Source organism: [Clostridium] citroniae WAL-17108 (genome assembly GCF_000233455.1).
In the GTDB taxonomy this organism is placed as follows: domain Bacteria; phylum Bacillota; class Clostridia; order Lachnospirales; family Lachnospiraceae; genus Enterocloster; species Enterocloster citroniae.
The window spans coordinates 347,047-404,717 of record NZ_JH376422.1; the positions used below are offsets into that span (position 1 = coordinate 347,047).

Here is a 57,671-nt window from a genome sequence, read left to right on the forward strand (position 1 = left end):
TGTCAACGGATGGACGGAGAGGAAAAGAGGACGATTCACTTCTCCTCCAGATCAGGAATTGGTGAAAACAGGGATGGATGGAATGTTTTCAGAAATGCTTCCTGACCGCCAAACCGGTCTAACAGCGCCCTCTGGGCAATCCGTGCATCCTCTTCCGCCTTTTCAGGGTCCACCAGGGTGCGAAGTTCCTTCTCCATTCTTCTTATCACTTCACAATACTCCGGGTCCCCGGCCAGATCCCTGCATTCCTCCGGGTCCTCCTTCAGGTCAAAGAGCTGGGGCCGTTCCCCCACATAGTGGATATATTTAAAGCGTCCCCTGCGCAGCATAAACTCCCCGGTATAGATGCCAAAGCCCAGATATTCGGAATACACCGCCCGCTCCGGCTCCTCCTTTCCCCCTGCAAACGCAAGAAGGGAACGGCCGGGCAGTCTCCTGTCCTCCTCACACATCACACCTCCCAGACACTCAATGGCAGTGGGGTAAATATCCACCAGGGATACCCCTGTGGCGTTCCGCTTCCCTTTCCGGATGCCGGGCCCGCTAAAGATCATGGGAATGGAAACGCTTCCCTCGTACATGGTGGACTTAAAGAACAGCCCATGCTCCCCCATGGTATCGCCATGGTCCGTGCAGTACAGGACGCGGGTGTTTTTATCCAGCCCCGTTTCCTTCAGTGCCTTAAGGACCACGCCCACCTGGGCATCCAGGAACGAACAAAGCCCATAATAGATGCGGATGGCATTGCGTTTCACGGAATCAGGAAGATCCTCCTGGCAGCAGTAACGGCGGTAATCATCCACCACCGGATGATGGGGCCATTCTTCCCGGTCAAACTGCACGGGAAGCGGAAGGGCCTCGGGGTCAGGGTAAAGATCCACATATTCCTGCGGCACGACCAGCGGAAAATGGGGAGCCACAAAACCGGCCATCAGCGCAAAGGGGCTTTGGGAGACACTGCCCTCTGTTCTTAAAAATTCAGCCGCCCGCCTGGCCACCTCCCTGTCATACCTGGTGTAATCAGATTCCCCGGCCCTGGCCTCCTCCAGGGCTTTGCAAAACTGGGGCCTGGTGATCTGTCTGTCACGGATTTCCCCGTACACATCCCCAATCCCGTCCTTAATATGAAGAGGAATGCGCTGGTCCGGGAAACCGGTCTCCGGCATGTCCCCCTTAAAATGCAGCTTTCCAATGGTGGTCACTGAAAATCCCTGTTCTGTCAGACGGCTGCCCCAGCTTTTGACCTTTCCGTCATAAGCATAGGCATTGTCCCAGTAGCCGTGGCGGGACCCGTAATCCCCAATGGCCATGGATGCCCGGGAGGGCACGCATACGGGACAGTTTGCATACGCGGCGTCAAAGCAGACCCCATCGGCCGCCAGCGCATCCAGACAGGGGGTTTTGACTGCCGGATTGCCATAGCAGCCCAGCATATGTTTGCTGTGCTGGTCGCTGAATAAAATTAAAAGATTGGTTGCTTCAGTCATTGTTCCACTACTCCATTCATGAATTTATTTTCGTCTTCTGCCGGGTGCGGATCGTGCGCACGATCTGAATGATGAGCAGTAAAATAGTGAGCACAAGTACTGTTCCGGAGATCGGACGGGTAAAAAAGTTAAAAAATGTTCCATAGCTGGACATCATGCCCCTGCGGAAATTAAGTTCAATAATGGGGCCCAGTACAAATCCCAGCACAATGGGTGCAGGAGGGAACTCAAACCAGCTCAGCCCATATCCCACAATGGCAAAAAACAGAATGGACCATACGTCAAAGATGCGGTTGTTCATGGCAAATGCCCCAATGCTGGCCAGGACCATCACAACTGGAAGCAATATGTTCTTTGGAATGGAAAGCAGTTTCAGGAATACAGGCAGGCCGTAGATCTGGATCAGGAGCATCATGATGTTTGCCACGATCAGGATCGCAAACATTGCATAGATCACATCGGAATACGTGTCAAAAAGCAGCGGACCCGGCGTGATGCCCTTGAGCATAAAGGCGGCCAGCAGCATGGTGGTGCCTGCGTCCCCGGGGATTCCCATGGTCAGAAGGGGGATCAGCGCTCCTCCGGACACCGCGTTGTTGGCAGTCTCCGATGCGATCAGACCGTCAATACAGCCCGTCCCATAGCGCTCCGGATGCTTGGACATTTTCTTGGATACGGAATAAGCGATCAGGTTGGAAATGGCTGCCCCCAGACCTGGAAGGATCCCGATCCCCACCCCCAGCAGGGAGGACACGGTAAAATTCTTAAACTGTTCCCTAAACTCCTTCCATGTGACTCCCAGCCCCTTTGACTTATAATTCAGGGGCTTCATGTCTCCCTGGTCGGAGGCTGCAGCCACCTTCAGCACTTCGGCCACTGCATAGATGCCGATCATCAGGGGAAGCAGCTTCAGGCCGCCGTCCAGGCTGGTCAGCCCAAAGGTGTATCGCCGCACCGTGTCCACGGGAGCCATTCCTATGGTGGTGAACATGACTCCGATAAGTGCGCTGACCAATCCCTTTACAATGGATTTGCCTGAAAGGCTGGAGATCAAAAGCAGGGACAAAACCGCAATGGAGAAATATTCCTCATAACTGAATTTAAGCGCCCACTTGGCCAGTATGGGAGAGATCAAAAACAGCGCCGCCAGGCTGACCATGCCTCCAAGGAACGAATACAGGGTGCCCACGCGGATAGCCCGGCCTCCCTCTCCCCGAAGTGCCATGGGATGACCGTCAAAGGTGGTGGCCACAGAGGCCGGCGTACCAGGTATATTAATGAGGATGGCCGTGATCAGGCCCCCGGAAATGCTGCCTATGTAAATCCCCAAAAGCAGGGACATGCCATTGACGATCCCCATGCTATAGGTAAGGGGCAGTGCCAGGGCAATTCCCATGGAGGATGTCATACCCGGGCTGGCTCCGAAAAAGATGCCCAGAAATGTGCCCAAAAGTCCAAGGAGCAGGCACAGCGGATTCATAATCTGCGAAAAACCTATGATATAATTTGCCATAATCTCCTCCCTCTCAGAACCAGCTTGCCTTGGGCAGCATCAGTGAAAATCCTTTGTAAAACAGATAGTAAATCCCTGCTGAGAGCACAGCGGACAGGACCAGATAAAATACAATATCCTTTGCCTTCAGCTTTCGTCCGGCGATCAGCAGCATCTGGCTGAACAGATAAAGAAAGGCCGCAAATGCAAAACCAATCTTATCCAGCAGCCAGCAGAACACGGCAAAGCTGACCAGGACCAGAAGCGTTTTTACAGCCGGTGCAAGCACATGCTTTTCGCGGTCCCGCCCCATCACCCGGTCAGCCATTTCCTCCGCATCCACACTGTCTGTTTCCGGCCGCGGCTGCCGAAGATGCATCACGGCTGATACCGCCAGGGACATTGACAGTCCCATGAGGACGACACCGCAGATCTGAGGAAACATCCGCGAACCCACGATCTGGTCAATATAGGTAAGCTTGATGGAAAACGACATTAAAAAATAAATCAGCCCCACCGCAAACAGCACGGCTCCCATGATAATATCTTTGTATTTCTTCATTTTTCCCTCCCAGTGAGACTCCAAAGGACCGCAAAAACGCCCAGGCGCGCTCAAAAGCGATCCCCCCGTCTTCTGTGATACGATGTCAATACTGTTATTTGCTGTAGTGTTCCTCCAGAAGGTCCTGATATTCCACCAGGCGGGTTTTACAATTTTCAAAGTAGGCAGGCATATCGGCAGGAGCAATATAATCCACTCCATACATCACGTCCGCGGCTTCCTTTTGGAAATCAGGATCCTGGCAGATCTGCTCCAGTGCGGAGGAGAACTTTTCAATAATGGCCGGATCCGTATCCTTTGGAAAGAAACAGCCGAAAAACTTGTCAACCACAAAATCCACCCCTTCTTCCTTCATGGTGGGCACGTCCGGATAATCGGGATTATGTTCCTGGTTAAAAAAGGCCAGAATGTGGAAATCCCCGGAAGCCACATAATCCTTTGCAAGCCCCACGGGCGCTTTCATAAAATCAATGTGGTCCCCCATCATGGATGCGATCTGGTCCGATACCGCTCCCGCGTCCACCAGCTGGAAGGAAACGCCGAAATTATCTTCCATCATGGCAATAATGGCAGTGTCATTGGTGGCAAGCTCTGTTCCGAACTTGATGGTGCCCGGGCTGGCCTTTGCAGCATCCGCCAGTTCCGGGACTGAGGCATACTTTTTGCTCAGCAGACAGGTGGTATAGACCTGGAAGGGAATACCCGCACACGCAAAAGCATCGTAATCAAAGTCCGTTGTTCCTGCGATCTTATTGGTGAGGATGGCTTCGTGGGCTACCAGGAATGTGTAGCCGTCCGCCTTTGCATTCTTTACGTCATTGGCCGCTATGCTCCCTGCACCTCCTGTTGTGTTTGTCACAACAAAGGACTGCCCCATATACTTTTCCATATACTTTCCGATCAGGCGGGCCGCCGTGTCAATGCCTCCTCCGGCATTGGCTCCCACAATGATCTGGACCGGTCCCTCAGGCCAGGCAATGTCCTGGGAATCAGCCTCCTTGGCTGCAGAAACCGTGGATGATGCAGGAGCGGCAGAAGCCCCTGTTGTGCCGGAATCAGCAGAGCCGCATGCGGTGAGGCCTCCAATCATCATGCTGAGTGCAAGTGTAAGACATACCATACGTTTTTTCATCGATTATTCTTCCTCCTTTTTCTCTTGGTGGTAAAAAGTAATGTGCGAATTTTCCTATTTTTTAAAATCAGGTCATACGCCCATCCACATAATTGAGATGTTTTTATTATAGCAAGCAGAACTTTTTGTGTAAATAGTATAAAGTATACAAATTTAATCCATATTTTATGGCATAATGTCGGATCTGGCAGGGGGATTTTTAGCTTCTTATTGCCACAAAGGCAATAAGTTTCATTTTTTTGTTATTCCCAACAGTTCCCCTAATCTTTTTTCTGTGGTAAAAACGCAGTAAAATACCCTGGCGGAACTCCCACTCTGCCAGGGTACGCTGTCATATCCTATTCTTTCCCTCTCTTTTGAGCCTCCATCCATCCTCAGACCGGTACACTCCTATTGTCTGGTGCTGAAATCCCGGCAGATGTATGGGATCACATCGCCGGATCGTAGGCAAAAAAGGGAACCCCCATAGGAGTTCCCTTTTTCTTATATCATTACCCTTCTATCATTTTCTCCTCAGTGCCGCCCTGTAGGTCTCCCCCATCGTGCTGCCGGAATATGCCGCATACATCTGTGTGGTGGTGGAATCAGAATGGCCCAGCATTGCCTGTACCGCGTGGATATCCGCTCCCCCGCGGATCAGATGGGCCGCAAAGGAATGGCGCAATGTGTGGGGGGTGATGTCTGCCTCTATTCCGGCCTTCTCCCCATAGTACTTGATGATCTTCCAAAAGCCCTGCCTGCTCATGGCCTTTCCGCTGCAGTTGGTAAAGAGCCACTCGGATTCATTTCCCTTTAAAAGTTCCTTCCTTCCCCGCTCCAGATACACTGCCATGGCCTGCTTGGCATTCTTTCCAAAGGGCACCATGCGCTCCTTCTGCCCGTCCCGGCAGGTGATATAGCCCACCTGCATGTTCAGGTCCTTAAGCCCCAGTCCGATGAGTTCAGATACCCTGATCCCGGTGGCGTACAACAGCTCCAGCATGGCCTTATCACGTATCTCCTTGGCCGATGCGGTCCCCGGCTGTTCCAGTAATGCATTGACCTCGTTGACACTCAGGATCACCGGCGTCTTTTTCTCAATCTTAGGAGCCTTTAAAAGTTCTGCCGGGTCCCGGCGGATCATACCTTCCCTGAACAGATAACTGAAAAAAGCCTTGATAGAGGCCAGTTCCCTTGATATAGTCGTGGTGGCCTTGCCCTCTTTTTCCAAAAAAAGGATATAAGAATTCAGGCTGGTCCTGGTCACCTTGGCAACCTCTGTTATCCCCTTATCCTCCAAGTACGCGGCCAGCTGCATCAGGTCCCGCTGATAGGATATTTCTGTATTCCTGGAAGTTTTCCTCACATCCCGAAGGTAGTTCACAAAACTCTTTATCTCAGATGTCATCTCTTTTTATTACCCCTGCCCATTTCTCACAAAAATCTCTTAAAAACCGTTTGCTGACTATCATTATAGCCACATTTTCCTATAAAATCAAACACATTTTTCCCACTTAAGCCCTCATTTTACGTTACTTAACATAAAACATACTACATGTTGGAAGGGGGCATTTTGGCGTGACAACATGTTGTAAAATCCCCAAAAAACTTTTTTCCTCAACAAGTGGTCCAGGGGCCTAAAATCCCCTGTTTTTCAGCTCTTCCACCAATTTCACATAGAACTCCACCACATCAAATCCCCTGTAATCCTCACGCTTCAGATCAATCATATCGCCATGGGAAATGCCCCTGTGCTTTTGGTTGGTGACAATCCCCCTGAAATCCCCCCACATGGCCGACTCCGGGGTCACCAGGCCGTCATTGGCCCCGTCCACTGCCTGGATGAGCAGATAGGGGAACCACAAAAGCGGGTCGCTGAGGAAATCCTTCATCAGCGAAGTATAGCTCTGATAATAGATACCGGGCATATCCGGTACATCCTCATTAAACACACGGCTGGACTCCGTGCTAAACTGGTGGGTAGCCGTGTAGAAATCGGGATGGGAGTCCCCGAACCGGCCGAACCAGTAATCAAAACCCCTGGCTATGGTCCTGTACAGGCCCTCCGGAAGCCTGCATGCATAATCCACAAAGCGGCATCCCCTGTGAGGCGTATTGATGGTGGTCAGGGACGCCACCATAGGCGCTGCCCCCAGCTTTGAGATGGCGAACCGGGAATCCAGCCCGCCCTTTGAATGAGCAATGATATTGACCTTGCCGCAGCCTGTCTCCTCCACGATCTGCTCTATCTTTTTTCGGATATCCCCTGCATTCCAGGCCACTGTGGCAAACGCCTCCTGGTTGCCGTAGTACACCGATGCCCCATACCTTGCAAGTTCCCTTGGGATCCTTCCCCAGTAATTGAAATACCTGAGATCCCTGAATCCAACTCCATGGACCAGAAGAAGGGGGTATTTTGTGCTGCACAGATCCGATTCCGCCCTCACCCGGCGGACCGACTCCTTATAGCACTCAAAATCATATTCCTCATGAACCAGCCTCATGGCGTGGAGCAGCACCAGCAGGTTTACCGCCGGTATCCACATGGCCAGCAGCATAAGGATTCTGGTCCTGAGCCTCAGGCGTTTGGAGGTGAGGAACATGCGCAGTATACCGTTCCAGAGAAGGATAAATAGCATCACGGCCGCGTAAATGCCGTTAATCCACAGGACCCGGCTGTCCCCCAGTCTGTCCATAAGCCCAGGGTACAATTTTAAAAAGATCACAGACTGGGCGCAGAAACCGTAGAGAGCAGCATAGCACAGGCTTCTGCCCCCCTCCATGACCGTAATGCGCCAGGATGCAAAGACGTCCTTTTTCCTGGGCAGTATCTGATAGGCCATCCAGATCACCCAGGAAATTCCCAGGATAACGATCAGCGCCGCGTTTCTGGGCAGGCCGCCCATTTCCTCTGTGCCCGGCCACACTCCCTTATACCATGCATAGGCAGACAGGGGAATATTCACGGCAAAGGGAATATAAAACGCAAGAAACAGACGTTTCAGATATGCATGTCCAAATTTTCCACCCTTCATATGTATTTCCTCTCAGTTCCTCCTTTAAACCAGTAAAAGCAAGGTCCCCGCAATCATCAGCGCCAGGCCTGCAGCGGACTTCACAGTCAGCTTTTCTCCCAGGAACAGCCGCTGGATCCCGATTTTTCCTAATATAGCTGTCAGGCTTGCAAATACAGCTGACATGAGGGCTGCCGCCATCCAGCCCTTTCCTCCCCGTCCCTCAGTAACCCCGGGAGTCCGCCGGATCATAAGCATGGTTCCCGTACCCATTAACACCATGCAGAAAAGCTTCATGGCCCCCAGTCCCTCACCTAAGATCACAGCTGCCAGGATCATGGTGATGATGGTACTGGACTTATCAATGGGTGCCACCTTATTCACATCCCCCAGGTACAGGGCCTGAAAATAGAGCAGCCAGGACGCCCCTGTGGCAAGGCCGGAAAGCACCAGGAACAAACATGTCCTGGCACTGATCAAACCTATGGTTTCAATGGATCCTGTAAGAAACACCATGATCCATGAAAATAATAATACAACCCCGGTCCGGATCGCCGTAGCCACATCCGAATCCGTGTCCCTGACCCCGATTTTTGATAAAACCGCCGTAAGGCCGGCAAATAAAGTTGATCCAAAAGCAAATAAAAGCATTTTATAATAGTCCTGTCAGTAAAGGCGATATGTACACTTCCAGAAATGCCCCCGCACCGGCCATGGCGACCAAAAGCATTCCAGGCAGGATATGCAGTTTTTTCTGAAACTGTCCGGACCATCCGGAAAGCACATACCAGATCATAAGGTAGACCAGTCCATGGGGAAGCACGGCAAAAAGGAAGGCTGCAATTCCCAAAATTCCCTTTTGCATGGTGAGCACGGACATCACAACGGCCAGGGACATGCCCGCGTAAAAGGTGAGAAAGCCAAACAGCATCTGGCTGCACACCGTAAGCCCTGCCAGCCACCCTGCCCCTGTCTCAAAGGCCCTCTGCTTCCACACTCCCAGAAACTCCTTTAAGCCGTATTCTCCCCCTATACCAGCCGCTCCGGCCGCCCCAAGGATGCTTCCCTGAACCACCGGCCCGCCAAATGCCAGAGCTGCCGCCGTCCCGCCAAAAATCCCCAGGACAAAGCAGAACAGAAGCCAGTCCTGGTATGTAAGTGTTGCAAGACTCAGTCTCAACCGTCTCATCCCCACAGCATACATCCTCCCTTCCGGAGTGTGTTTTCTTTCATGTTCAAATTAATGTATGCGGGTAAATGGGACAATATGCCATGTCCTCTTACACCATGTCGTCCTTCTTATCCACGGAGCGGTACTTTCTGGCATAGGCCATGACAGCGGCTATGGTTTTCCCGTCCGTAATCTTTCCTGTATAGATCATTTCCTCCAGCTCCGCCAGTTCACAGGGAACCACATTGATCACCTCATCCTCGTCCAGGTGCTGATGGGATGGGATCAGGTTGTGGGCCACAAAAATATCAATGGCCTCATCGCAGAATGCCACCGTGGTGGTAAGGCTCATAAGATACTCCAGCTTTTCTTTGGACTCCACCCTAAATCCTGTCTCCTCCTCCAGCTCCCTGAAGGCGCACTCCACCTTTGGCTCATCCGGGGCATCCAGCTTTCCCGCTGGTATCTCCAGGGTAAAGCGGTTCAGCGCATTCCTGTACTGGCGCACCATCAGTATCTTTCCGTCATCTGCAACAGGCAGCACTGCGGCAGCGCCGTCATGGTGGATGAAATCCCACTTTGCCTCATGGCCATTGGCAAGGACCGTATCCTCATACATTTTCAGGATATTGCCCTCATATTTCAGTTCCCTGCCCAGGCGCACCACCGGCATTCCCTCATTTTCAACTTTGCGTTCCATCTTTCTTAACCCTTTCCTGATTCTTATTTGTCCATACTGTTTTAAATCCTATTTCATCCTCTGGGTCTTGTCATAGCAGGCATCCGCCGCCTTGATCACAGAACTTCTGAACCCATGTTCCTCCAGGGCGGAAACCCCAGCAATGGTGGTGCCTCCCGGTGAACACACCTCATCCTTTAACTGGCCTGGATGCTTTCCTGTTTCCAGCACCATCTTTGCGCTTCCCATCACGGTCTGTGCAGCCATGGCATAGGCGGTCTTTCTGGGAAGCCCGTACTTTACTCCGCTGTCGGCCAGGGCTTCGATAAACATATACACAAACGCAGGGGAACTTCCGCTGACACAGCCCACCGCGTCCATCAGCCGTTCCTCCACCAGCTCCATGCGGCCGCAGGAAGAAAAGATAAGCCCGATCTCCCGCTTCTCCTCCTCATCATAGGCGGCTGCCTCATATGCCACCCCTGTCATCCCCTCGCCCAGCATGGCGGGAGTGTTGGGCATGGCCCGGACCACCCTCACGCCGCCTCCCAGCCTGGTCCTGATATTTTCTATGGAAATCCCGGGAGCCAGAGAAATGATCACCTGCTCCGGTCCCACCACATCCCTGATCTCCTCAAATACAATGTCAAAATACTGGGGTTTCACGGCCAGGATCAGGTATTTTACCTGCCCGGCACACTCCCGGTTGGATGAGGCATGCTTTACCTTTGTCTCAGCCGTAACCTTCTCCATCTTTTCCCTGTGTGCGGCTGTAAAAATCATATCCCCGGGCTGATATACCTTGAGAAGCCCGTTTAAAACGGCGCTTCCCATATTTCCCATTCCAATAAAGCCGATCTTAGCCATAATCCTTTTCTCCTTTTCCTTATTGTGTACTCTAGGAGACTCCGAGAGTACACTATTTTTCCCGTACCAGCACCCTCTGATGCCGATTAACGAAAAATGATAGATACCTGTACGAAACTGCCAAAAAGCCCCGGCAGGCCGCATGTTTGCGGCCCGCCAGGGACATTAAGTATTTATCCGTCAATCAACACATTTCAGTATATCACAAAAATCAAAGGTAGCAAAGTAATCTTCGGGAGTTTCCGCACGGCGGATCATTTCCACGGAACCGTCCTCTTTTAGCAGCAGCTCGGCCGACTTTAATTTGCCGTTGTAATTATACCCCATGGCAAATCCATGGGCGCCCGCGTCATGGATAAACAGCAGGTCGCCCTTCTCAATCTCCGGAAGGCTGCGGTCAATGGCAAACTTGTCATTGTTCTCACACAGGGATCCCACCACATCATACACGTGGTCACAGGGAGCTTCCTCTTTGCCCATGACCGTAATATGGTGATATGCACCATACATGGCAGGCCGCATAAGATTGACCGCGCAGGCGTCCACGCCCACGTACTCCTTGTGGGTATGCTTTTCGTGTATGGCCTTGGTGACCAGAGCACCGTACGGACCCATCATAAAGCGTCCCAGTTCCGTGCACACTGCCACATCATCCATGCCTGCCTGTACCAGCACCTCCTCATAGACCTTCCTCACCCCGTCACCAATGGCCAGGATGTCGTTGGGCTCCTGGTCCGGACGGTAAGGAATGCCGATGCCTCCGGAAAGGTTTATAAATGATACATGCGCCCCTGTCTCCTCTTTCAGATCCACTGCCAGTTCAAAGAGGATCTTTGCCAGCATGGGGTAATACTCATTGGTCACCGTATTGCTGGCCAAAAAGGCATGGATGCCGAAATGCTTTGCCCCCTTTGCCTTAAGGGTCTTAAATGCCTGGAACATCTGATCCCTGGTCATTCCGTACTTGGAATCCCCGGGATTGTCCATAATGTCATTGCTTACCTTAAAGACCCCGCCCGGATTGTAGCGGCAGCTGATGGTTTCCGGTATATATCCCAAGGTCTGCTCCAGGCATTCAATATGGGTGATATCGTCCAGGTTTATGATGGCTCCCATCTTCTGAGCATAGGCAAACTCCTCAGGAGGCGTATCATTGGATGAAAACATGATATCATGGCCTGTAAACCCGCAGGCCTTTGACATCATAAGTTCGGTCATGGACGAGCAGTCCGTGCCGCATCCCATGTCCTTTAAAATATTCAGTAAAAATGGATTGGGGGTTGCCTTTACGGCAAAGTACTCCTTATATCCCTTGTTCCATGAAAATGCCTGTTTTAATTTAGCCGCGTTCTCCCTGATTCCCTTTTCATCATAAAGATAGAAGGGGGTTGGGTATGTTTTTTCAATCTCTCTCAGCTGTTCAAGTGTTGCAAATGGTCTCTTATCCACTACTCTAACTCCTTTCTCATAAAGAACAGTAAAACGCAAAAAGTCTGTCAGGAAGCACAATAATCCTTGCGCATTATTGTACCCCCAGTCAGACTCCTTTGTCCAGTATTATTTGATTACTCGATATTAATAACTCTCATGATATTGGTCTGTGTGGCTGCCTCATGCCTTCTTGCGTATGTCACCACACCTGCGGTGATGACCGCCAGTTCCCCAACCGTCACAAAACCTCTGTTTTTAAGCTCTTCCACGGAGCTCTCGATCAGTTCGTCCGTTGACTCCGCCCGGCGTGACCATACCGGGACAACGCCCCACTGCAGCTGCATCTGGCGCACGGTTGCCATGCTTGGAGACATGCCGATGATCCTTGCCCCGGGTCTCCATTTGGAAAGCATCTGAGTGGTAAATCCTGTAATGCTGGGAGCAATGATCACATCCGCTTCCAGGTCATGGGCAGTAGACACAGAGGCAAAGCACACGGCATTGGAAACATTCTTCATGTTCTGCTCTGTGACCTTTCTCTGGCGGTATCCCGCATAGTCCAGATGGGACTCTGTCTCCTGGGTGATGGAAACCATCATCTTCAGCGCCTCGATGGGATACCTGCCCATGGCTGTCTCTCCGGAGAGCATTACCGCATCGGTGCCGTCATATACCGCATTGGCCACATCCGTCACCTCAGCCCTGGTAGGCCTTGGATTGCGGATCATGGAATCCAGCATCTGGGTGGCGGTGATAACGATCTTACATGCCTCATTGCACTTGCGGATGATCTTCTTCTGGATATGGGGTACCTTCTCAGCCGGGATCTCCACGCCCATATCGCCTCGGGCCACCATGATACCGTCAGCCGCCTCAATAATGGCGTCCAGGTTCTCGATCCCCTCCGCGTTCTCAATCTTCGCAATGACCTTCATGCTGGAACCCTGTTCCTCCAGCATTTCCTTAATCTCCCGGATACAATCCGCGGTACGGACAAAGGAAGCCGCAATAAAGTCAAAGCCATGCTTGATCCCAAAGCGGATATCCTCCTTATCCTTGTCTGTCAGGGCCGGAAGCTTGATCTTTACATTGGGCACATTCACGCCCTTCTTCTCTCCCAGCTCTCCGCCATTGACAACCGTACAGATGATGTCGGTGTCCTTAACCTCCACCACGTCCATCTCGATCAGGCCATCGTCAATCAGGATCTTGTTGCCGGGAGCCACATCGGAATTAAGCCCGCTGTAATTGATGTAACCGATGGTATCATCTCCCGTCACTTCACGGGTGGTCAGGGTATAGGTCTGGCCCTCCTTCAGCGTTACCTTTTTTCCGTCCTTCAGCTGGCCGGTGCGGATCTCCGGTCCTTTTGTATCCAAAAGCGCTGCAACCGGAATATCCAGCTCCTTGCGCACATCCTTTAACAGCTCCAGGCGTCCCTGATGCTCCTCATAATCCCCGTGGGAAAAGTTAAAACGCGCCACATCCATGCCGTTTTTTGCAAGTTCCATCATTATGTTCTTGTCGCTGGTATTGGGGCCCATGGTACAGATAATCTTGGTTTTCTTCATTGTCAGTCCTCCATAAACTTCGTACAGTGTGATATTTGGTTCGTGATACCTTGTTCGTGATATTTGGTTCGTGATATTTAATGCATCCTATTTGAAAGATGGTGAAAATACCGGAATAGATAGTGGGGTATAACGGAGGTCCACAGTGGGTGCCTGTGGTCCGTTAGCTGGGGGGATCCGATTTTTTCACGTGCTGATGTGTATATAAATGATCCATGCAGTACTCATAGCTGCCTTCACATTTTGAACAATAGCGGAACTCCATGCCCGGGCTGTCCTTGTCCGTGCGTCCGCATACCGCGCACTTATGACCTGTCTTGGCAGCTGTCATGGGCTTGATCTTTTTCTGGAACTCTTTCTGGCGTTTCTTCTGCTTATAGCTTGTTTCACCTGCCACCACCATCCATCCAAAGAAGATGAACATGTGCAGGATACATACAAAGATCTCCACCTTTGTGAAAATGCCGCCCTTGTAAAAATCGTACACATAGATCACGGCCTCTGCCACGGCGATCCATTTGGCCTTCAGGGGCAGGACCATCATCAGAAGGATCTGGGACTCCGGGAACATAAGGGCAAACACAAAGAAGAAGGAGTATACCAGGTGGATGGGTGTGAGCATCAGCGGGAAACCAGAAAGCAGGTACACCACCAGGGAGGCGATCACGTTCAGCAGCACGCCCAGTATGATATAGCAGTTAAAACGGAACTTTCCCCACACCTGCTCTACGATCATGCCGAAGGTACGGATACAGTAAAGGGCCAGGGCATTAAACAGGATAAATCCCATGGTACTGCCCCCGGTAAATGCAGGTGGGAACACAAGAAATGTAAAAATTCTCCATATTTGTCCCTGCATAATGGCCGCAGGGTTCAGCGTCAGGTAATTAAACAGAAACTGCGGTGCAATCAGGTACAGCACAATACCCAGCGCCTGGAGCGCGCACACATAGTTGATGATGCCTCCAATGGCATACCTGCTTAATTTCTGTTCAAGCTTCTTTAGAAATTTCATTAACGACTCCTTCTTTATGATATCAGAACAAATCCTTCTTATTAAAAATATAAGCTACCAGCAGTGACAGAGCCAGGGCAAATCCCAGGACAATGACGAATCCGTATGGATGGGTCGCAAAGGGCATGCCTCTGGAATTGACATTCATACCGTAGAAGCTGGCCACCATGGTGGGGATGGACATGACAATGGTCACGGTTGCCAGAAACTTCATCACAATATTCAGGTTGTTGGAAATAACAGAGGCAAACGCATCCATGGTTCCGCTGAGGATACCGCTATAGATATTGGCCATCTCAATGGCCTGTTTGTTTTCCACGATAACGTCTTCCAGCAGATCCGTGTCCTCAGGATACTTCTTGATCTTCTCAGTTCTGAGAAGTTTTTCCAGCACCACCTCATTGGAACGCAGGGAGGTGGTAAAATATACCAGGGACTTCTCCAGCTCCAAAAGCTCGATCAGCTCCTCGTTCTTCTGGGACTGGTGGAGCTTGCGCTCTATGACCTCACTCTTTTTGTCTATGATCCGGAGGTACTGCAGGTATTGGGTAGCGTTTTTATAAAGGATCTGCAGGATAAACCTGGTCTTCATAAAGGTGTGGAAATCCCTCACCCTTCCGTCCATAAATGACGTGAGCACCGGTGTCTCCTCCAGGCAGACAGTAATCAGCACCTCGTTGGTGGTAATAATAGCCAAAGGAATGGTCACAAACCAGTCCTTGCCGCTGCGCTCCTCAATGGACGGGATATCCACCAGAACCAGGGTGTAATCATCCTCCACCTCAATACGCGAGCGTTCCTCCTCATCCAGAGGCGCCTTTAAGTGGTCCGGGTCAATCTGATATGCATCCGCAATGTCAATGATCTCAGAGGCTGTAGGGTTTGTTAACGCAATCCAGCAGCCAGGCTGCATCTCTTCTTTTTCGTGCATAGCACCGTCTTCGGTCTTAAAAATCCGTATCATGCGAACTCTCCCCCATTTTGAAATTATACGTTCTCATTATAGTGACTGCCCCGCGGTTTGTCAAATAAAATAGCCTGCCATTTTTTATAAACAAAATAATTTTACTAGAATCATGCACAATTTTTGCCATTTCTTCACGATTTTTTAACGCCTGTCCCCAATTGTATTCCTTCCTAATTTATGCTAAACTCTATGGTGAGTATTCGCAGCCTCGTCTGCGGATTGTTGCATAAATCACAGTTTTTTCCATAAAACTGTAATATGATGAACGCAAAACAACTTCACGGTCCTCTGGGCTGTAAGTCACAAAGGAGGTTAGGGTAAAACCCCACGTATATGAGCTTACATACAACTACCCTTACACTTGGAATCGACATTGGTTCCACAACCGTTAAAATAGCATTACTGAATCAGAACTACCATATAGTATTCTCCGATTATGAGCGCCATTATGCCAATATACAGGAAACTCTGGCAGAACTTCTGAAAAAAGCATGCAGGGTAACCGGCCCCACGGACGTTGTCCCCGTCATTACCGGCTCCGGCGGCCTTACGCTGTCATCCCATCTGGATGTTCCCTTTGTCCAGGAAGTGGTGGCTGTGGCCTCCGCCCTTCAGGACTACGCGCCTCACACGGACGTAGCCATTGAGCTTGGCGGGGAAGATGCAAAAATTATATATTTTACCAATGGGATCGACCAGCGGATGAACGGAATCTGTGCAGGAGGCACCGGTTCTTTTATTGACCAGATGGCATCCCTGCTCCAGACAGACGCCGCGGGCCTGGATCAATACGCCAAGCACTACAAGGCCATCTATCCAATTGCGGCCCGGTGCGGCGTATTTGCCAAATCCGATATACAGCCCCTGATCAATGAGGGGGCCACCAGGGAGGACCTGGCGGCTTCCATTTTCCAGGCAGTGGTAAACCAGACCATCAGCGGTCTGGCCTGCGGCAAACCCATCAGGGGGAACGTAGCCTTTTTAGGAGGCCCTCTCCACTTCCTTCCCCAGCTGAGGGAAAGTTTTATCCGCACCCTGCGCCTGACCCCGGAGCAGATCATCGCACCGGACCACTCCCATCTGTTTGCGGCAGTGGGAGCTGCCATGAACCCCCAGGAAGATCAGGTCCCTGTGGCCCTTGATACCATCATCCAACGCCTGTCCTCAGGCATCCAGATGGATATTGAGGTAAAGCGCATGGAGCCCCTGTTTAAGGATCAGGCCGACTATGAAGAATTCTCCGGCCGCCATGCCTGCAACCATGTAAAGTCCGGCGACCTGGCATCCTATGAAGGGAACTGTTATCTGGGCATTGACGCAGGCTCCACCACCACCAAGGTGGCTGTGGTGGCCGAGGACGGAACCCTTTTGTACCGTTTCTACGATAATAATAACGGAAGCCCCCTGGCAACCGCGATCCACGCCCTGAGCGAGATACGTGGCCTGCTCCCTGATACGGCCCATATTGCCTACTCCTGCTCCACAGGATATGGGGAGGCCCTGTTAAAGGCAGCCCTGATGCTGGATGAGGGGGAGGTGGAGACCATCTCCCACTACTATGCCGCCGCGTTCTTTGAGCCGGATGTGGACTGTATCCTGGATATCGGCGGTCAGGACATGAAGTGTATCAAGATTAAGGACGGCACAGTGGACAGTGTACAGCTGAACGAGGCGTGCTCCTCCGGCTGCGGCTCCTTTATTGAGACCTTTGCAAAGAGCCTGAACTACAGTGTGGAGGATTTTGCAAAGGAAGCCTTGTTTGCAAAGAACCCCACGGACCTGGGCACGCGCTGCACCGTGTTCATGAACTCCAACGTAAAACAGGCCCAGAAGGAAGGGGCCACGGTGGCGGATATCTCCGCCGGCCTGGCTTACTCCGTTATCAAGAACGCCCTGTTTAAGGTTATAAAGATCACCAATGCCTCTGACCTGGGAAACCATGTGGTGGTCCAGGGCGGCACCTTTTATAATGACGCGGTGCTCAGAAGCTTTGAGAAAATATCCGGGTGTGAGGCGGTCCGCCCTGACATTGCGGGCATAATGGGCGCATTCGGCGCTGCCCTGATCGCAAAGGAGCGCTTCCACATGAACGGTGAGGAAGCCACTTCCATGCTCCCTCTGGATAAGATCATTTCCCTGAAATATACCACCTCCATGACCAGGTGCAAGGGCTGCAACAACCATTGTGTACTGACCATTAACCAGTTTGGCAGCGGCCGCCGTTTCATTTCCGGGAACCGGTGTGAACGCGGGCTGGGGCTTGAGAAGGCCAAAAAAGAGATTCCCAATCTCTTCGATTATAAATACCACCGCATGTTTGATTACGATCCCCTGCCCTTAGACCAGGCGGACCGCGGCACGGTGGGGATCCCGCGTGTCCTCAACATGTATGAGAATTTCCCCTTCTGGGCCGTATTTTTCCAGAAGCTGCGCTACCATGTGGTGCTTTCCCCCCAGTCCACCAGACAGCTCTATGAGCTGGGGATTGAATCCATTCCCAGCGAGTCCGAGTGTTATCCCGCCAAGCTGGTGCACGGCCACATATCCTGGCTGATCAAACAGGGGATCAAGTTTATATTTTATCCATGCATTCCATATGAGCGCAATGAAAGCCCGGATGCAGGCAACCACTACAACTGCCCCATGGTCACCTCCTATGCTGAGAATATCAAAAACAATGTGGAGGCACTGGAGGAGGAGCATGTTTCCTTTGTCAATCCCTTTATGGCATTTACCAATGAGCAGGTGCTCACCGATGCCCTGGTAAAGGAATTCACAAAACGGGGGGAGATCCCCGCTGCTGAGATCAGGATGGCTGCCCACGCGGCCTGGCAGGAACTTCTTGCATCCCGCCTGGACATGGAGAAAAAGGGTGAGGAAACCCTTGCATGGCTGAAGGAGACAGGAAAGCGGGCAGTGGTGCTGGCCGGCCGGCCTTACCACGTGGATCCTGAGATCCACCACGGGATCCCGGAACTGATCACGTCCTATGGGTTCGCGGTACTCACAGAGGACTCCATCTCCCATCTGGGTCAGGTGGAACGGCCCCTGGTGGTGACGGACCAGTGGATGTACCACACGCGCCTCTATGCGGCGGCCAGCTTTGTAAAGACCCAGGAAAACCTGGATCTCATACAGCTCAACTCCTTTGGATGCGGACTGGACGCAGTGACCACGGACCAGGTTGCCGAGATACTGACACGCTCCGGCAAGATCTACACCGTGCTGAAGATCGATGAGGTGAACAACCTGGGCGCTGCCAGGATCCGGATCCGCTCCCTGATCGCCGCCTTAAAGGTCCGCGACCAGAAGCACTATGAGCGCAAGGTGGTGTCCAGCGCTTACAACCGTGTGTATTTTACCAAGGAGATGAAGAAGACATATACCCTTCTCTGCCCCCAGATGTCGCCCATCCATTTTGACCTTCTGGAACCGGCTATCCGCTCCTTTGGCTATAAGATCGAGGTACTGCAAAACCATAACCGCAGCGCGGTGGATGTGGGACTCCAGTATGTGAACAACGATGCCTGCTATCCGTCCCTGATCGTCATCGGACAGATCATGGACGCCCTGCTGTCGGGGAAATACGACCTGGACCACACCGCCGTGCTCATGAGCCAGACAGGCGGCGGCTGCCGCGCATCCAACTATGTGGGATTCATCCGCCGCGCCCTGGAAAAGGCCGGTATGCCTCAGATCCCCGTTGTCTCCGTGAATGCCAACGGCATGGAGACCAACCCCGGCTTTACATTTACAGTCCCTCTGCTCACAAAGGCCATGCAGGCCATTGTGTACGGCGATATCTTCATGCGTGTGCTTTACGCCACACGGCCCTATGAGGCGGAACCGGGCAGCGCCAACGCCCTTCACGAAAAGTGGAAGGCCCGCTGTATCCAGTCCCTGTCCAAACGGAACGCCGCCATGATGGAATTCGGCCGTAACATCCGGGGAATTGTCCGGGATTTTGACAATCTGCCAAGACGTGATGTGAGAAAACCCAAGGTGGGTATTGTGGGTGAGATCCTTGTAAAGTTCTCCCCTCTTGCCAACAACCACATTGTGGAGCTTCTGGAGTCCGAGGGGGCTGAGGCAGTGATGCCCGACCTGATGGATTTCCTATTATACAGTTTTTATAACAGCAACTTTAAGGCTGAGCACCTGGGCACCAAGAAATCTACCGCAAGGCTGTGCAATGCCGGTATCTCCCTGCTGGAGTATTTCCGCAGGACAGCTAAGAAAGAGCTGAAAGCCAGCATGCATTTTACGCCCCCGTCCGCCATCAATGAACTGGCTGAGATGGCCAAGGGCTTTGTGTCCCTGGGCAACCAGACCGGCGAGGGATGGTTCCTCACAGGAGAGATGCTGGAGCTGATCCACAGCGGTGTGAACAATATCATCTGCACCCAGCCCTTTGGCTGTCTGCCCAACCATATTGTGGGCAAAGGCGTAATCAAGGAGCTGCGCCGGCACTACCCTCAGTCCAATATCATTGCCGTGGACTATGACCCGGGCGCCAGCGAGGTGAACCAGCTCAACCGTATCAAACTCATGCTTTCCACTGCCCAGAAAAACCTAAAGCAGGAAAAACCGGCTGAACCCCAGCCTGTGAAAAAGCGGCACGCCCCCAAGGCAAAGACGCTGCAGACAGCGTAAGGGGCGGAGGTATCAAGAACGGACTGCTTGATCACAGACGGCAGAACTGACAGAATATAATACATAACAGACAGGCTGCATCCCCGCTGAGCGGAGGATGCAGCCTGTCTGCCTATCATGTTTATGTTTGTCAAGAACACGTTTCCAAAGAGGTCCCTTTCATCCTGGATCGGATTCCTGAAACCACCAGGACCGCGATGGTCATAAAATATGGCAGGGCCAGTACGATCTGGGACGGTATCCCAAAATTCTGCATGCTGGCCGCCAATGCCTGTGCATACGCAAACATAAAACTGTATACCGCCGCCATCACCGGATTTCCCTTGGCGATCATAATGGCCGCAACTGCCAGGAAGCCGCGTCCCGCGGACATGTTTTCCGTAAAAATGGAAGTTCCCCCCAAAGGCAGGATGGCCCCTGCGATCCCCACAAAAAAGCCGGTGATCAAAACGGAATACCACTTGTAGCGCAGCACGTTGGTTCCTGTTGTCTGGGCCGCCTTCTCATTGATGCCCACGCTTCTGAGCCTGAGGCCAAAGGGTGTTTTGTACATGGCGATCCATGTGCCCGCAACTGCCAAAAGTGTAAGGTACACCACAATATTATGGGCGCCCAGCACCTCCCCCGCATAGGGGATCCTGCTGATCAGGGGCAGTTTGATCACGGGGAGACTGACCAGGCGCGGATCCATAAAGGAGCCGCGTTTTCCAAATAAATTCAAAAGCAGGAAGGAGGTAAATGCATCCATTCCCAGATTCATGGCAATGCTGACCACCATTCCGCTGGAGCCCAGATGGAACACCAGTGTCCCGAACAGGACCGCACAGGCCAGTCCGGCCAGGATACCGCACAATACCCCCACATAGGGGCTGCCTGAATAGTAGGTACCCAGGGTTGCGAAAAAGGCCGCGCACAGCATAAAGCTTTCCAGGGCAATATTAAAGATTCCTGTCCTGTCCCCAAAGCAGCCGCCAATGGAGGACAGGATCAGGGGCACGGCCATTCTCAGCGCAGCTGCCATGGTAATGGTTCCCACTAAAATATTTAGCATTATCCCACCACCGCCTTTCTCTTAAACATACCTGCCAGTTTCCTGTAGTCCACTGTGATGAACAGCACAAAGAGGGCCTGGATCAGCAGTACCGTGAGACGGTTCACATCGCACATGCGCTCCATGTGAAGGGAACCGGCTTTCAGGATCCCCCATATCACGGCTACCACCAGAACTGTCAGCGGATTGTTGCCCGCGATCATGGCGATCATGATCCCGTCCCATCCCAGATTGTTGGAAAAGCTGGCCGTAAACTTCCCATAAGTGCCCTGTACCTCAATACTGCCGCATAATCCGGCCACAAAACCGGACAGCAGGAAGATGGCCAGGAATGTTTTTGTCACATTGACGCCCCCTATCCTGGCAAACCTGCGGTTCTCACCCACCTGCTTTAGCTCATACCCCACCACCGTGCAGCGGTAGACCAGGTAGATGACCACCACAAGTCCCACCGCGATCAGAATCCCGGTGCTGGCATTTGTCTTGGGGATCAGGTTGGTGAGACGCGCCGTATCCTCGATGGGAGGCGTGGACAGGGCCAGGGAATCCCCGGCCGCGCTGATGCCCATCACAATATAGGTGAGATATTCCGTCATCAGGATGGCAATGTAATTCAGCATAAGGGTTGTGATCATCTCATTCACATGGAATACCAGCTTCATCACTGCCGGAATCAGTGCAAACAACATTCCCGCAGCACCGGCTGCCAGCAGGCATCCGGTTACGTGAAGGGCCTTTGGCAGATGTACATAGAATCCAAACAGTGCCGCCGCATAGGCCCCAAAGTAAAGCTGCCCCTCAATGCCCAGGTTCATGACCCCTGATTTGAAGGCTATGGTGGCAGCGATCCCGGTCAGGATACAGGGTGTGATCCAGCGCAGCGTATTTCCAATATTGCGGATGCTCCCAAAAGCTCCCTGGAGGATATATTTCATGGCCGTGGCAGGATTCTCTCCCTGCCACAGGATGAGAACACTGCCGATTATCATAACTGCCATAAATGAAAATACATATTTCATCACATTCCAGGCAGCGTCCTGGCCCATGCCCCTTGTTATCTTACTCATGCGCAGCCACCTCCCGTCATCAAAAGCCCTATCTCTGTCTCCGTCTTCTCACCGTGTATTCCTCCATCGTACAGCTGTCCATCGTACATTACAAGGATGCGGTCTGATACTTCCATCACCTCATTCAGCTCATGGCTTACCAGCAGGATGGCCGCTCCTGCGCCTGCCAGGCTTTCAATCTTTTTCCAGATAAATTCAATGGCACCTATGTCAATGCCCCGGGTGGGATCCTCAATGATCAGCAGACGGTTGTCCTGCAGGAACTCCCTGCCCACGATCAGTTTTTGGATATTTCCCCCTGAAAGGGTCTGTATCTTCAGGTTGGGCGAGGATGCCTTAACATTAAAATCATGGATGATATGCTCTGTAAAGGATATGGCCTGCTTTCGCTTCAGGAGATAGCGGTTTCCAAATCCCTTCACAATATGGTAGCCCATGATGGCGTTCTCCCACAGGGTGGCTTCCCGGTTGATGCCTTCGCTGATGCGGTCCTGGGGCACATATCCGATATGGCACATGCGGTGTTCCCGGCAGTTAAGGCCCGTGATGTCCTTTCCATCAAAGAGGACTTCCCCCCGGCTGCTGCTTCTTAGGCCGAACAGTCCCTCCACCAGCTCCTGCTGGCCGGAACCGGCCACGCCTGCAATTCCCAGAATCTCCCCCCTGCGTATTTCAAAGGAGACATCCTTTAACTTTTCCCTTCCCTCATAATCCGGTACGGACAGATGCCTGACCTGGAGCAGCACGTCTCCCTGCTTCTTTTCTTCTTTCTGGGCAGTAAGGATGACCTCCCTTCCCACCATCATGGTGGCAAGGCCATGTTCGTCCGTCTCATCCGGTTTTACGGTATCCACATAATGTCCGTTCTTTAAGACCGTGATGCGGTCGGAGATTTCCATTACTTCCTTCAGCTTGTGGGTGATGAACAGCACGGTCTTGCCGTTTTTCACCAGAAAACGGATGGCCTCAAACAGGCCCTGGATCCCCTGGGGTGTCAGCACGGATGTGGGCTCGTCAAAGATAATGATGTCCACTCCCCGGTATAATATCTTCACGATCTCCACCTGCTGCAGCATGGAAACGGACAGGTTCTGGACCAGTTCATCCAAAGGTATGTTAAAATGATACTCCCGGCATATGTCCTCCACATGGCGGCGGGCCGCTTCCCGGTTCAGGAAAATACCCCATTTCTTCTTCTCATATCCCATCATGATATTATCCAGCACGGTCAATTCAGGGAACAGCATAAATTCCTGGTGCACCATTCCGATGCCCGCCCTGCTGGCATCATTGGGATTCTTGAAATCCACCTTTTTCCCGTGTACAAACAGCTCCCCCTCATCCGGCCGGTACAGGCCGCTGATCACATTCATGAGCGTGCTTTTTCCAGCCCCGTTTTCCCCGATGACCGCATGGACTGTTCCCTTCCTTACAGACAGGCTGATCCTGTCATTTGCGGTCAGACTTCCGAACCGCTTGGTTATCCCCTTTAATTCCAGCACAAAGTCCATAGATGCCTCCTTTATGTAACCATGGCCTGCTATTTAAGCAAGTCCTCCAGGTTAAGGGAACCGGATCTCACAGCTGCAAGCAGTTCGTCCAGTTCTGCCTTCACATCATCAGGAAGTTTTTCATAATCCCTGTCATCATAGATCGCTGACTGGGTCTCAATTCCGTAATTGGTCCTTCCGGCCGTGAACCTGCCTTCCTTGTAAGCGGTAAAGGAGTCAAACACAGCTCCGTTGATATCGGTTAAGGAGGACCAGAATACGCAGCTGTCAATGCCGCCCTGCCATTCATCCACGCCAATACATTTAATTCCCGCATCCGAACAGCCCTGGATCACGCCCAGGCCCGCCAGATTGGCTGTCTGGAAGATAATGTCGGCGCCCTGGCTGACCATGATCTTTGTCTGCTCCCCTGCCTTTACCGTATCACTGTCGTCCCCCACATAAGCGGTCTGTACCACCACATCCGGGTCCGCATATTTGGCTCCAGCCAGGTATGCGTCACGGAACCGGTTGATGACCGGGATATCCAGGCTGCCGATCCATCCGATAGTCCCTGACTGGGTGGTCTTGGCTGCCACAAAGCCGGATACAAAGGCTGGTTCCAGGGAATCCACATACACGTTTGCCACATTGTCATACTTTGTGTCCAGGCTGCTGTCGATCAGACAGAACATGGTCTCCGGGTATTCCGGCGCCAGCTCCACAGCCACCTCATTGACCGTGTCAAACATAGTGTAGATGGGATTTGCCCCCATTTCCGCCATGGCCCTGATCTGCTCGGAATACTCAGCCTTGTCAAGCGCCTCGATCAGCTTAACCTGGGCTCCGTACTCATTTTCGATCCTCTCAAAACCGGTCCAGGTCAGGTCCGTAAAAGGAACGCCTGCCGGCGCCTCAGATATCAGACAGGTAAACAGATCCCCGTTCTCCGGCGTCTCTGTTTTTTTTGCTTCCTCTGTTTCCCCTGCGTTCTCTGATTTACCCGCTTCCTTTCCTGCTTCCTCTGCTTTCTCGGTCTTTGCCTCGCTTGCGGCCTGTGTCTGGTCCTTGGGGGCCTCTGTCTTGCCTGCACATCCTGACAGCGCGCAGATAACGGCTGCTGCGGTTAAAAACAATTTCATCTTTCTCATATCGTTCTCCTCCTTCGTGACTCATCAAAAATGGAACACAACTCTGTAATATCCTTTACCACACAATCCGGCGATTGTTCCACCAGGGAATCCACCGGCCAGTTTCCCGATGGCACTGCCACCGTAAACACACCTGCAGCCACTCCTGCCTCAATGTCAAAGGGAGACTCCCCAATGTACACACAGTCCTTGGGGGCTGTCCCGCAGGCTGCTGCTCCCTTTAAAATAGGCTCTGGATCCGGTTTAAAACAGGTCACATCATCCCTGGTGACCATGAACCGTATATAGCGGTCCAGCCCCATCCGCCCTAAGATATGGGCTGCATTCTTTCTCCGCTCCGATGTAATCAGGCAGACCGGGCATCCCAGGCCCTCTATGTATTTTACAGTTTCCAGGGCTCCGTCTATGAGCCTGGCCCTCTCCATATGGATGGGGTACTGCCGTTTATACTCCTCAATAAAATCAGCTATGGTCTCTTTATCATCCGGGCTTATGTCGGTCAGGGTGGTGAGCATTACCTCCACCGGAAGCCCAAACATGCCCATGATCTCCTCTTTGGAAGGAGTCACCCTGCTTACCGTTTGAAACGCTGCCAAAAGCGCATCACAGATACAGTCCTGGGAGTGGATCAAGGTCCCGTCCAGATCCGTGAGCAGTGCCTGATATCCGGGCATCCCTACTCCACCCCTCACTTTTTTAAGATCGCATGGTCCAGCGCGTGGCTGCACGGGCAATCCCTGTCATCTGAAAGGGTGGGGATGGCCAGGTACAGCACCTGCTTAAAATCCTCTATTCCCTGTTTCAGCAGCCTTGGGAAATCGTCCGCCTCGATCTGCTCTCCCAGGCACCAGTTAGTGGGAACACAGATATGGGCATAACAGATTGCCGCCTCCCTGGCAAACACGGCCTCAGGCAGAGTGGTCATCCCAATGAGGTCAGCTCCCAGCTTTCTGAACATTTTCAGTTCAAACGGCGTCTCAAATCTGAGTCCCTCATTGACAAAGATCACGGCCTGGTCGTGGACATGTCCGGGCTTTACCTGGTTGGCCGCCTGGATCAATGCCTTTCTTAAGTCCGGGCAATAGGCCGGCGTCATGTCCACATGGTATGCCTCCACCTCATCATCATACAAAGAACGTGGGAACCTTCTGGTCCAGTCGCAGAAGTCATGGGGGATCACCAGGCTGCCCAGCTCAATGTCCGGGTTGCTGCTTCCCACGCAGTTGGTCGCCAGTATCTGCTCCACTCCCAGCTCCTTAAACGCCCATATGTTGGCCCTGTAATTAATGCGCGGCACAATGATTTTGTGCTCCTCCCCGTGACGCGGGAGGAAATAAACCTTGCGTCCCTGGATCATTCCCTCAAAGATTTCTGAAGAACGCCCATATTTATTATTATGGACAAACATCCTGGGGTTTTCCAGAAGCTCATAAAATCCGCTGCCTCCGATAATTCCTACTGGTTTCATTTGTTTTTCTCCTTTTCCCTTTTGTTTACTCTCGGGATCTCCGGGGGTAAACTTATATTTTTTGAAACTGAAATCGTTTTCAGTTCCTGTAAAAAAAATGTTGTCCCTATCCTGACCACATTTTTTTACTGTCATGTAAAAGGGAAGTCCCCCTGGACTCCCCAGGAGCGCGTATGAGCACGCTCCTGTCCGTCTTTGTGGATATGCCGCCTTTCCTCACAGCGAGGGAGCGCATACCGATGTCCGTTCAATAAAGTTTAATTCCAGGGCCTCCACCCGGGCCCCGGCGCGTTTTCCCGACTGTTCCATCCTGTTTAGCAGCAGTTTTACCGCACAGCTTGCAATCGCTGATGTATCCAGACGGAAGCTGGTGATCCCATGGCGGGCAAATGCCTGCACATCCTCATCACACTCCTCAAAACCAATCATCGAGATATCCCCTCCCGGCGTCATCCCATGATTCCTCACCGCCTCCAGGACACCTGTGGTCAGCGTATTATTCCCAGCTATGATGGCCGTGGGAGGATCCGGCAGTTCAAGAAGCCTTGACGCATACCGTATACCGGCTTCCGTCTTCCAGCAGTCCTGTATAAAATACTCCTCCCTCCAGGGCAGCCCATGGGCCTGGAGCCCATCCCTAAATCCCCGGATCCGCTCCTCCGCTATGCCGTGTCCCTCTGCTCCCACAAGAAAGGCGATCTTATTATGTCCATGTCGGATCAGATACTCTGTACCCTGGTACAGGGCCTCGTAATTCCGGTTCATTACGCAGTCTATGGTTGTATTCCCCTCAAAATAGCGGTCGATCAGCACCATGGGTTTCTTAACATTCTGCAACGGTGACAGTTCCTTTAAGGAGGTGGCATCCAATATCCCGTCAGCCATCTGGCAGATGGAGCTTCCCAGAAAGCTGCACTCCTCATCTGCGGACTCTGTTGTATATACAACCACATAATAGCCATATTTCTTCATTTCCTGGATAACCGTGTTGATCAGTTGGGTAAAAAAATGATTATCAATGATGGGCACGATCACCACCACCACCTGGCTCCTGCCCCGTACCATGGCCTTTGCCGTAAAATCAGGCACATAGTGGAGTTCGTCAATGGCTTTCTGAACCCGTTCCTTTACCTCTGAATTGATCCACTTATAGTCGTTGAGTACACGTGAGACGGTGGCCGGTGATACACTGGCATATTCAGCCACATCCTTAATTGTGATTTTCCCCTTTTTCATGTGCACTTCTTCCTCTTTTCTGCAGCTGAAATCCTTTTCAGTATAGCAATATTACCATATATTTTTTGTTTTTGCAATACTGTACCTTTATTTTCCCGCATAAAATAATCCCTATCGCGTGTCGGAAAGATCCCTTTTTACTTCCCTGATCCAGTCCTCGACTGCTAAGGCCAGGATCTGCTGCTGCTTTAAGACAGCCATACCTGTTCTTGGGATCACAGGCTCCCCCTCTTTCATGCTTACATTTTCTTCCAAATATGTTTTCAAGGTTTTTATATTGTCCTCAATCTTTTCCAGGCAGGCTTTCTGTTTCTCCGGTGTGATACTGTCCAGGTTCACCATCACAGCATTAAAATCCAGGAAAATGTGTATGGGCTTGGAGGCAATCTCCTCCATAAGGTGTTCAAATTCCCTGTTCCCCTGTTCCGTCAGGGAATAGACCGCCTTCTCGGCCATCCTGCCCTCCTTTACCATGCTGCTTGTGATATATCCCTTCTCCTCCAGCTGGATCACCTTTTTATAAATGGAAGGCGTGCTGATCTTCACCCACCTGGATATATTGCGGTACTCCACTAATTTCTGGATATCGTAGGCACTCAAAGACTCCTTTTTTAACATTCCCAACACGATCAGATCAATAGTCGCCATAATTTCCTCCTTTAACCTTGACATATACTATAATTTATAGTAGTATTTATTCCGTTGCTTTAAATACTATAATTTATAGTACTTTATTTCACAATCTATGTCAAGGGAAAGGACAGAATAGTATGAATCACAGGAACGAACATGAAGGAGCGGTCATGAAGGAAAAAAACAGGAAATCAGAAAACATGGAATCAGAAAACAGAAAAACAGGAAACAGAAAAACAGAATTGCTGGGGAATGCGCCCATTCCCAAAGCCCTCTTGGCAATGGGGCTTCCCACCATGATCGGTATGATGATCAACGCATTATACAATCTGGTGGACGCCTTTTTTGTGGGAGGACTGGGAACCAGCCAGATGGGGGCCATATCAGTTGCCTTTCCCCTGGGGCAGGTGGTGGTGGGCCTGGGTCTGCTGTTTGGAAATGGGGCGGCATCCTATATTTCCAGGCTGCTGGGACGCGGGGATAAGGACACGGCGGATCAGGTTGCCAGCACCGCTCTGTACAGCAGCATCCTGGCAGGCGCTTTGATGATCCTCCTCACCCTGATCTTTCTCACCCCCATTCTCAGGCTTTTGGGCGCGACCCAAAGCATACTGCCCTATGCCCTTACCTATGGGGGTATCTATGTCACTTTCTCTATTTTTAATGTGTTTAATGTAACCATGAACAACATTGTCACCAGCGAAGGCTCTGCAAAGACCACCATGTGCGCCCTTCTCTCAGGAGCGGTCCTGAATATGGTCCTGGACCCGGTCTTTATCTATGGACTTGATTTAGGCGTGGCAGGCGCCGCCATTGCCACCGCCCTGTCACAGGTCATCTCCTCACTGGTCTATCTGGCCTATATACTTTGCAAAAAAAGCATGTTTACCTTCCGTCCCAGCCAATGCCGTTACTCCCCGCAGATCATGTCTGAAATCTTAAAGATCGGCGTTCCCACCCTGGTATTCCAGCTGCTGACCGGCCTTTCCATCACTCTGATCAACATGCAGGCAAAGGAATACGGGGACTCGGTAATCGCCGGGATGGGGGCTGTCACAAGGATCATTTCCATGGGGAGCCTGATGGTATTCGGTTTTCTAAAAGGCTTCCAGCCCATTGCGGGATACAGCTACGGGGCAAAGAAATATGATCGTCTGCGTCAGGCGATCCGTACATCCATTCTCTGGTCAACCATCTTCTGCACCGTGTATGGACTGGCCATGGCCGTCTTCCCCACAGCGGTCATTTCCCAATTCACAAAAGGGGATATGGAAATGATCCAGGCCGGACAAAAAGCCCTGCGCGCAAACGGGCTGTCCTTTCTGCTTTTTGGTTACTACACGGTCTATTCCTCGCTCTTTCTTGCCCTTGGAAAAGCCAGAGAAGGCTTTATCCTTGGCGCCTGCAGGCAGGGGATCTGCTTTGTCCCAATCATCTTAGCACTCCCCGCCCTTTGGGGAATAAACGGCATTCTCTACGCACAGCCGGCAGCTGACATCATCTCTGCCATTATTGCCGTGGCCATGTCTGTACGTCTGCACAGGGAGCCTTTTTATGCCATACCCTCAAATATCTGATGCATATTAGTGTGGCGCTGCAATGAGTTTAAATCCTCCTCAATAAACTTCCAGGTATCTTGATAGGTGCCTGGAACAGCCACCTGCTGTTCCGACAGGAATGCGATAAAATCCTCCGGATTCTGCTCATATTTATCCGCAAACTCATCTGACATTTCTTCCTTTTCCTCATTGGTAAAATCCTTTAATTCATTGAACAGCACATGCTCCAGGTTACAGGAATTATAGTAGATATTGTATGGGATGGCGCCGATCTTTCCGGTCTTATACAGCTTAAAAAGTATTTCCGACTTCTTGTGGTTGCGGTCCAAAATAGCCTCCCTGGACCTTGTCTCTATGTGGTCCTCATAGTATGTGATGGAATCCACGTCCGCAGGCCATACGCACTCGTCACTGATAAAAACACCGTCCGTGTCCGCAAGATGGATGATCTTAATAAAGTCCGAGGTTTTGTACCTGTATTTTTCCTTCAGCGTGCTTACCAAGTCGTTTATCTTCCTGATGATGTTATCCATACTTACATAGTCCCTGGTTGTTATGTCCCCGTGCACAACCACAAACTGTATCTGTTCATTTGAAAAATACTCCTTCATCACGGAACCGATGACAGCCTCATCGCTGGAGCCTTCCACAATAAATGCTATGACCTTTTTTTCCTTATTTTCCATGTTTCATTTCCCCGCCTGTGTGCTTCATGCTTCTGCCCGCTTTCCTGAACGCCCGCGCGATCTTAAAGCTGTCCGTCTCGCTGTATATCTCTTCAATCTGTCCCCCCAGGGTGATACTCCTTAGATACGCATCCCGCAGATTGTCCGATGCTTTCATGTTTCTCATATGAATGTAACGGTTATTTGGATTGGCAGTGGAAAACATGATGCTGTCCTTTTTAAGCATCTCCAAAGCCCGCAGGTTATGGGAGGTGAAGATCAGCTGTCCCCTGGCGCTTTTATGAAAGATATCCAGCAGTTCCCCCAGCATATATTCAAAAATCCCTGCGTCCAGTTCATCGATCACAAGGCAGATCGAGGCATTCCCAAATGCCTGGATCAGAGCGTTTAAAATGGAAATGATCTTGATGATTCCTTCTGATTCCATGCGTATGGGGATGGGAGGGATCCCATCCCTTTTGGATAACAGTTCCACTTTAAACCCTGTTTTTCCATTGCCCATCATCTGGAATCCATGGTCCCGGATATCCAGTCTCATCCCCGGAATTATGGTGTGAATCACCGTATTGATCTGTCCTGTGATTTGATACAGCACGTCCTTCTGCCTTTCATCCAGCACCGTGGCTTCCATGAGGGAAATGGTGAAATCCCCCTTCAGTCCAGGATTATATGGGTCCTCCTTGTCGATCCTGAATGCCATGGGCAGCACAAAATTGGCTGAGATCACACCGGAATGGGAGTTTCTTATAACAAACAGATCCGTGAGGGCATAGTGGAACAATGCCTTGATGATCGCAGAATACTCAGAAAAAGCATTCCCATGCTCTGAAAAAAAGATCTCCCGGCTGCTCTCCCCAAAGATGTAGGAACACCTGCTTTTCTCAGCCAGTTTTCTGGCCACGATCAGGTCGGTCTTATACTCTTTATTTGTTTCAAATACCTCCTCCAGCCGCTTTTTAGGCCTGAAAACCACCGACCTGTCATCCCGTTTATAATCCATAAATACGGCTCTGCTGGTCCTTCTGCCCTTTGAGTTTTTCGCACAGCTTAATAGTTCCCTCAGGATCTCAACCTGTCTGTTTTCCGTTCTCCGGATCTGGATCCGATACCCCACTTCAAATACAGAATCCTCCATAAAGACCGCAAACTCCGCCCAGATTTCCGCCTGATCCTCATTGGCGTCTATATAATCTCCCATCTCCTCCTTCAGGCTTTTTCCGATCATAATGTTTTGCAGAAAATATAAAGCGTCCACCGCCGCCGTCTTCCCGGAACCGTTCTGCCCATACAGCCCTAATATTTCAGACCTTTGAAAGCACAGTTCTTTGTTGTGCGCGCAGGGCATTTCGATCCTGCCAAAAGATACATTTTTTATGTTCTTTAAATCCAGTGACTGCAGACGGACTATTATGTCATCCAATGAAACTACCCCCTCTACCACAAAATTGCCCATGGCATATCCAGTTTTTCCATTAGTATTTTCTGGTTGGGGGATTTCTATTCAGGGGATATCTGCAACGGCAAAAGAGTGGGGAAATCCCCACTCTCTTATGCACACCCCATCTGATGATCATACAAACAACCGATCCGCCACATCCGTGATATTATCATATTTTTCAATATTACATATCATATTGATCCATTCCTCTGCCTGTTCAGGATCCATCACATGGGACACCTGAACTTTAAAACGATCGATAAACTGTTCCCTGGTCATCATGTTGGCCGGATGTCCTAAGTGGCAATCACTCCTCCGCAACTTCCACAATCATCCCCTCAGGACCTTCCACTGTCCAGTGAGCGCCGCCGCGGATCACGGCTCTGACCCGGCCCCGGTCTGAGGTGACCCTTATGTCAGCTGCTTCCTTTCCATCCACATCCGGAACCATGATGCGGATATCTGCCTGGTCCTTGATCTGGAACAGCTTTAAGGTGGTGCCGGATACATAGTCATAATCCGGCCGCTCCTCATGGCTGCCCACTGCCAGGACCGTGTTTTCCCTTACCATCAGCGGGAGATGGAAATAGTCAAAGACTTCCCTGTACCATCTGCCGCCTTCCCTCACCTCGCCTGTGAGGTAATTGGTCCATGTGCCCGCCGGGAGATAGTAGGCCACTTCCCCGCTTTCCCGGAACACGGGCGCTACCAGCAGGGAATCCCCCAGCATATACTGCCGGTCCAGCGTCTCGCAGGCAGGGTCCTCCGGGAACTCCAGGAACATGGGGCGCATCATGGGTATGCCTTCCCTGTGGGCCTTTACCGCCTGGGCAAAGATGTAGGGCATCAGGGAGCATTTTAACTTAACAAATTTCCTCAGCACGTCACATGCCTCATCATCAAACAGCCAGGGCACCCGGTAGGAGGTGGAGCCGTGAAGCCGGCTGTGGGAGCTGAGAAGGCCGAAGGCACACCAGCGCTTATACACATCAGCGGATGCGGTCTGCTCAAATCCCCCAATGTCATGGCTCCAGAACCCATAGCCCCCAAGGGACAGGGACAGTCCGCCCCTCATATCCTCAGCCATGGAAAGGTAGGTGGCCGTACAGTCCCCGCCCCAGTGCACGGGGAATTTCTGGCCTCCGGCCGCCGTGGATCTGGCAAATACAAGGGCCTTATCCTTTCCCAGCTTGCGCTCCAAAAGTGTAAATACCACCTGGTTGTACAGGTAGGTGTAATAGTTATGCATTTTTACAGTGTCGGACCCGTCATAATACATTACTCCGGTCACAGGTATCCGCTCTCCAAAATCCGTCTTAAAGCAGTCCACACCCATGTCGATCAGGCGCTCCAGCTTATCCTGGTACCACTTGCAGGCCTTAGGATTGGTGAAGTCCACCAGAGCCATTCCCGCCTGCCATCTGTCGCACTGCCACACGGAGCCGTCCAGGTTCTTTACAAAATACCCCTGCTCCATGCCCTCATCAAACAGGGCCGACTTCTGGCCGATGTAGCTGTTGATCCACACACAGATATGAAGTCCTCTGGCCTTATACCTCTTTAACATGGCCTCCGGGTCAGGGAAGGTATCCTTATCCCACTCAAAGTTGCACCACTCATATCCCTTCATCCAGAAGCAGTCAAAATGGAAGGTGTGAAGCGGGATGTCCCGGTCCTCCATGCCCTGAATAAAGCTGCTCACCGTCTCCTCATCATAACTGGTGGTAAATGAGGTGGTCAGCCACAGTCCAAAGGACCATGAGGGAGGCAGGGCAGGCTTGCCTGTGAGCTCGGTGTACAGCTGCACCGTCTCCTTGGGGGTGGTTCCGTTGATGATGTAGTAATCCAGCCTCTCCGTCTGCACGCTGAACTGCACCCGCTCCACCTTCTCGCTGCCCACTTCAAAATGCACGTCACCGGCATGGGCAACAAACACCCCGTATCCTTTGTTGGTAATATAAAAGGGGATGTTCTTATAGGTCTGCTCAGAGGCAGTGCCCCCGTCCTCGTTCCACACCTCCACGGTCTGGCCGTTCTTCACAAAGGGGGTATACCGCTCTCCCAGTCCGTAAACATACTCGCCCACGTCTAAAAGCAGCTGTTCCGCCATGTAATTCTTTCCAGTCTCCCTGTTTTTCATATAAGCCAGGTTCCGGAAGCTGCTCTCTGTGAGAAGGCGGTCCCCATCCTTAAATTCCACCTTCCACCCCATTGGCGCCTTATGAATCACCGCGCTGGTCCTGCCGGATTGGTAGGTGATGGTCTCCTCGTCCTCTGTAATGGAGACAAAACTTCCCTCCTGCTCTGCCACCTGGTAGTGGGGCCCTTTATACAGGGCTCCCTTAAAGTGGACCGCCGATACCTTGATCACATTTTCCATGGGACTGGAAAATGTGACCGTGAGCATGGGCTGGTTCAGGGTGTCCCCCCGGTCTCCCATATGTTTTGTGGCAGCGTAAACCACAAGGCTGTTATCCTTTTTGCCTGTATCGTAAACTGTATCGTAATTTGTACTATAATCTGCATCATAATATTCCACCGCGTACACGGGGTCGATCTCTTCCCTGATACGCCAGTAACCGTTTGTGAATTTCATCTTTCCCTCCGATCGAGACTCCCACCTCTTCAGGTGGTGTTTCCCTTCTTATACAGCTGTGAACACAGGCAGCTGGTCAATGGGCGCTTCCACCTGGGCCGTTGTGCCTCCATGGTACATTTCTCCTGTAAAGAAATGCTTCCATTCCCTTCCCTCAGGGAAGTACACGGTCCGTTTCCTCATATCGGCATACAGCACGGGCGCCACCATCATATCAGGTCCAAACATGTACTGGTCCTCGATCTCCCACGCCATTTTATCCTCCGGGAAATCATAGAACAGAGGACGCATCACCGGGGTTCCCTGTTCATGGGCTGCTGCCATCTGCCGGGCAATATAGGGTTTCATGGACTCCCTTAAGTTGAGGTAGGTCTTGCAGATCTCATATGCCTCATCCCCAAAGGACCACACCTCATTGTCCGCACCTGACACACATGCGGCGCCGCCCTCCGTGCCCATGGGCTCTTTTAGTGGTTCCCGGTATCCATGCAGACGCATGACCGGGCAGAATGTACCGTACTCAAACCAGCGGATCAGCAGTTCCCTGAATCCCGGGTCCCGGGGGTCCCCGCCGTGGAATCCGCCGATATCCGTGGTCCACCAGGGGATCCCTGCCATTCCCATGTTAAGGCCTGCCGCCACCTGGTTTCTCAGACTGGCAAAGCTGGAATGAATGTCCCCGGACCATACCAGGGCCCCGTATTTCTGGGAACCGGCCCAGGCACAGCGCAGCAGGTTAATGATATTTTCCTGCCCCTCCGCCTTCATGCCGTCAAAGAATGTCTTTGCATACATGGCAGGATAGATATTGCCGATCTGCACATTGGGTCCCATGTGGTAGCGGTAGTTGTCAAAATCATAGATGCTGTATTCAGGCTCCGCCTCATCCAGCCAGAAGATCTTTACGCCCTTGTCATAATAATTCTGTTTTGCTTTCTGCCATACATACTCCCTGGCCTTTGGATTGGTGGCGTCAAAATGGACGGTATTTCCCTGGAAATCCATGGCGATCCGGAATCCCCTGTCCGTGCGGATCAGATATCCCTTTTCCTTCATCTCCTGGAAATTCTCGCTTCTATAATCCACTGTGGGCCAGATGGAAACCATGAGCTCGATCCCCATTTCCTTCAGTTCCCGGATCATGGCATCCGGGTCGGGCCAGTACCTGAGATCAAACTTCCAGTCTCCCTGGAGCGGCCAGTGGAAATAGTCGATCACGATCACGGATATGGGCAGGTTTCTCTTTTTATATTCCCTGGCCACCTGAAGAAGCTCCTCCTGGGTCTGATAGCGCAGCTTGCACTGCCAGAACCCCATGGCATAGTCGGGCATCATGGGAACCGTACCGGCAACCCGGGCATACGCCTCCTCAATTTTAGCAGGCGTATCCTCAGCCGTGATCCAGTAATCCAGCGCCTTGGTGGAATACGCTTCCCATGTGGTGATATTTTTTCCAAACATGGTCCTTCCCACTGCCGGGTTGTTCCACAGGAATCCGTAATTTAAGGATGACACATAAAAGGGAACACTTGCCTGGGAATTTCTCTGTGCCAGCTCCAGATCTGTGCCCTTTAAGTTCAGGTAGGGCTGCTGGTACTGCCCCATTCCAAATATCTTTTCACGGGGATCAGACACAAAGCGCATGGATAAGTGGTAATCCCCTCCCGGAATGGGCTTAAACTCCCTTGCCTCCACTTCCAGGGCGCTGCAGTAGTCCGCAAACACATCCAGCCTGTTCCTCAGATACTCATCCAGAAGGATTTCCCCGTTCCGGTCATAAAAGGTCAGCTTTCCGTACTGTGATACCTTTGCCTGAATTTTTCCGTTTTTGATCCATGCGCAGTCTTCCTGGATGGTGATCTGGGGAACAATGTCCTCCACCTCCATCTGAAGCGCCCAGTTCTCGCAGGGCATTTGGGCAGTCTTGCAGGCCCTTACCCTGAAGCTGTTGGCGCTCCACGGCTGGATCCACAGCTCCTCTGCGTCATAATGGAATTTCAGGCAGTTGTCCTCAATTCTGAAAACGTTCATATCAATATCCTCCTGGTTTATTATTAACCCTTAACAGAACCGCTGGTCATTCCCTCCACAATGTGCTTTTGCATGGTCACAAAAATAAAGCAGCTGGGCAGGATCAACAGCACGCCGTAAGCCATGATACTGTTCCACTGGGTGCCGTACTGGTTCATAAAGGTGTAGATCGCGGATGTCATGGGCCTCATGATCTCCTTTGTGTTAAATGTCATGGAGTACGCAAGATCGTTCCATGCAAACACAAAGCTGAAGCAGGTGGCTGTGATCACCGTTGGCTTGGAGATGGGGATGGCGATCCGAAGAAAGGTGGTAAAACCATTGCAGCCATCGATCATGGCCGCGTCCTCCAGCTCCTTTGGCATGCTTAAGAATCCGGGACGGAGCATGAGCACGATAAAGGGGATGGAAATGGTTGCCGTGGACAGAATGGGGGCAAAGTAAGTATTCAGGATCCCCAGCTTGGAAAAGATCAGGTATAAGGGGGTCAGCACCAGGGACGCGGGAAGCATCTGGGTGATCAGGAAAACAAGGATGAACAGCTTCATTCCCCTTACCTTAAACCTTGCCAGTCCGTAGGCAGCGGGCACGGACAGGATCAGCGACAGGACCATGGAGCCCAGGGCAATGATGATCGAGTTCCTCACCGTGATAAACAGGTTTCCAAACTGTTCCTGGTATGCTTTTAATGTAAATTCCTTTGGCCACAGTGTGGGTGTGCTTGCAAATATCTCACTGTCCAGCTTAAAGGAATTGACAACGATCCAATATAACGGAAACAGGAACACACATGCGATCAGTACGGCCACAACGCACAGGATGATATTATTCTTCTTATTCATGGAATACTCCTTTCTTATTTTACCGATGTGCTGCTTGCACAGAGCCATTAAACGGCCTATTAAATGGCTTCATCCTTTGAAATGGTCCTGAGATAGACCAGGGCAACCATAAGCAGGCAAACAAACAGGACATTGGCAACCGCAGCCCCCTCCCCAAAGTGGAACAGCTGGAAGGAAAGCTTATAGGAATAGGTGGACAGCACCTCGGTGGCATCCACCGGACCTCCTCCCGTCATAACATACACCAGGTCGAACACCTTAAAGGTAAGCACAAATCCAAGGATCAGCACCGACATGATGGTGGATTTAAGAAGGGGGATGGTGATCTTTAAAAACTTCTGTATACCCGTGGCCCCGTCTATGGCAGCCGCCTCGTAGATATCCCCCGGAATATTGTTAAGTCCGGTTGTGAGCAGCAGCATGTTAAAGGGGATGCCCACCCAGGAATTTGCGATGATCAGTCCCATCATGGCTGTATTTCCCTGGAGCAGCCAGCCCACCGGCTTGTCGATCAGGTGAAGGCTCATAAGGATGTAGTTGATGATGCCGTTTCCCTCAGCGAACATGAACTTGAACACCAGGGCCGTCACCGTCACCGGAAGCATCCAGCTGATAACGATAAAACCACGGATGGGTTTGGAAAGGGCGAATTTCTTTGTGAAGAATATGGCAAATAAAAAGCCCAGGGTAAACTGAATGCTTAAGCATCCAATGGTATAGATAAAGGTGTGGACCAAAGCCTTCTTGAAGGTCACGTCTGCAAAGATGGCTTTGTAATTGGAAAATCCCGCAAACTCCCTGGCAGCGCTTGCGATGGTCTTGGCCGTCACATTCTGAAAGCTGATGATCCAGTTATATATGATGGGATACCCTATAAACGCCAGCATATAGATCACCGCCGGCAGTATGAAGAAGTACCCCAGTATCTGTTCTTTTTTCTCCCGCTTACTGTCCCACATAAGCAACCTCCCGTTCTTTTTCCTGGTTTTTGGTGCAAAAAGCCCCATCACATCACAATCCAGTACTGTCTGGCCTTGTACATGTGATGGGACTCATTCAAATACTTTATTTAGCGCCGATGGCGTCAATCTTGGCCTGTGCGTCCGCAAGGGCGGTATCCGCATCCTTCTGCCCTGTGAACACTTCCTGCTGGGCGGTATAGATGGCCGCGGATATCTCGGGCCAGTCCGGGGACGGTCCTCTGGACTGGGCAGTGGGCATTACCTCTGCAAACACGGAGTTAAGGGGATCATCCGCAAACATCTCCTGCACATTCACATCCGACCTTGGAGAGAAACGTCCGATGGATTTGCAGATTTCCTGTGATTTCTCCTTGCTGGTGATCCATGACAGGAACTTCCAGCTGGCCTCCACATTGGCGCCGGAGCAGATTGCCACATTCTCGCCGCCCAGTACGGATGCATAATCCCCGTCATCCGCCTTTGGTGCTTTTGCCACACCGTATTCCAGGTCCGGGGCGTCCTTGGCCAGGCCGGAGAACTGCCACGGTCCATTGATCATCATGGCTGCCTGTCCTGAGGCAAACTGCTTTTCCACGTCTGCCTGGGTCCAGTTTACGCACTCTCTGCTGATATATCCCTTTTCGATCATTCCGTACAGGAAGGACATGGACTCCTTGGCTCCGCCGCTGGTCAGGTCCGTTACGCTTCCGCCGGCCGACAGCAGCCATGGCATATACTGGAAGGTGCCTTCCTCATTGCCGATGGCAGATATGGCAAGTCCCTTGCATGTGTCCGTGGTCAGCTTTTCGCTTGCCGCTTCCAGCTCAGACCAGGTTGTGGGAACCTCCACCCCTGCTTCATCCAGCATCTTCTTGTTATAGAAAAGTCCCAGGCAGTTATTGCCCCAGGGAAGTCCGTATAATTTATCCTCGTAATAGCAGGAATTCAGTGAGCCTTCCAGGAAAGCGGCCTCATCCCAGGAATTATAAAGGTCGGTGATATCCTCAAACACGCCCATGGAAGCATAGGAGTTGTGGTCTGGGTTATCCACCATGCCGCAGTCCGGCAGTTCCCCTGAAACCACGCCAATGGTGTACTGTTTCATAAGCTCTGCCCTTGGCAGATACTGGGCCGTCACATGGACCTCGTCCTGGGAGCTGTTAAACTCATCCACGGCCTCAACCACATATTTTCCTTCCTTGTCCTCCGACATATAGTGCCAGAAGGTGATCTCCGTCTTGCCGTCCGCTGATGCCTTGGCGCTCTCAGCCGCCCCCGAAGCTGCTGTCTGTCCCGATGTCTGTGTGGATGCGCCCCCGCCGCCGCAGGCTGTAAGAGACCCGGCCGTCATGGCCAGCGCTGTTAATAATACAATACCCTTTTTCATTGTATACCTCCTCTGTTCTTTCTGTTCTAAGTATACCGTCCGGAAAGGGAACATAAAATTCCAATATCTTAAAAAAAGTGTATTATATCTGTTTTCTCTGGGCATCCACGGCAAACTGTTTGGCGGAAACCCCCGTATACTCCTTGAACACCTTTGAAAAATATTTCTGGTCCGGATATCCCACGCTGCACGCCACCTCGTATATTTTCATATCCGTGTTAAGGATCAGGTCCTTTGCCTTTTCTATCCTGATCTTTTTCAGGTAATTGGAAAATGTCATCCCCGTCTCCTTTGCAAACAGGTTGCTGATATATTCCGGTGTGAGCCTGAATTTCTCCCCAAAGGTATCCAGCCCCAGCCTCATGCCGTAGTTTTCCTCCATGGTAACGATCATCTCCCGGACCACGGCCGAGTACTGCCGTACATCCTCCCTGACTTCATGCCCCCGCTCGTCTGCGGTGAGTTTTGTCAGCAGCTCCTTTACATCCGATATGGTGATGGGCTTTAAAAGGTATTCCTGTACCCCCAGCTTAATGCCCTGGCGGGCATACTCAAACTCCGCGTATCCGCTGAGGATCACAAAGGTACAGGAAGCCCCCATCTCCTTGGCCTTCCCTATCATCTCCAGCCCGCTGATCTTGGGCATACGGATATCCGTGATAACAATATCCGGCTCCATATCCCGTATCATCTTTAAGCCCTCATATCCGTTTTCCGCTTCCCCGATCACCCTGCATCCCATATCCACTTTATTGATCAGTCTTCCAAGTCCCTGCCTGATACGGAACTCGTCCTCCACAATTACAATATTCTTCATTGGCAATCCCCTCTTACTGCATTCCATCTATACATTCCGCCCGTACCTTCCGCCACACATGCCACTCACGCATGCCGCCACACATTCCACTGATCAGCAGACCTGCTGCCGTTCCGGTATCACCAGCACAAACTCCGTGCCCTCTCCCCAGGTGCTGTTCACCGTGATCTCAGCCTCCTCCTGATAGTACAGCCTGAGCCGGTGGATGACATTGCTGATCCCAATGCTTTTGCTGTTAAGAGGCCCATTTTCACTGATCTCCTTCCGGATCTCAGCCAGAACCTCCCCCTTCATACCGCTGCCGTTATCCCGTATGCGGATTTCCAGCTTTCCGTCCTGGCGCTTAAAGGCTTTTACATAGATCATGCCACCTTCCTTCACCTCCTCAAAAGCGTGAAGAATGGTATTCTCAATAATGGGCTGCAGCAGCATCTTATAGATGGGAAATGCCATGGCTTCCTCTGTTATGTCGTATTCACAGTCAAACGAGTACTGGAACCTGTCCCGCTGGAGGAAAATATACTTTTTCAGCCAGCTGATCTCAGCCTCCAGCACCACCTCCATGTCAATATTGGAAATGCTGTAGCGCAGCAGGCTTCCCAGCACTCCCAGCATGTTGCTTATCTCCTCCTCATCATGCTCAATGGCCCTCCAGTTAATGGAATCCAGGGTGTTAAACAGGAAATGGGGATTGATCTGGGCCTCCAGGGCCTTGATCTCAGCGTGCTTCTGGCTGATAGCCGCCGCCTTGATCTCCTCATTTTTCTGTTTCAGTTTTTCCACAAGGGAATTGACCCTGGCGGTCATGGTGTTGAACTGCCTTACGATCACATACAGCTCGTTCTTTTCATCCATCTCCACATTGATCTGCTTGGCATCCGTACCCTCGTAATTGTGGATGCCCTGGGCGATCTTCTGGATGGTCTGGATATATTTTCTGGAAATAAGAAACACAGTGGAAAAGTAAATGCAGGTAATGGTAAGCACCAAAACCACCACTGCCCTTACCATGTCATAGATATCCTTCCTGTACAAATCCGTGTCCACAATATTCATAATGGTCCATTCCGTACCCTCAATGGAATGACGCATTTCGGAGATCCGTTTGGTCTTGCCAAACTCCTCCTTTACATATTCCTTATAATTCAGGTTGATAAAATCAGGATCCGTGCCTGCCAGGATCCTGTCCTCCCGGTCCAGGATAATGGTGGCAACCCCGCTCTCCTTGCGCTTGTCCTCATTTCCCTCAAAAAGCAGCACGTCATTCTCCAGGGCCATCACCAGCACACCGCTCTGCTCCTTGGTGCGCAGGTTTTTTACCGGAAAGCCCATGAGCACCACATAATCCCCTTTGATCCCGCCCTCCCGCAGATTCACTGTGGCGATAAAGGTCAGCTTCTGTTGTTTTTCCACCTCGTCATGGATAACCTCCCGCTTCCGGTCATCGATCCAGATATTCTCATGGTTGCTGCTGTACCATTTGGAATAGGACGCATATCGTCCGCTGTCCCCCAGAAATGTAATGCTTCTGATCCTGTCATATGTATACACACTGCTCCTGAGCAGGTCTTCCATGTGGCCCACATCCATGATCAGGGTGTCCTCATTTCCCTCATTGATCCGTTTGGACAGACTGATATATTCCTTGTTGGTCACCAGCTCATAGAGCACATTCTCATACTCATCCATCCGCTCGTGCACAACCTCCTCATGCTGCCCGGCGTTCTGGTCCAGCAGGGTATTGGCTGCTTTTAATATGTTGTTGTAATAAATCGCGCTTATGAATAAGGTGATGATAATGATGGGAAGGACTGCAACCAGCAGATAGATGACAATAACCTTTCTCTGCAGGCTGGATTTGGTTCCCAAAAAGCGTTCTATGTATTTGTTCATATATCCCGTTCCCCGATTTTCATTTTCATTCCGTACTAAGACCATTATAGTTTAAGCTTCCGGGGGGAGCAAGGGATTTTCTCCAATGTGCCCCGGAATGGGAAAAGGCGCTCCCAGCCATCTCTTACAGATAGCCGGAACCGCCTTTGCCATACAGACTGTTTGTTATGTGGTGTCCTTCTTTTCTTTAGCCATTCGCTCCATGCGCCAAAGGGTGGTCCTGCTGACCCCCAGTTCCTTGGCAATATCCTGCTTCTTCTTCCTGGGTTTGAGGGAAGAGTAGATATCCTCCGGTCCATCCCGCTGTCCCCTGGGTGTTTTTACAACAGGGTCGGGGGACGGCTCACCGGAGCGGAAGATCTTAAGCATCTGTATCTCCTTTGACCCGATCTCCTGGGCATCACTGAGCACCACCAGGCGCTCGCAGATGTTGCGCAGCTCACGCACATTTCCCGGCCAGTGATAATCCATAAGGCACTGGACCGCCTCCGGGGACAGCTTCGGAATGGACTTTCCCATCTCACAGGCAAACCGGGTGAGATAAAAATCCACCATCTCCTGGATATCCCCGCTGCGCTCCCGCAGGGGAGGAATGGTGATATCCAGCAAATTCAGACGGTAGTACAGATCCGACCGGAACTGTCCCTCCTGTATCTTTTCTTCTATATTGATATTCGTGGCTGAGATCACCCTCACGTCCACGGGCTGAAGACGGCTGCTGCCGATGCGGCGTATCTCCTTTTCCTGGAGGACGCGCAGGAGCTTGGCCTGGAGCGCGGTGGGGATCTCACCTATCTCGTCCAGGAAAATGGTCCCTTTGTGAGCCAGTTCAAACAGGCCCGCCTTGCCGTTTTTGGAAGCACCGGAAAATGCTCCCGGCTCATATCCAAACAGTTCACTTTCCAGCAGGTTCTCCGGCAGTGCCGCACAGTTTAGGGCCACAAACGGTTCTGCGCTCCGCCTGCTCTCCCTGTGGATGCTGTGGGCAAACAGCTCCTTGCCGGTTCCCGTCTCCCCCACAATAAGGACATTGGAGTCCACCCGGCTGTACCGCTTTGCCATCTGGATATTCTCACGGATGGAGTGGCTGGAACCGATGATGTCGTCAAAGGAATACTTTGCAGTAAGTCCCTGTTTCGCAAGGCTGTGGCGTATCTTGCTCTCCGCCTCCAGGATCTGTTCCGCGTAGCGCACAATGATAATGGCGCCTTTGCCCATCTTATCCACAACAACAGGCTTATACTCCGTATACAGTTTCCGGTCCTCCCACTGGATGATCTCCTCCTTTTCCCTTCCGTTCTCCACCACGTCCTGCCATGTGAACCCCGGACAGACCTCCTCCACAGGGCGTCCCATAAAGTCCGATCTGGTTGACAGATGAAAGGTCCGGTACGCCTGGTTGTTCAGGGCCTGGATCTGCCCCGCCCCATTGACAGCCACCAGGGCATCGGAACTGGTGTTAAGGATGGCGCTTGTCATATTAAACCTGGCCCGCTCCAAATTGATGGTCCTGGCAGCGTCCATTGCCTGCTTTAACGCCTGCTCAATGGCAATGTCCTTGGTATGGATATGGACCCTTCTTAAATTCTCCTTGTCGCAGAGCCCGCACATGGTGCCCGCGCCCACAAATACGTCCGCCCCGCTCTCCCTTGCCAGATGTATGGCTTCAAGGGTGGATGCCTCATCCTGGATGGCATAGTATTTGATCTCCGCCTGGCACAGGCGTTCCAGCTCCGCCACTGCCCCGTTGTCCATGTACCGGACGCATAGGGCGATCTTCTTAGGTGCAAACTCCTGTCTGGCCTTGATCAGCGCCTCCAGGATATCGAAACTGGACAGCTGGATCTCCACCACATGCTTTTTGGGGAACAGTGAGATCAGCCTGTCATAGGTCATGCCCCTGGCCACCAGGATCTCGGCATCTCCGTGGCCTGACAGGGATTCGGGGGTGCCGAACACGTGAAGCAGCTCGATCTTTACATCATCCTGGATCGGGACCTTTCTCACAGCTGCCTCAAATCTGTCCTTCATATTCAAATACGGTATGAACATGCGTATTGTAACCATAGGTTCCCTTCCTCCCGCTTCCGGAGTCTGTCTGGACCTATCAAGGCCCTGCTCCGGATAAAAAATGTACCCAACTATGAAATATGCCAACGTGAACATTATATCATAATCGGGTACATCCGTGTACATTGGATTGCAGCCGGCCGCGCTCAGGCCTGGACTTCCCCTACCGGTTGACCACGTTCTGAGGCTTTCCGTCCACAAACTGCCGCAGGTTATCCACTGCAATGTCCATCAGCCTCTGCCTGGATTCCCTGGGAGCCCATGCAATATGAGGGGTAATGATCATATTTTTCGCGCCCAGAAGGGGATTGTCCTCCCTGATAGGCTCTGTGGAAACCACATCCACGGCCGCACCGCTGACTTTTCCACTGTTTAGCCCCTCTTTCAGGTCCTCCTCCACAATCAGGGGGCCTCTGGAAGTATTGATGATCTTAACCCCGTCCTTCATCTTTGCAATGGTGTCCTTGTTGATGATTCCTTCCGTGGAAGGGAACAGGGGGCAGTGAAGGCTGATCACATCAGCCTCTGCCAGCAGCTGGTCTAAGGATACGTACCTGCAGTGTTCTGTTTCCAGATCTTTGTTGGGATATTCGTCAAAGGCAAGGACATTCATGCCCAGGGCCTGGGCGATCTGTGCCGTCCTCCGGCCGATCCTTCCGAATCCGATGACGCCGAAGTTTTTGCCGGCCAGCTCCATGAGCGGATGTTTCCAGAAGCACCAGTCCTGATTGTGGGTCCACTCCCCTGCCTTTACGCAGTCGGAATGCTCCCCGATATGGTGGCACAGTTCCAGAAGAAGGGCGATCGCGTACTGGGCCACCGCATCCGTTCCATAGGTGGGAATATTGGAGACCACCACCCCGTTTGCCTTGGCTGCCGCTGTGTCGATCACATTGTACCCCGTGGCCAGGACACCGATAAATTTAAGGCTGGGGCACTTTGCAATGGTCTCTGCAGAAATTGGTGTCTTGTTGGTGTACACCGCCTCTGCGTCCCCGATCCGCTCCAGGATCTTATCCGCGGGAGTCCTGTCATACACGGTCAGGGAGCCGATGGCTTCCAGTCCCTCCCAGCTTAAGTCTCCCGGATTCTCCGTATATCCGTCTAAAACAACAATTTTCATCATACTTACCTCCTTATCATGTTTCGTGTGCTCTTTCAGATTCCAACAGCACTCTTTATGCTTCATCCTCTACCAATGCCCATGCCCGGTTGATGACCCGCTTTGTATTGGCCAGGATGATATCCCCGTCCTCGCCTGCCCATGGCTTTACTTCCAGTGACAACACGTATGGCTCCTCCTTGTTAAAAAAGCCTTCCTCCCTTAACACGGTAAAAAAGTCAACCAGCTGCATTGTGTCATTGGCGCTCTCCGGGAAGCCGAACCGGGGATGCTGGTCCCCGTATGCCTCGCAGCCTTCCTTTACCACTGCGTTGCCGATATGCAGGTGGGTGATATAGGGGCGCAGGGTCTGGATCACAAACCGGGATGTCTCATAGGTGGTGGGGAAATGGGACAGGTCCACCAGCAGGCCGAAGTTATTGTGGGTCATGCGCATGTCGGCGGCAAACCTGGCAGCATAGGGCGCAGGTCCGATGAGGGCCGCTTTATCCATATCAAAATCAAATACCTCCAGCTCCACCATCATTTTCTTGGATGCGGCATAGCTGCACACAGCCCTGGTTGTTTTAAGAAGCTGGGCATATGCCTGGTCCTTTGTCTCAGGTTCCCATTTGCCTGCCAGGAAAGCAATTCCCTTTGCGCCCATATACTCGGCCTCATCAATGGAATCAATGAGCACTGCCTCAGCCTTTTTCCTGCCCTCCTCATCCAGGTCATTGGGGTTCAGCTTGGGCCCCAGCAGACGCGGCTGGGCTCCGTAACACACCTTCATGTGTCCCTGGGCCAGCATGTCCCTCACGCGGTCCTTTGTATCCTGGTCCTCAATATGGGTGATTTCCAGGACGCTGAAATACTCATCGCAGCAAATGGTCTTAACCGATTCCAGGATGGGATAATCCACCGGCGGATGGGTCATCCACTGGATGGTTCCCACCTGAAAATATTTCTGAATTGGATCCTTCATAAATGATAAGCCTCCTTTTTGTTTATGCGTACTCCTGTAATCCCCTGGTTCTCAGAATTGCGGGAGTACACTCATTTACATCGTTATACCAGCTCCCAGGCCAGGTTCAGGGTACGCTTTGCATTGGCGATCACTGCTTCCGGCCACTCATCCTTCCACGGCTTTACCTCAAAGCTGACAATGGGGCGCGTCTTTTCATTGAGAAAACCAATGGTCAGCAGCAGCCTTAAGTACCTGGCCAGTTCCGGAACATCATTTTCACTGTTTGGGAATCCAAACCTGGGATGATTGTCACCGTAAGCCTCACACTCCGGACTTTTGATCACCGTATTGCCCATATGGGCATGGATAATGTATTCCTTTACCGGGAGAATGCTCTCCTCTATGGTCTCATGGATCATGGGAATATGGCTTAAGTCCACCATCAGGCCAAAATTGTCAAATTCCTCCCTGATGGTTTTGGCATACCTGGCAGCCAGGTGCGCCGGTCCGATCAGCGCTTTCTTGTCTATGTCGTAATCAAACACCTCACAGCAGATGGGCATGTCTCCCTTTTCTTTGGCATAGGCGCACAGTTCACGGGTGGATCTCAACAGCTGCTCAAAGGACTGTTCCTTTGTCTCCTCCCGGTAGCGCCCTGACAGAAAGGAGAAATCCACGCAGCCCAGCTCATAGGCCTGGTCGATCCCCTCCTTCAGCACGGCCACTGCCTGCCGCCTGCCCTCCTCATCCAGGTCGTTAAGGTTTAACCCCCTTGACAGGGTGCGCCCCTGACCGCCATAAGCCGCTGCCATGCGGCTTGTGCGCATCATGTCTGCCGCAGCGGTCCTCACATCCGGGTCATTGATGGAAGTCACCTCCACTGCCTCAAAGTAGTCGTCCTGCACCACTTTGCCAAGGCATTCAAGAATGGGACCGTCCCCGTCCCCAATGCCTCTGTAGGCCACGTGGAGGATCAGGCCCACTTTCATGAACCTTCTCATGGATTGTTCCATGGCTTACCTCCTTATTTCCGCCTGATCACTGCCCTGCACTTGCCGGCAATGGCCTGGGGACTGTATCCGTATTTTACAAGCAGCTCACCGTAATCCCCGGACTCCGCAAAATCCACGGCGCCGATCCGCTCCATGGGAACAGGCTTGTTCTCCACAAGCACCTCCGCCACCGCACTGCCGAGTCCGCCGTAAATACTGTGTTCCTCCACCGTGACAATGGCGCCCGTCCGTATTGCGCACTGTATCACCAGATCCCTGTCAATGGGCTTAATGGTGTGCATATCCACCACGGTGGCAGAAATCCCCTCCTGTGCCAGGAGATCCGCTGCCTCAAGGGCCTTGTGGAGAACGGTTCCCGTGGTGATGATGGTCACATCCCCGCCTTCCCTTACCGTGATCCCCCTGCCGATCTGAAAGTCCATATCATCGGAATAATACACAGGGGCCTCCGCCCGGCTGAGTCTTAAGTACACCGGCCCATCGTGTTCCGCCATGGCAAATACCGCTTTCCTAGTCTCCGCCCCATCGGCCGCCGTGATCACGGTCATGTTTGGAATGGCGCGCACAAAGGCCAGGTCCGTAATGGCCTGATGGCTGGCCCCGTCATAGGAATCGGACAGGCCGCAGTAAGTGCCGCACAGCTTTACATTCAGGTTGTCGTAGGCGATCAGGCTCTGGATGGGGTCCGCGCCCCTGGTGGTCATAAAGACTGCAAAGGTGTTCACATAGGGGATCATCCCTTCCCTGGCAAAACCGGCTGCCATGGATACCATATTCAGTTCACTGATACCCACATTAAAATACCGCTCAGGAAACGCTTTTCCAAATATCCCGCTTTTGGTGGAGGACGCCACATCCGCCTCCAGGCCCACGATCTTTGTATTCTGTTCTCCCAGTTCCTTCAGTGCCGCACCATACGCATCACGGATCGCTATCATTTTTCCCATCACAGAGCACCTCCTAATTCTGTTTTTGCCTTGGCATATTCTTCGTCATTGATGGCCTTTCCATGCCATGTGTTCCTGCCCTCCATAAAGGAGACGCCCTTGCCTTTTACGGTTTTTGCCAGGATCAGGGAAGGTTTCCCGGACACGGCTTTTGCTTCCTTTACCGCCCTGCATATGTCTTCCACATCATGACCGTCACAGGGGACCACATTCCAGCCAAATGCCTCCCATTTTGCCCTCAGGTCACCCATGGGCATGATCTCCTCAAGGGTTCCGTCCAGCTGCACTCCGTTGTTGTCCAGAAAACCGATGAGATGGTCGGCTTTAAACTTGGAGGCGGACATAGCTGCCTCCCAGACACAGCCTTCCTGTATTTCCCCATCTCCCATGATCACATATGTATAGGAATCCTGTCCCTTGATCCTTGCGGACAGGGCCATCCCAAGGCCGGCGGACAATCCCAGCCCCAGAGGGCCTGTGGACAATTCCACCCCTGGGGTCTTGTGCACACATGGGTGCCCCTGAAGCATACTGCCGGCCTGACGCAGGTTCTTTAACTCCTCTTTTGGGAAAAATCCTTTTTCCGCCAGGACCAGATAAAGGATCGGGGCTGCATGGCCTTTGGACAGCACCAGATGATCTCTTCCCTCCATGGCGGGGTTCTGCGGATCCACGTTCATGATCTCAAAATACAGGGCGGTAAGTATCTCGGTACAGGACAGGGAACCGCCCGGATGCCCGGTCTGGATGCTGTGAAGCAGATCGATCAGCTGGTTCCTGAACCGGCTGCACTGTGTCTGTAATTCCTTTTTTCTTTCATTGGTCATTGTCTTATCTCCTCTTTATGGGCACGGAAGGATCCTGTTTCGGCCTTCTGCGTGCGATCATTGTCATTTCGCTTAAAAAAATCCACCCTCAGCAAAGTGACGCAAGTTTTTGTTTGATTTCCTCTACACACAGCCTGGGGCTGGTGAGCACAGGGCATCCGGTGACAGCGGCGATCTCATGTTCTAAATGGGCCATGGATGCCTGGGCCAGGACAATACAGTCATATCCTGTAAACTCCGTTGCCTTTTCCATGAGGATCCGGTCATGTTTTTCCATGTCCATGGCCTTCAGCGCCTGAAATGCCTGGGCGCACACACATGTGTCAATGGAAAGCTTTTTCCCTGCCGTCTCCCCTTCCCTCTCAATCTTTGAAACAGTGGGATGGACCGTGCTCCCGGCAGTGGCCATGACCAGCACCCGCTCACCGTATGTGACACTTGCTTTTGCCATGGCGTCATCAATGGCGATCACCGGAACCTTTATAAACGGCCGTATCATCTCCACCGTGGGGGTCAGTGTGGAACAGGTTGTAACGATCAGATCCGCCCCGGTCAGCTCCTGGGCCTTGATGTCAAGGAGAAGACGGTTCCTGTTATCCGCGGTAAATTCCCCTTTTTCATTGGGATCATTGGCCAGGTAATCATCCCACAGGTTGTGGACCGTTAGATCCGTTCCAATCTCCCGGCGCAGCATTTGGTCAAAACTGACTGCCACGCTTTTTACCGTGTGGATCAATGCAATACTTTTCATATCCCGCTCCTGTCTGCTGCTTTTCTTCCATATACCCGCTCTGCAATGGGTCCGAGACATGCCATGGCTCCCCTGGCAGCTTCCTTCATGGATGGGATCTGGAATATTTCCGTACAAAAATTGCCGTCATAGCCGCATTCTTTAAAAGTGGTGAGAATCTTTTCAAAGTCCAGCCCGCAGTGGCCGGGGTAGCGGCGGTTATTGTCCGCCAGGTGGACATGTATGTTATATTTGCTGTAGTCTCTGATGGCCTGGTACAGGTCCTTTTCCTCCAGGTTCAGATGGAAGACATCCATCATCAGCCGGAAGTTAGGGCGGTCCACCCGCTCTACCATGCGGGCTCCCTCTGCCAGTGTATTAATAAAATTGGTCTGCATAATGGTCACTGTCTCAAGGGCAATGGCCACATTCCCGGGCGCCGCATAGTCTGCCAGTTCCCGGAAAGCTTCCACTGCCAGTCCCTCTGTCTGCTCATGGGAAAGCCGGGCACAGTACTGGCCCCTGACCCGGCCGATATTAATGTTGGCCCCAAGGTATCCGGCAAAATCAATGATCTCCTTGGTCCGTTTAATAGCCTCCCTGCGGATCTCCTCCTCGGGGCTGGTATAGCTCAGTCCCAACTGCCCAAACAGCTCCCCTGTGCACACCAGCGCGATGGATATGCCGTATTTTTCAGCTGTTCCCTTTACTTCCTCCCAGTCAAGTTCCCCCGGGTTCAGAGTCATAAGCTCCACGCCGTCATACCCAAGCCTTGCCAGATCCCCAAAGCTTTGATCCAGCGGCCCCTGATAGGCGGTGACGGAGTCGGCAACGGCCACGTCTGGAGTGGCTACCTGATAACATAGTTTCATCTTGCATTTCCTCCTTCCATAATATCCGGCATCTTTTACCGATGGGATTCTGATGTATTAAAGAGCAAAAAACATGCCAACTTTTCTCCCCCTTACAGGTCCCCATCAGGCCCCTGTTTTCATTTTCTTTCACACCAGACCTTTGTTTCAATTATAACATGTTTCAAAAATGTTTCGTTTTGTTTCTGGTTTCTTTTCGGTATATGTTTCAAAGTGTTTCCCTTTTTCTTTTAGCCAAGATTCTCCTGGCGCAAAAGCCATGAGCCGAACAGCCTCCCTGTTCCCGACCCATGGCTTTTGCCTTTTATCTCCATCTGAACTTTACATCAGGCTCTCCTGCGGATCCTGCTCTTACTGGATCCCCATGCTCTCCATATAGTCCTTCTCATAATCTGTCACATACTCTGTGGCCGCTGTCATGTCCATATAGTTGCCGATCAGCTTGTTCTTCTCCAGATAATCCGTATTCCAGGCATCTGTCTCAGATACCTTCTTTAACTGTTCGCTCCAGAATGCCGCCGCTGAATCGCTCATGGCCGCCGGAGCCGCCACGCCTCGCCATACCGGCACTTCCACATTTTCATAATCGCCGATCTCGCTTAAGGTGGGGGCGTCTGCCAGGCTGCCTGTGTACCGCTCCGTGGACAATGCCAGCACCGGGATCAATGAACCTGCCGCCACATACTCCGTGGCTGCCGCGGGTTTGGATATAACAAACTCAATGTGGCCTCCCAGGGCTGCTGTGATGGCATCGCCGGTGGAGTCATATGTTATGTAGGTCATCATATCCTTACCGATTCCCAGCTCCGCGATCAGGGCATCGTAAGTGGCGATATCATCTCCCTTGGAACCGCCGATCACCACCTTGGTCCCGCTCTTAGCCGCCTCTATAGCTTCGCTGAAATCAGCGTATTGTGTCTGGTCCCCCTTAAAGATCAGCTGCTTATCCACTGCCATGACGGCCAGGATCCTGAAGTTGGAGGAGCGGTTCTTTGTATTCTGCACCATAGGCATCAGGTCGCCGCTGTTAAACGTTAAAAGGGTGTAATCCGCCTTTTTCCCCTTTGTGCCGGCAACTTCATTTCGCCCGATCTCGCCGCTTCCGTCCGTCTTGTTTGTGACAATAATGGTCTGTCCATTGATCAGACTCTCCTTGACCATGATATCAGATATCATTCTGGTATAGATGTCGCTGCCCCCGCCCGGACTGGACGTGACCATCCAGTTGATATTGTCCTTTGGCTCAAAGGGACCATCGCTGCTGCTTTCCCCGCATCCTGTCATCACAGCTGCCGCCATCATAGCTGCCATTGCCAGTAACATATTCCTTTTTTTCATTAATAAACCCTCCTATGATATTTTATGGTAAAACCGTCAAGCCTTTGATCTTGCTTTCCTTATAACTGCCTTGATAACGGGTGCAAATATAAATGCCAGGAAAATCAGCATCAGCACACAGGTGATCGGTCTTGTAAAGAAAATGTCCAGGCTGCCTCCTGAGATCATAAACGCCTTACGCATATTGGACTCCAAAAGCTTTGCCAATACAAAGGAAAGCAGCATGGGCGCTGTTGGGAATCCGCTCTTTGTAAGGATATACCCCAGCACGCCTGACAGAAACATTACGATCACACCGTACATGGAATAGCTGGAGCTATAGGACCCAACCACACACACCGTAACAATAATGGGTATCATAAACTTCACGGGCACGGACAGTATCTTGATCAGGAAAGGGATCACGCCAATGGATACGATCAGTGTGAAAATGTTGGACAGGAACAGGGAAGCGATCAGGCCCCATGTAAATTCCGGTTCATTGGTAAATAAAAGCGGGCCGGGGTTCAGTCCCCACATCATAAGTCCACCCAGGAGCACGGCGCCGGTTCCGCTTCCCGGAATCCCCAGTGCCAGCAGCGGTGCGAATGCGCCGGCCGCGGCTGCATTGTTTGCAGCCTCGCTGGCAGCGATCCCCTCGATGGCGCCGGTTCCAAGCTCCTCCTCGCTTTTAAACTTCTTCTGGGCCGCGTATCCCATAAAGGCGCCTGTGGTTGCCCCAGCACCCGGGAGCACGCCCACAAAGGTTCCCATGATACCGGATCGTATGGATGGCGGCAGAAGCCTTTTAAAATCATGCTTTGTCAAAAGGCTGCCTTTGATGGTCAGTTTCATATCGTGGTTTGCCTTTGTGTCCTCTCCCCGTTCCATCACCAGCTTAATGACCTGGGAAAAGCCCACCGTGCCGATGATAAATGGCGTAAAGGGAATGCCGCCCAGCAGGTACATGCTGCCAAAATCATAACGGGGAGAACCGGACAGGGTATCCATTCCCATGCTTGCCAGCAGGATTCCCAGCATTGTGATAACCACGCCCTTGATGGGATTTTCGCCCACAAGCCAGCTGATGCTTGTCATGGCGATAAACAGCAGGGCCGTCATTTCGGACGGGCCGAATTTCAATCCTACATTGGCCAGGGCCGGTCCAGTAAATGTCAGGATGATGATGCCGATGGTTCCGCCGATAAAGGAAGCCATGTTGGCGGTAAACAGTGCCTGACCCGGACGTTTCTTTTTAGCCGCCATGGGATAACCGTCCATGGCCGTACAGATGGCCGGTGAATCTCCGGGAATGTTCAGCAGGATGGCGCTGAACGCGCCGCCGTACATATTGGAATAATAGATGGCTCCCAGCATGATGATCGCCGTGGTGGGATTAAATTTGTAGGTAAGGGGCAAAAGCAGGGCAACGCCTGCAAGGCTTCCGATACCGGGCATGGCGCCCACGATCAGCCCCAGAACAGCGCCCATCATGGCCGCACTTACATTGCCGAATGTAAATAAAGTGGAAAAGCCTCCTAACAACAGTTGTATATTTTCCATCTTTTACTGCTCCTTTCCTATAATATATATTCCAGAAGGCCCATGGGGAAATAAACTCCCAGCCACAGGCGGAATACGCCCACGGAAATAGCCACACAAACAGCCAGTACGATCAGCGTATCCTTCCAGCTTGTACGCTCAAACACCTTCAGCCACAGTATGATAAACAGATAACAGCTGGGAAGAAGGCCGATAATATAGCTTCCAACTATGATCCCCGCGCCTCCGGCAATGACCAGAAGTTCATTCCTCTCGTACCTGGCTGATCCCTCATCTTTTAAAGACTGGATAAAGGAAGCAATACTGGTCAGGAACATGACAATTGCCATGATCGCCGGAAAAAATCCCGGCATCGGACCATCGACATCACTCCAGAACCCCAACTGCGTAAATCCAATCACTGCAAATACCACTGCGAACACTGCCAGCAGCAGCGGTACGATCTGTTTTGTCCCTATCCTCTTCATATAAACCTCCCTTTTCAAGTACACATTGCTTATGCTCTCAGGTGGTTGGCCATCCTTGCCGCCATTTTAACCGCATTCTCAAAGGCAGATGTTTTTACGATCCCCTTACCCGCAATATCATAGGCGGTTCCATGGGCACATGTGACAATGGGAGCCGGAAGCCCTCCCGCAATGGTGATTCCCTGGTCAAATCCCTTTAATTTCAGCGCAATCTGCCCCTGATCGTGATACATGGTCACCACACCGTCAAAATCTCCGTTAAAAGCCTTGATAAACAGGATATCCGATGGATACGGCCCATAGGCGTCAATCCCCATTTCCCTGGCTTTTTCAATGACCGGAGCAATCACATCAATTTCTTCGCGTCCGCATTTCCCGCCCTCTCCGCAGTGGGGGTTCAAAGCGGCCAGCGCAAGCCTGGGCTTTTCGATTCCCGAATTTTTCAGAGACACATTGGCAAGGCGCACCGCCCTCATAATGGTCTCCTCCGTCAGGTCATGGCTTACCCGGCTGATGGGAATATGGCTGGTGGTCCTGGTGGTCCACAGATCTCCCAGAACATTGATCTCCCCAAAGGGTTCTGTGTGCTGGAACAGATGGGCCATGTAGTGATGCTCACTCTCAAAGGGGCATCCTGCTTTGATCATGGCCTGCTTATTCAGTGGCGCAAAGCAGAAACCTTCAATCTTTCCATCCTTATAAAGTTCAATTCCGGTTCTCAGCATATCCAGGCAGGCTTGTCCGCTTTTTACGTTGATCTGTGCATAGGGAACTTCCTCAGGATCCAGATCCCTCTGATCCAGCACAGGGATCCCTTTACTCCAGTCCGCATCCTCCACCCGGCTGATCACCTGCATGGGGATCTCCAGCCCGCAGATCTCAGCCCCGCGCTGAAAGATCCTCGCATCTCCGATCACTACCGGACGGCAGTACTCATCATAGAATCCGGATGCTGCCAGCTTTGCTATGATCTCAGCTCCCACTCCGGCTCCATCTCCTAAAAGCATTCCTAATATTGGTTTTGTGTTCATAAAAAATCACCCTTCCTTTTTTTAATTTTGTTTTCACATCTATGCCAATTAATAAAGCAAAATCTGTGCCAACTTTTCCAGTAAGGATGATTTTTTTATTTTTCACTGTTTTTTCCCCTGATTCCGTTGTATATTATGTATAATTCCAGTCATATAAAGGAACATCTATAGGCTATTTTTTCCATTTTTTTGTTTCACCTTTATATTTTGTTTCCAAAATGTTTCATTATGTTTTTTTGTTTTATTTTGTTTCATTCAACAAGCCGTATTTCTTCATCTTCCGCCACAGAGTACTTTTATCAATCCCCAAAAAGGCGGCTGTCCTGCCCCGGTTATACCCGGAACACTCCAGTGCTTCTATTATGGCCTGCCGTTCCGCTTCCTTAAGGTTTGTGTTCCTGGGTATTTTCCCTTCCCCGGTTCCATATGTGTTATTATCATGTGTACCATTGCCATATGCGCCGCTGCCCGCCTCCGTTATGCCGGGCAGCGCCTGGCGTACCTCTCCCGCCCCTGCCACGGGACGTTCGCAGAGAATGCAGATGCGCTCGCAGAAATTGCGGATCTCCCGCACATTCCCCGGCCAGTCATAGCGCAGCAGCAGTTCCATCCCCTCCTCTGATATGTTCTCCAGCACACAGCCGGTGCGCCCATGCTCAAAGCCGGTCATACTTCTGACAAGAAGGGGAATGTCCTGTTTCCGCTCCCTGAGAGGCGGAATATCCAGTTCCAGAACATCCAGGCGGTACAGAAGGTCCCTTCGGAAATTTCCCTGTTCCACCTCCCGTTTCAGGCTTTTGTTGGTGGCGCATATGACCCTCACATCAATGGGGATCACGGTATCATTTCCCAGGCGTATGATCTCCCGCTCCTGGAGCACTCTTAAAAGGCGGCTCTGAAGTTTTGGGGAAATGTCGCCGATCTCATCCAGGAAGATCGTCCCTTTGTGGGCAATCTCAAAAAATCCCATTTTTCCGCCCTTTGCAGCTCCTGTAAAGGCGCCCTCCACATAACCGAAAAGCTCACTTTCCAGCAGATCCTCGGGCAGAGCCGCGCAGTTGATGGCCACAAAGGGATTCTTGCGCCTGGGACTCAAGTTGTGGATGCTCTGGGCAAACAGCTCCTTGCCGGTGCCGGTCTCACCGTGGATCAGAATATTGGAATCCGCATAGCTGTATTTTTCAGCTGTTCTGATCAGGCTTCCCATGGCCTGGCTTTGGTACAGGATATGCGTAAAGTCGTACTTGGCTGTAAAACCCGTGGAATAGATCCTCTTTCTCAGCTTTCCCTCCTCTGCCTGGATCTGCTCTGTCCCCTGGAAGGTGATCACCGCCCCAAAATCCTCGGACTCACCGGAGACAGGGACACAGTTGACCATCACCGGGCGGCCGGAACAGTCATAGACCTCGGAGAGTATCTTTTTCTTTTTGCAGATCACCTCATCCATCTTTATATCCGGAAATATCTCCCTGATATCCGCTCCAACCAGGGATTCCTTGCGCTCTCTCATATAAGAATAGCAGCAGCTGTTGGCCAGGGTGATGATCCCTTTTCTGTTAACGGACAGGATCCCCTGAAAGGAGTAGTTCATAATGCTGGCAATCTCATCCCGCTTTTCCCGCTCATACACCGTGATGGCGGCCAATGCCAATGCCTCTGTGATAGCCTGGTTCACCGCCTCCCTGCCGGAACGTATCATCACAGCCGGGATATTGCACTGTTCCGCAATCTGTACCGTGGAATATCCCCCCACTATGACCTGGTTCCCATCCGCCTTTGCCCGCAGCACCGCTGTCTCCAGCTTTGTCTCATCATCCTCCGCATAGCAGCTCACCATCAGGTCAGGATATACCTGGTTCACCTGTTCCGCCCCATAGACCATGTTAAATGCCCCCACCACTGCGATCCGTTTCACATCCCACCGTTCCAGGCACACATGAATGGCGGCCAGCACGTCATAGCCCGTGGTCTTAAGCTCCACACAGGGAATCTTCCTCCGCTTCAGGGTATGGGCCGTAAATCCCCTTGCAATGATCACATCCGCTTCCACATGCTCCAGTTTATTATTATAATAGTCCTGGACCACCCGGTACTGGATATCCCTGGATTCCGGCCGTTCACCGATGACCCGCTGGATCACCGGCAAGATATTGGGGTATGGTGCGAAAAATACAAGTTTAACCATAAAGCTCCTCCTTTTCCATCGTTCCCTCCGCTTGATACTCCCTCCAAGCTGAAGTCTCCGGCGGACTTCTTAAGGTGTACTTCTTAAGTTATACTTCTTAAGGCGTACTTGAATCATTCTATCTTATTAATTGCAAAAATGGAATTAAGAAGTTGCAAAGAATGGTAAAATTGCAATTGTTGCATATTCACCGGTTTATGGCTTTTTGCAGATTCGGGGGCGAATTATTATACAAAGTTCCCAATTATCTTTA

46 protein-coding genes and 1 pseudogene are annotated in these 57,671 nt (G+C 51.6%); 2 read left to right on the forward strand and 45 right to left on the reverse strand.

The window, feature by feature from the left end; translation table 11 throughout:
- Positions 1–35 precede the first annotated feature (35 nt).
- The 14 genes and pseudogenes from HMPREF9469_RS14830 to HMPREF9469_RS14895 form a co-directional block, all read right to left on the reverse strand.
- Complete coding sequence (locus tag HMPREF9469_RS14830; protein WP_007863263.1) at positions 36–1,487, reverse strand: sulfatase-like hydrolase/transferase; 1,452 nt, start codon at positions 1,485–1,487, stop codon at positions 36–38.
- A 16-nt stretch (positions 1,488–1,503) separates the two neighbouring features.
- Positions 1,504–3,000 (reverse strand): tripartite tricarboxylate transporter permease, encoded by a 1,497-nt coding sequence (locus HMPREF9469_RS14835; RefSeq protein ID WP_007863265.1) that lies wholly within the window; start codon positions 2,998–3,000, stop codon positions 1,504–1,506.
- Positions 3,001–3,013: 13 nt separating this feature from the next.
- Complete coding sequence (locus HMPREF9469_RS30680; RefSeq protein ID WP_007863267.1) at positions 3,014–3,541, reverse strand: tripartite tricarboxylate transporter TctB family protein; 528 nt, start codon at positions 3,539–3,541, stop codon at positions 3,014–3,016.
- A gap of 94 nt (positions 3,542–3,635) precedes the next feature.
- Positions 3,636–4,673 carry a tripartite tricarboxylate transporter substrate binding protein gene (locus tag HMPREF9469_RS14845; RefSeq protein ID WP_007863269.1) on the reverse strand — a complete coding sequence of 346 codons (1,038 nt, stop codon included), beginning with the start codon at positions 4,671–4,673 and terminating at the stop codon, positions 3,636–3,638.
- 502 nt (positions 4,674–5,175) lie between these two features.
- The gene (locus HMPREF9469_RS14850; RefSeq protein WP_007863270.1) at positions 5,176–6,060 is read right to left on the reverse strand and encodes a site-specific tyrosine recombinase; all 885 of its coding nucleotides are present in this window, start codon (positions 6,058–6,060) and stop codon (positions 5,176–5,178) included.
- Between the two features lie 229 nt (positions 6,061–6,289).
- Complete coding sequence (locus HMPREF9469_RS14855) at positions 6,290–7,687, reverse strand: lipase family alpha/beta hydrolase (RefSeq protein ID WP_007863274.1); 1,398 nt, start codon at positions 7,685–7,687, stop codon at positions 6,290–6,292.
- Between the two features lie 57 nt (positions 7,688–7,744).
- Positions 7,745–8,317, reverse strand: a pseudogene (locus HMPREF9469_RS14860) (EamA family transporter); the annotation flags it as partial.
- A gap of 1 nt (position 8,318) precedes the next feature.
- On the reverse strand, positions 8,319–8,861 hold the full coding sequence (locus HMPREF9469_RS14865; RefSeq protein ID WP_007863279.1) for a hypothetical protein: 543 nt from the start codon (positions 8,859–8,861) through the stop codon (positions 8,319–8,321).
- Between the two features lie 85 nt (positions 8,862–8,946).
- Positions 8,947–9,537, reverse strand: a complete 591-nt coding sequence (locus HMPREF9469_RS14870; RefSeq protein WP_007863280.1) for an NUDIX hydrolase — start codon at positions 9,535–9,537, stop codon at positions 8,947–8,949.
- A gap of 48 nt (positions 9,538–9,585) precedes the next feature.
- Positions 9,586–10,383, reverse strand: coding sequence for a pyrroline-5-carboxylate reductase (gene proC, locus HMPREF9469_RS14875; protein ID WP_007863281.1), 798 nt, complete (start codon positions 10,381–10,383; stop codon positions 9,586–9,588).
- Between the two features lie 180 nt (positions 10,384–10,563).
- Positions 10,564–11,832, reverse strand: a complete 1,269-nt coding sequence (locus HMPREF9469_RS14880; protein ID WP_007863282.1) for a diaminopimelate decarboxylase — start codon at positions 11,830–11,832, stop codon at positions 10,564–10,566.
- A 116-nt stretch (positions 11,833–11,948) separates the two neighbouring features.
- A complete protein-coding gene (gene pyk, locus HMPREF9469_RS14885; RefSeq protein ID WP_007863283.1) occupies positions 11,949–13,385 on the reverse strand; it encodes a pyruvate kinase in 1,437 nt (478 codons plus the stop codon).
- 163 nt (positions 13,386–13,548) lie between these two features.
- The gene (locus HMPREF9469_RS14890; RefSeq protein ID WP_007863284.1) at positions 13,549–14,400 is read right to left on the reverse strand and encodes a rhomboid family intramembrane serine protease; all 852 of its coding nucleotides are present in this window, start codon (positions 14,398–14,400) and stop codon (positions 13,549–13,551) included.
- A 22-nt stretch (positions 14,401–14,422) separates the two neighbouring features.
- Positions 14,423–15,364, reverse strand: a complete 942-nt coding sequence (locus HMPREF9469_RS14895; RefSeq protein WP_007863286.1) for a magnesium transporter CorA family protein — start codon at positions 15,362–15,364, stop codon at positions 14,423–14,425.
- A 336-nt stretch (positions 15,365–15,700) separates the two neighbouring features.
- Between HMPREF9469_RS14895 and HMPREF9469_RS14900 the strand changes: the two genes are divergently transcribed.
- Complete coding sequence (locus HMPREF9469_RS14900) at positions 15,701–20,020, forward strand: 2-hydroxyacyl-CoA dehydratase (RefSeq protein WP_007863288.1); 4,320 nt, start codon at positions 15,701–15,703, stop codon at positions 20,018–20,020.
- Positions 20,021–20,150: 130 nt separating this feature from the next.
- Here the strand turns inward: HMPREF9469_RS14900 and HMPREF9469_RS14905 are convergent, their stop codons facing one another.
- The 8 genes from HMPREF9469_RS14905 to HMPREF9469_RS14940 all read right to left on the reverse strand — a co-directional run bounded on the left by HMPREF9469_RS14905 (position 20,151) and on the right by HMPREF9469_RS14940 (position 28,131).
- A complete protein-coding gene (locus tag HMPREF9469_RS14905; protein ID WP_007863290.1) occupies positions 20,151–21,071 on the reverse strand; it encodes an ABC transporter permease in 921 nt (306 codons plus the stop codon).
- On the reverse strand, positions 21,071–22,138 hold the full coding sequence (locus HMPREF9469_RS14910) for an ABC transporter permease (RefSeq protein WP_007863292.1): 1,068 nt from the start codon (positions 22,136–22,138) through the stop codon (positions 21,071–21,073). Before HMPREF9469_RS14910 ends, HMPREF9469_RS14905 begins: the two co-directional genes overlap by 1 nt.
- The gene (locus HMPREF9469_RS14915) at positions 22,135–23,649 is read right to left on the reverse strand and encodes an ABC transporter ATP-binding protein (protein WP_007863294.1); all 1,515 of its coding nucleotides are present in this window, start codon (positions 23,647–23,649) and stop codon (positions 22,135–22,137) included. The genes HMPREF9469_RS14910 and HMPREF9469_RS14915 overlap by 4 nt, the downstream gene beginning before the upstream one ends.
- Positions 23,650–23,678: 29 nt before the next feature.
- Positions 23,679–24,779, reverse strand: coding sequence for a BMP family ABC transporter substrate-binding protein (locus tag HMPREF9469_RS14920; protein WP_007863296.1), 1,101 nt, complete (start codon positions 24,777–24,779; stop codon positions 23,679–23,681).
- A complete protein-coding gene (locus tag HMPREF9469_RS14925) occupies positions 24,776–25,453 on the reverse strand; it encodes an HAD family hydrolase (RefSeq protein ID WP_007863297.1) in 678 nt (225 codons plus the stop codon). Before HMPREF9469_RS14925 ends, HMPREF9469_RS14920 begins: the two co-directional genes overlap by 4 nt.
- A 14-nt stretch (positions 25,454–25,467) precedes the next feature.
- Positions 25,468–26,247, reverse strand: a complete 780-nt coding sequence (locus HMPREF9469_RS14930) for an MTAP family purine nucleoside phosphorylase (RefSeq protein ID WP_007863299.1) — start codon at positions 26,245–26,247, stop codon at positions 25,468–25,470.
- A gap of 216 nt (positions 26,248–26,463) precedes the next feature.
- Positions 26,464–27,483, reverse strand: coding sequence for a LacI family DNA-binding transcriptional regulator (locus HMPREF9469_RS14935; protein ID WP_007863301.1), 1,020 nt, complete (start codon positions 27,481–27,483; stop codon positions 26,464–26,466).
- Positions 27,484–27,594: 111 nt separating this feature from the next.
- Positions 27,595–28,131, reverse strand: coding sequence for a PadR family transcriptional regulator (locus HMPREF9469_RS14940; RefSeq protein WP_007863302.1), 537 nt, complete (start codon positions 28,129–28,131; stop codon positions 27,595–27,597).
- Positions 28,132–28,316: 185 nt separating this feature from the next.
- On the opposite strand from HMPREF9469_RS14940, the gene HMPREF9469_RS14945 reads away from it, so the two are divergent.
- Positions 28,317–29,693, forward strand: coding sequence for an MATE family efflux transporter (locus HMPREF9469_RS14945; RefSeq protein WP_040416526.1), 1,377 nt, complete (start codon positions 28,317–28,319; stop codon positions 29,691–29,693).
- Here the strand turns inward: HMPREF9469_RS14945 and HMPREF9469_RS14950 are convergent.
- From HMPREF9469_RS14950 to HMPREF9469_RS15055, 23 genes are all read right to left on the reverse strand, one after another.
- Entirely contained in the window at positions 29,669–30,361 is a 693-nt protein-coding gene (locus tag HMPREF9469_RS14950; RefSeq protein WP_007863312.1) for a hypothetical protein, read from the reverse strand. The genes HMPREF9469_RS14945 and HMPREF9469_RS14950 overlap by 25 nt on opposite strands.
- The gene (locus HMPREF9469_RS14955; RefSeq protein ID WP_007863314.1) at positions 30,351–31,814 is read right to left on the reverse strand and encodes an AAA family ATPase; all 1,464 of its coding nucleotides are present in this window, start codon (positions 31,812–31,814) and stop codon (positions 30,351–30,353) included. The genes HMPREF9469_RS14950 and HMPREF9469_RS14955 overlap by 11 nt, the downstream gene beginning before the upstream one ends.
- A 117-nt stretch (positions 31,815–31,931) precedes the next feature.
- Entirely contained in the window at positions 31,932–32,081 is a 150-nt protein-coding gene (locus HMPREF9469_RS32065; RefSeq protein ID WP_007863315.1) for a hypothetical protein, read from the reverse strand.
- Positions 32,082–32,106: 25 nt separating this feature from the next.
- The gene (gene yicI / locus HMPREF9469_RS14960) at positions 32,107–34,395 is read right to left on the reverse strand and encodes an alpha-xylosidase (RefSeq protein WP_007863318.1); all 2,289 of its coding nucleotides are present in this window, start codon (positions 34,393–34,395) and stop codon (positions 32,107–32,109) included.
- Between the two features lie 48 nt (positions 34,396–34,443).
- A complete protein-coding gene (locus HMPREF9469_RS14965) occupies positions 34,444–36,426 on the reverse strand; it encodes a glycoside hydrolase family 31 protein (RefSeq protein ID WP_007863320.1) in 1,983 nt (660 codons plus the stop codon).
- A 23-nt stretch (positions 36,427–36,449) separates the two neighbouring features.
- The gene (locus HMPREF9469_RS14970; RefSeq protein ID WP_007863322.1) at positions 36,450–37,268 is read right to left on the reverse strand and encodes a carbohydrate ABC transporter permease; all 819 of its coding nucleotides are present in this window, start codon (positions 37,266–37,268) and stop codon (positions 36,450–36,452) included.
- 59 nt (positions 37,269–37,327) lie between these two features.
- Positions 37,328–38,227, reverse strand: coding sequence for a carbohydrate ABC transporter permease (locus tag HMPREF9469_RS14975; protein WP_007863323.1), 900 nt, complete (start codon positions 38,225–38,227; stop codon positions 37,328–37,330).
- Between the two features lie 106 nt (positions 38,228–38,333).
- Positions 38,334–39,617, reverse strand: a complete 1,284-nt coding sequence (locus tag HMPREF9469_RS14980) for an ABC transporter substrate-binding protein (protein ID WP_007863324.1) — start codon at positions 39,615–39,617, stop codon at positions 38,334–38,336.
- Positions 39,618–39,699: 82 nt separating this feature from the next.
- Complete coding sequence (locus HMPREF9469_RS14985) at positions 39,700–40,434, reverse strand: response regulator transcription factor (RefSeq protein WP_007863325.1); 735 nt, start codon at positions 40,432–40,434, stop codon at positions 39,700–39,702.
- A 93-nt stretch (positions 40,435–40,527) separates the two neighbouring features.
- Entirely contained in the window at positions 40,528–42,327 is a 1,800-nt protein-coding gene (locus HMPREF9469_RS14990) for a cache domain-containing sensor histidine kinase (protein ID WP_007863326.1), read from the reverse strand.
- Positions 42,328–42,492: 165 nt separating this feature from the next.
- Positions 42,493–44,394, reverse strand: coding sequence for a sigma 54-interacting transcriptional regulator (locus tag HMPREF9469_RS14995; protein ID WP_007863327.1), 1,902 nt, complete (start codon positions 44,392–44,394; stop codon positions 42,493–42,495).
- A gap of 166 nt (positions 44,395–44,560) precedes the next feature.
- Positions 44,561–45,520 (reverse strand): D-2-hydroxyacid dehydrogenase, encoded by a 960-nt coding sequence (locus HMPREF9469_RS15000; protein ID WP_040416385.1) that lies wholly within the window; start codon positions 45,518–45,520, stop codon positions 44,561–44,563.
- A 55-nt stretch (positions 45,521–45,575) separates the two neighbouring features.
- Positions 45,576–46,484, reverse strand: a complete 909-nt coding sequence (locus tag HMPREF9469_RS15005; RefSeq protein WP_007863329.1) for a sugar phosphate isomerase/epimerase family protein — start codon at positions 46,482–46,484, stop codon at positions 45,576–45,578.
- An 83-nt stretch (positions 46,485–46,567) separates the two neighbouring features.
- Positions 46,568–47,479: a sugar phosphate isomerase/epimerase family protein gene (locus tag HMPREF9469_RS15010; protein ID WP_007863330.1), complete on the reverse strand. Its 912-nt coding sequence runs from the start codon at positions 47,477–47,479 to the stop codon at positions 46,568–46,570.
- A gap of 11 nt (positions 47,480–47,490) precedes the next feature.
- Positions 47,491–48,426 (reverse strand): transketolase family protein, encoded by a 936-nt coding sequence (locus HMPREF9469_RS15015; RefSeq protein WP_007863331.1) that lies wholly within the window; start codon positions 48,424–48,426, stop codon positions 47,491–47,493.
- Positions 48,426–49,253 (reverse strand): transketolase, encoded by an 828-nt coding sequence (locus HMPREF9469_RS15020; protein WP_007863333.1) that lies wholly within the window; start codon positions 49,251–49,253, stop codon positions 48,426–48,428. The genes HMPREF9469_RS15015 and HMPREF9469_RS15020 overlap by 1 nt, the downstream gene beginning before the upstream one ends.
- An 88-nt stretch (positions 49,254–49,341) precedes the next feature.
- Entirely contained in the window at positions 49,342–50,004 is a 663-nt protein-coding gene (locus HMPREF9469_RS15025; protein ID WP_007863335.1) for an aspartate/glutamate racemase family protein, read from the reverse strand.
- Positions 50,001–50,855, reverse strand: coding sequence for a sugar phosphate isomerase/epimerase family protein (locus HMPREF9469_RS15030; RefSeq protein ID WP_007863339.1), 855 nt, complete (start codon positions 50,853–50,855; stop codon positions 50,001–50,003). Before HMPREF9469_RS15030 ends, HMPREF9469_RS15025 begins: the two co-directional genes overlap by 4 nt.
- Positions 50,856–51,206: 351 nt before the next feature.
- The gene (locus tag HMPREF9469_RS15035) at positions 51,207–52,193 is read right to left on the reverse strand and encodes a Bug family tripartite tricarboxylate transporter substrate binding protein (RefSeq protein WP_007863341.1); all 987 of its coding nucleotides are present in this window, start codon (positions 52,191–52,193) and stop codon (positions 51,207–51,209) included.
- Positions 52,194–52,229: 36 nt separating this feature from the next.
- Positions 52,230–53,735, reverse strand: coding sequence for a tripartite tricarboxylate transporter permease (locus HMPREF9469_RS15040; RefSeq protein ID WP_007863342.1), 1,506 nt, complete (start codon positions 53,733–53,735; stop codon positions 52,230–52,232).
- Positions 53,736–53,752: 17 nt separating this feature from the next.
- Positions 53,753–54,202 carry a tripartite tricarboxylate transporter TctB family protein gene (locus HMPREF9469_RS15045; RefSeq protein ID WP_007863343.1) on the reverse strand — a complete coding sequence of 150 codons (450 nt, stop codon included), beginning with the start codon at positions 54,200–54,202 and terminating at the stop codon, positions 53,753–53,755.
- Between the two features lie 29 nt (positions 54,203–54,231).
- The gene (locus HMPREF9469_RS15050; protein ID WP_007863344.1) at positions 54,232–55,233 is read right to left on the reverse strand and encodes a PdxA family dehydrogenase; all 1,002 of its coding nucleotides are present in this window, start codon (positions 55,231–55,233) and stop codon (positions 54,232–54,234) included.
- A gap of 241 nt (positions 55,234–55,474) precedes the next feature.
- Positions 55,475–57,418 carry a sigma 54-interacting transcriptional regulator gene (locus HMPREF9469_RS15055; protein ID WP_007863345.1) on the reverse strand — a complete coding sequence of 648 codons (1,944 nt, stop codon included), beginning with the start codon at positions 57,416–57,418 and terminating at the stop codon, positions 55,475–55,477.
- Positions 57,419–57,671: the final 253 nt, after the last annotated feature.

What these genes read in the sequence shown, in the direction of transcription:
- yicI (WP_007863318.1), bottom strand. Translation starts at nt 34,395, where the DNA reads ATGAAATTCACAAACGGTTACTGGCGTATCAGGGAAGAGATCGACCCC.
- HMPREF9469_RS15030 (WP_007863339.1), bottom strand. Translation starts at nt 50,855, where the DNA reads ATGAAACTATGTTATCAGGTAGCCACTCCAGACGTGGCCGTTGCCGAC.
- HMPREF9469_RS14975 (WP_007863323.1), bottom strand. Translation starts at nt 38,227, where the DNA reads ATGTGGGACAGTAAGCGGGAGAAAAAAGAACAGATACTGGGGTACTTC.
- HMPREF9469_RS14835 (WP_007863265.1), bottom strand. Translation starts at nt 3,000, where the DNA reads ATGGCAAATTATATCATAGGTTTTTCGCAGATTATGAATCCGCTGTGC.
- HMPREF9469_RS14830 (WP_007863263.1), bottom strand. Translation starts at nt 1,487, where the DNA reads ATGACTGAAGCAACCAATCTTTTAATTTTATTCAGCGACCAGCACAGC.
- HMPREF9469_RS14995 (WP_007863327.1), bottom strand. Translation starts at nt 44,394, where the DNA reads ATGGTTACAATACGCATGTTCATACCGTATTTGAATATGAAGGACAGA.
- HMPREF9469_RS15045 (WP_007863343.1), bottom strand. Translation starts at nt 54,202, where the DNA reads ATGAAGAGGATAGGGACAAAACAGATCGTACCGCTGCTGCTGGCAGTG.
- HMPREF9469_RS14970 (WP_007863322.1), bottom strand. Translation starts at nt 37,268, where the DNA reads ATGAATAAGAAGAATAATATCATCCTGTGCGTTGTGGCCGTACTGATC.
- pyk (WP_007863283.1), bottom strand. Translation starts at nt 13,385, where the DNA reads ATGAAGAAAACCAAGATTATCTGTACCATGGGCCCCAATACCAGCGAC.
- proC (WP_007863281.1), bottom strand. Translation starts at nt 10,383, where the DNA reads ATGGCTAAGATCGGCTTTATTGGAATGGGAAATATGGGAAGCGCCGTT.
- HMPREF9469_RS14955 (WP_007863314.1), bottom strand. Translation starts at nt 31,814, where the DNA reads ATGGGCAATTTTGTGGTAGAGGGGGTAGTTTCATTGGATGACATAATA.
- HMPREF9469_RS14990 (WP_007863326.1), bottom strand. Translation starts at nt 42,327, where the DNA reads ATGAACAAATACATAGAACGCTTTTTGGGAACCAAATCCAGCCTGCAG.
- HMPREF9469_RS15050 (WP_007863344.1), bottom strand. Translation starts at nt 55,233, where the DNA reads ATGAACACAAAACCAATATTAGGAATGCTTTTAGGAGATGGAGCCGGA.
- HMPREF9469_RS14940 (WP_007863302.1), bottom strand. Translation starts at nt 28,131, where the DNA reads ATGGCGACTATTGATCTGATCGTGTTGGGAATGTTAAAAAAGGAGTCT.
- HMPREF9469_RS14950 (WP_007863312.1), bottom strand. Translation starts at nt 30,361, where the DNA reads ATGGAAAATAAGGAAAAAAAGGTCATAGCATTTATTGTGGAAGGCTCC.
- HMPREF9469_RS15020 (WP_007863333.1), bottom strand. Translation starts at nt 49,253, where the DNA reads ATGACCAATGAAAGAAAAAAGGAATTACAGACACAGTGCAGCCGGTTC.
- HMPREF9469_RS14905 (WP_007863290.1), bottom strand. Translation starts at nt 21,071, where the DNA reads ATGCTAAATATTTTAGTGGGAACCATTACCATGGCAGCTGCGCTGAGA.
- HMPREF9469_RS14930 (WP_007863299.1), bottom strand. Translation starts at nt 26,247, where the DNA reads ATGAAACCAGTAGGAATTATCGGAGGCAGCGGATTTTATGAGCTTCTG.
- HMPREF9469_RS14855 (WP_007863274.1), bottom strand. Translation starts at nt 7,687, where the DNA reads ATGAAGGGTGGAAAATTTGGACATGCATATCTGAAACGTCTGTTTCTT.
- HMPREF9469_RS15035 (WP_007863341.1), bottom strand. Translation starts at nt 52,193, where the DNA reads ATGAAAAAAAGGAATATGTTACTGGCAATGGCAGCTATGATGGCGGCA.
- HMPREF9469_RS14965 (WP_007863320.1), bottom strand. Translation starts at nt 36,426, where the DNA reads ATGAACGTTTTCAGAATTGAGGACAACTGCCTGAAATTCCATTATGAC.
- HMPREF9469_RS14980 (WP_007863324.1), bottom strand. Translation starts at nt 39,617, where the DNA reads ATGAAAAAGGGTATTGTATTATTAACAGCGCTGGCCATGACGGCCGGG.
- HMPREF9469_RS15040 (WP_007863342.1), bottom strand. Translation starts at nt 53,735, where the DNA reads ATGGAAAATATACAACTGTTGTTAGGAGGCTTTTCCACTTTATTTACA.
- HMPREF9469_RS14895 (WP_007863286.1), bottom strand. Translation starts at nt 15,364, where the DNA reads ATGATACGGATTTTTAAGACCGAAGACGGTGCTATGCACGAAAAAGAA.
- HMPREF9469_RS14985 (WP_007863325.1), bottom strand. Translation starts at nt 40,434, where the DNA reads ATGAAGAATATTGTAATTGTGGAGGACGAGTTCCGTATCAGGCAGGGA.
- HMPREF9469_RS32065 (WP_007863315.1), bottom strand. Translation starts at nt 32,081, where the DNA reads ATGATGACCAGGGAACAGTTTATCGATCGTTTTAAAGTTCAGGTGTCC.
- HMPREF9469_RS15000 (WP_040416385.1), bottom strand. Translation starts at nt 45,520, where the DNA reads ATGAAAATTGTTGTTTTAGACGGATATACGGAGAATCCGGGAGACTTA.
- HMPREF9469_RS14935 (WP_007863301.1), bottom strand. Translation starts at nt 27,483, where the DNA reads ATGAAAAAGGGGAAAATCACAATTAAGGATGTGGCTGAATATGCCAGT.
- HMPREF9469_RS15055 (WP_007863345.1), bottom strand. Translation starts at nt 57,418, where the DNA reads ATGGTTAAACTTGTATTTTTCGCACCATACCCCAATATCTTGCCGGTG.
- HMPREF9469_RS14945 (WP_040416526.1), top strand. Translation starts at nt 28,317, where the DNA reads ATGGAATCAGAAAACAGAAAAACAGGAAACAGAAAAACAGAATTGCTG.
- HMPREF9469_RS14920 (WP_007863296.1), bottom strand. Translation starts at nt 24,779, where the DNA reads ATGAGAAAGATGAAATTGTTTTTAACCGCAGCAGCCGTTATCTGCGCG.
- HMPREF9469_RS30680 (WP_007863267.1), bottom strand. Translation starts at nt 3,541, where the DNA reads ATGAAGAAATACAAAGATATTATCATGGGAGCCGTGCTGTTTGCGGTG.
- HMPREF9469_RS14915 (WP_007863294.1), bottom strand. Translation starts at nt 23,649, where the DNA reads ATGGACTTTGTGCTGGAATTAAAGGGGATAACCAAGCGGTTCGGAAGT.
- HMPREF9469_RS14870 (WP_007863280.1), bottom strand. Translation starts at nt 9,537, where the DNA reads ATGGAACGCAAAGTTGAAAATGAGGGAATGCCGGTGGTGCGCCTGGGC.
- HMPREF9469_RS14925 (WP_007863297.1), bottom strand. Translation starts at nt 25,453, where the DNA reads ATGCCCGGATATCAGGCACTGCTCACGGATCTGGACGGGACCTTGATC.
- HMPREF9469_RS14890 (WP_007863284.1), bottom strand. Translation starts at nt 14,400, where the DNA reads ATGAAATTTCTAAAGAAGCTTGAACAGAAATTAAGCAGGTATGCCATT.
- HMPREF9469_RS14900 (WP_007863288.1), top strand. Translation starts at nt 15,701, where the DNA reads ATGAGCTTACATACAACTACCCTTACACTTGGAATCGACATTGGTTCC.
- HMPREF9469_RS14845 (WP_007863269.1), bottom strand. Translation starts at nt 4,673, where the DNA reads ATGAAAAAACGTATGGTATGTCTTACACTTGCACTCAGCATGATGATT.
- HMPREF9469_RS15015 (WP_007863331.1), bottom strand. Translation starts at nt 48,426, where the DNA reads ATGGGAAAAATGATAGCGATCCGTGATGCGTATGGTGCGGCACTGAAG.
- HMPREF9469_RS15010 (WP_007863330.1), bottom strand. Translation starts at nt 47,479, where the DNA reads ATGGAACAATCCATGAGAAGGTTCATGAAAGTGGGCCTGATCCTCCAC.
- HMPREF9469_RS14850 (WP_007863270.1), bottom strand. Translation starts at nt 6,060, where the DNA reads ATGACATCTGAGATAAAGAGTTTTGTGAACTACCTTCGGGATGTGAGG.
- HMPREF9469_RS14910 (WP_007863292.1), bottom strand. Translation starts at nt 22,138, where the DNA reads ATGAGTAAGATAACAAGGGGCATGGGCCAGGACGCTGCCTGGAATGTG.
- HMPREF9469_RS15025 (WP_007863335.1), bottom strand. Translation starts at nt 50,004, where the DNA reads ATGAAAAGTATTGCATTGATCCACACGGTAAAAAGCGTGGCAGTCAGT.
- HMPREF9469_RS15005 (WP_007863329.1), bottom strand. Translation starts at nt 46,484, where the DNA reads ATGAAGGATCCAATTCAGAAATATTTTCAGGTGGGAACCATCCAGTGG.